The sequence below is a fragment of the Mycobacterium colombiense genome, assembly GCF_003284935.1.
Lineage (GTDB): Bacteria > Actinomycetota > Actinomycetes > Mycobacteriales > Mycobacteriaceae > Mycobacterium > Mycobacterium arosiense_A.
The window spans coordinates 1-56,280 of record NZ_QMEV01000030.1 but is presented as its reverse complement, the minus strand read 5'-3'; the positions used below and the strand labels follow the sequence as shown (position 1 = coordinate 56,280).

Genomic DNA, 56,280 nt, shown 5'->3' with positions numbered 1-56,280 from the left:
CCGACTTCATCACCACCGCGGCGGTGGGGGCGGCGATGTTCTATATCGCCTGGACCATCGACCCGCTGGGCACCCGCTAGTACCTGGGCCTAGTACCTGGGCCTAGTACCTGGGCAGCGCCGGAACCTGCCCGGGCATCGCCGCCATTCCCGGGACCTGTCCGGCCATCCCGGGAATCTGTCCCGCCATCCCGGGAACCTGTCCCGGCATTCCGGGGATCTGTCCGGTCATCCCGGGGATCTGGCCCGGCATGCCCGGAACCTGCGGCATGGCGCCGGACAGGTTGCCGTTGGCGATGTTTGCCATCTCCTGGGGGCAGTAGGTCTGGATCGCGATCGTGGTGAACACGCGTGCCATCGTGGGTGACATGCCGCGGCCGGCGACGCTGGATGCGGCGGCCGCGAAATTGCCGCCCGGCTGTGACAGCATCGGGCAGATCGACTCGCCGACGGACATCGCGTTTCCTGGCTCACCGAAGTCGATGCCGGCGTGGTTGAGCGCGTCGATGAAGTCGTCGCCGTTTCCTTCTGCCCCGGCCGGCGCCGCGAACGCCGAGGCCACGGTCAGCAGGCCGGCGGCCGCAGCCAGCAGGCGGATGGTGAAGGGCTGATGACGAAAAACCCAAATCCATTGATGAGTTCGTGCAAGTGCCTTCACGCAGCCTCCCCGTCCGCCATGGAGTGCGCCTGAGGCACTCGAATCACGCTTACGAACTCTGAGCTATCACTGTCACGTTTGCGACACGGTGGGGTAAAGGTTCGCACAATAAGCGTTTCGTGTGGTCGCGGCCGGCGCGGCATCGGTTATTACGCGGCCGGATTGCGCAAGGCCGCTGGGCATATCGACGCCACACTGTGACGTAACACGGGCGGTGGCACCGGACTTCCGGGCGGCCGATGAACCAGAATCCGCCCCATGACGACCCGCCCACCCCACCACGAGATCTCGCGTCAGACGTTTCTTCGCGGCGCCGTCGGAATGTTGGCGACGGGAGCGGTGTTCGGCACCGCCCCGGCGGCCGCGGACCCCACCGGCTGGAGCGGCCTGGCCTCCTCGATCGGCGGCAGTGTGCTGTTGCCGGCCAGTGGCGCCCAATTCTCCACCGGCAAGCAGGTTTTCAACTCGTTCTACAACGGCTCCAATCCCGCTGCGGTAGTGCGTGTTTCGTCGCAGGCCGACGTGCAAAAGGCCGTCGCGTTCGCGAAGACTAACAATCTCAAGATCGCGCCGCGCGGCGGCGGTCATTCGTACGTCGGTGCGTCGAGCGCCAACGGCACCATGGTGCTCGATCTGCGCGGCCTGCCCGGCGGGGCGAACTTCGACGGCAACAACGTCACGGTGACCCCGGCGACCAATCTGTATGCGGTACACCAGGCCCTGGCCGGCGCCGGCCGCGCCGTTCCCGTCGGCACCTGCCCCACCGTCGGCATGGCCGGGCTCGCGCTGGGCGGCGGGGTGGGCGCCGACGCCCGGCGTGCCGGACTCACCTGCGATGCGCTGCAGTCGGCGACGGTGGTGTTGCCCAGCGGCGACGTGGTGACCGCGTCGGCCAACGACAACCCGGATCTGTTCTGGGCCTTGCGCGGTGGCGGCGGCGGCAACTTCGGGGTGACGACGTCGATGACCTTCGCGACCTTCGCCACCGCGGACAGCGACCTGGTCCGGCTGGACTTCCCGCCGTCGTCGGCGGTGCAGGTGCTCACCGGCTGGCAGTCGTGGCTCGCGGGCGCCGACCGGAACACCTGGGGGATGGTCGATCTGTCGGTGGGTTCGGCGCAGGCGAATTGCCATGTGCTGGCGACGTCCCCGGCCGGGAGTGGCTCCGGTGTGGCCGACGCCCTCAAATCGGCGGTGGGACTGGCGCCCAGCGCCGTGACGAACAAGACGCTGAGCCACATGGACCTGGTGACCTATCTGGCCGGTGGCAGCGCGACCAGCCCGGCGCGCGGTTTCGTGGCAGGTTCGGACGTTATCGGGCCGATGACTTCTGCTGCGGCCCATGCCATTGCGACCGCGGCGGGGCAGTGGCCGGCGTCGGGCGCGGGGCAGGCTTCGGTGCTGATCGATCCGCTGGGCGGCGCGGTCGCCGACGTCGCCCCGGGCGACACCGCGTTCCCGTGGCGCAATCAGTCCGCGGTGGTGCAGTGGTACGTCGAGCCCGCCGCCAACCAGCTCTCCGCCGCCAGCACCTGGCTGGGTGCGGCGCACCAAGCGGTACAACAGTTCTCGGTCGGCGGCTACGTCAACTACCTGGAGGCCAATACCGCGCCCGCGCGCTACTACGGTCCGAATCTGTCGCGCCTGACGACCGTCCGGCAGAAGTACGACCCCACCCGGCTGATGTTCTCGGGTCTGGATTTCTAGGGAAAAAAGATCGCAGGAAATGATTCGGCTCCGAACGGCGGGCGCGGTGCCTGTGCAGCCATACCGAATCGTGATTTCATGAAATTAATTGCGCGAGTGTGAATCTATGGCGATTTTGACGCCGTTTTTGTCGGTGGGTGTGGCTAGTTTGGCGGTGTGACTGATCAGCAGGATATCGACGCGGCGTTCGACGCGCTCGATGCCGCCTGGGATCGAGTCTGCGCGCTCAACGTCGACGCGCTGAATCCGCGCCAACAGCTGGCGGTACTGCAGCGGTGCGAAAGGCAGCGCCGGCGCATCCCCGCCGTCGAGCATCCGCTGATCAATTCCCTTGCCCGCCAGGCGCCGTCTGTCGAAATGGGTGGCACCGTGGTGTATGCGATCGCCGAGGCCACCCTGATCAGCCGCACCGAAGCCTCCCGGCGCCTCAAGGAGGCACGCGATCTGGGCCCACGCCACGGCCTGACCGGCGAACCGATCCCACCGGCGCTGCCGGCCACCGCCGCCGCCCAACGCGACGGCACGCTGGGGCCTGGGCAGGTCGCGGTGATCCGTAAGTTCTGCCACGCCCTGCCCGGCTGGATAGACATGCCCACCCGCGAGCACGCCGAAGCCCGGTTAGCCCAGGAGGGCAGCCGGTTTCGCCCCGAACAGCTGGCCGCGCTGGCCGCCACCGTGGCCGACTGCCTCAACCCCGACGGCACCTACACCGACGAGGACCGGGCGCGGGCGCGTGGGCTGAGCCTGGGCAACCAGCAATCCGACGGCATGTCGGCGTTACGCGGTTGGGTGACGCCCGAAGCCCGCGCCACCCTGGAAGCCGTGTTGGCCAAACTCGCCGCCCCCGGCATGTGCAACCCCCTCGACGACGTCCCGTGCATCGACGGCGCACCTTCCCAGGAAGCCATCGAACAGGACTCCCGCAGTGCCAGCCAGCGTAATCACGACGGACTCAACGCCGCACTGCGGGCGCTGCTGGCCTCCGGAGAGTTGGGTCAGCACAACGGGTTACCGGCCTCGATTGTGGTCACCACCACGCTGGCCGAGCTGGAGGCGGCCGCCGGTCGTGGCCTGACCGGCGGGGGCACCATCTTGCCGATGAGCGACGTCATCCGCCTGGCCCGCCACGCCCATCACTACCTGGCGATCTTCGACAAGGGCAAGGCGCTGGCGCTCTATCACACCAAACGCCTGGCCTCACCCGGGCAGCGAATAGTCTTGTACGCCAAGGACCGCGGCTGCACACACCCGGGCTGCACCGTGCCCGGCTACTACTGCGAAGTCCACCACGTCACCGACTACGCCGCCTGCCACACCACCGACGGCAACGACCTCACCTTCGCCTGCGGCCCCCATCACCGCCTGCTCAAACCCGGCGGCTGGATGACCCGCAAAACCGCCCGCGGCGACACCGAATGGAAACCACCGCCCGAACTCGACCGGGGCCAACCGCGCACCAACACCTTCCACCACCCCGAGAAACTGCTGCGACATGAGGATGACGACGGGTGGTAACCGGGGCGCGCCAATGGAAGCTAGGCGTCTGAGAAGTCGGGCACCGTGATCGCGCCGTCGTCGGCTAACGGGAACCCGGGGTTGTAGGCGACCTCCCACACGTGACCGTCGAGATCGCGGAATGCGCCCGCATACCCGCCATAGAAGGTCTCGCGAGCCACGCGTGCGATCGTCGCTCCGGCATCGTCTGCGGTGGCGAGGATCTCGTCCACCTCGGCGCGCGAGCGCACATTGTGCGCCAAGGCGACACCGCCGAAGCCGTCATCGCCCTGGTCGGCGATGCCGAGGTCGGCCGCGAGCTTTTCGCGGGCCCACAGGCTCACCGCGAGACCGCCGGCCTGGAAGAAGACCGTTTCCTGCACTACTTGACCGCGCCAGCCAAGGCGTTCATAGAAGTGATGCGCGCGATCCAGATCGGCAACTCCCAAGGTGATCAGACTCAGTCGTTGCTCCATGCTCACCCGGCCAGCGTCGCCCGGGTGCACACGGTGACGTAGGGCAGCGCAAGGCCGGTCGAATTCGCCAGCGCCGGATGGGTGGTCAGCAATTCGCGCACCTGATCGAGGGTCCTGGTGCGGACCTCGGTCGGTGAGGTGATGCAGTAGCTGCGGGACGCCACCAGGTCGATCAACGCTTGCGGCGTAAGGTAACTCGTCCACTCCACCTGATGATGTGCCAGGTCGGTGAACGGCTCGGGCAGCGTCACCTGGGTGCGGCCGTCACCATCGCTGCCGATGATCTGGCCCAGTTCGCGCACCCAGCCGAGGCGTTCGTCACGGGTGTTCCACACCAGACCCAGTCGCCCGCCGGGCCGCAGCACCCGGGCCACCTCGGGCACCGCGCGCTCGGGGTCCACCCAGTGCCAGGCCTGCGCCACCAGCACCACGTCAACGCTGTTGTCCTCCAACGGAATCTCTTCCGCCGTGCCCAGCAGGGCCCGGGTCTCCGGCAGCGAGGTGCGCAACACCTCGAGCATGTCCGGGATCGGGTCGACCGCCACCACATCCAGGCCGCGCTCCACCAGCCGGGTGGTGAGCTTCCCGGTGCCGGCACCGAGGTCGAGCACCTGACGCGCCCCGACCGGCAACAGCCAGTCGATCGCTTCCGGGGGATAGGAGGGGCGGCCACGCTCATAGGCCGCGGCCGCCGAGCCGAACGAGAGGGAGCGGTCGTGCCGCGAGCGCGTCACCGTTGCGACGTGCCTTCCCCATCGCCCGCCAACACCAGTGTCTGACGGATCAATTCGCCGACGGCATCGGTTTCCACCAGGAAGCCGTCGTGCCCGCACAGCGAGTCCACGACCCGCAGGTCGGTGCAGCCGGGCAGCTGCTCGGCCAGCTCCTGCTGCAGGCGCAGCGGGTACAGCCGGTCGGAGGTGATGCCGCCGACCACCACCGGAACCGGGCAGCCGCCCAACGCTTTACGCACGCCGCCGCGGTTGCGGCCGACGTCGTGACTGTTCAGCGCCTCCGTCAGCACCACGTAGCTGCCGGCGTCGAAACGCTCCAGCAGCTTGTCGCCCTGATATTCCAGGTAGCTCTGCACCGCATAGCGGCCGCCGTTGGTCGGATCCTCGTCGTTCTGCCCGTGGTTGGCGAACCTGGTGTCGAGCTCGACCTCACCGCGATAGGTCAAGTGCGCGAAGCGGCGGGCGATGGCCAGCCCGGCGTCGGGGGCGAGCCCGGTGTCGTGGTAATCGCCGCCCTGCCAGTTCGGGTCGGCCTTGATCGCGGCGATCTGGGTGGACTGGGTGCCGATCTGATCGGCGGTGGCACGCGCACCCACCGCCAGCAGCAGCCCGGCCCTGACCCGGCTCGGGTGACCGACGATCCACTCCAAAGCCCTTGCGCCACCCATGGATCCACCGACCACGGCGGCGACCCGTTCGATTCCGAGCGCGGTCAGGGCGGCGATATCGGCCTCAACCTGGTCGCGGATCGAAATGCGGGGAAAACGTGAGCCCCAAGGCTTTCCGTCCCGTTTCCGGGAACTGGGGCCGGTGGACCCGCGGCAACCGCCCAGCACGTTGGTGGCCAGCGCGCACCAGCGGTCGGTGTCGATCGGCGCGCCCGGCCCCACCATCCCGTCCCACCAGCCGGCGGTGGGATGTCCGGGGCCGGCGGGCCCGGTGATGTGCGAGTCGCCGGTCAGCGCGTGCAGCACCACCACCACGTTGTCCCGCGTCGGCGACAACTCGCCCCAGCGCTGGATGGCGATGTGCACGTCGTCGATGACCGCGCCGCCCTCGGTGGTCAGCGCGCCGATGTGGACGAATCCGATCTCGCCCTCGTCGGGCAGCGTTTGGGTCGGCACGTCGGAGATGGTCATGGCCGGATCCCTAGAACGCCGCCACGGCTTGCGGATCGGCGCCCGACGCCCCGGCGGTCGCACCGAATTTGGCTGCCGCGGCGAAGCCGAGCTCCAGATCGGCCAGGATGTCGTCGATGCCCTCGATGCCGACGGCCAGGCGCACCAGGCCGGGGCTGACCCCGGTGCTCAGCTGCTCCTGCGGGCTCAACTGCGCGTGCGTGGTGGACGCCGGGTGGATCACCAGCGAGCGCACGTCGCCGATGTTGGCCACGTGGCTGTGCAGCTTCAGCGCGTTCACGAACGCCTTGCCGGCCTCGACGCCGCCGGCCAGCTCGAAGGCGAGCACCGCACCGGTTCCCTTGGGCGCCAACTTCTTCGCCCGCTCATGCCAGGGCGAGTCGGGCAGGCCCGCGTAGTTCACCGACAGCACGCCCTCGTGGCCGGCCAGGTACTCGGCGACGCGCTGCGCGTTGGCGACGTGGCGGTCCATGCGCAGGCTCAGCGTTTCGATGCCCTGGGCGACCAGGAACGCGTTGAACGGTGACGCGGCCGACCCCAGGTCGCGCAGCAGCTGCACGCGCGCCTTGAGCGCGTACGCCGGCGGACCGAGCTCGGCGAACACGACGCCGTGGTAGCTCGGGTCGGGGGTGGTGAATCCCGGGAAGCGGCCCTGCGTCCAGTCGAAGGTGCCGCCGTCGACGATGACGCCGGCGATCGCCGAGCCGTGGCCGCCGAGGTACTTGGTGGCCGAGTGCACGACGATGTCGGCGCCGTGGGAGAACGGCTGAATCAGGTAGGGCGTGGCGATCGTGTTGTCGACGATCAGCGGCACGCCGTTGCCGTGCGCCACCGCGGCGACACCCGGGATGTCGAGGATGTCGATCTGCGGGTTGGAAATCGTCTCGGCGAAGAACGCCTTGGTGTTCGGCCGGACCGCGGCCTGCCACGAATCCAGGTCGTCGGGGTCCTCCACGAAGGTGACCTCGATGCCGAGCTTGGCCAGCGAGTAGTGGAACAGGTTGTACGTCCCGCCGTAGAGGCGCGGACTCGACACGATGTGATCTCCGGCACTCGCCAGGTTCAATATGGCGAAAGTCTCAGCGGCCTGACCGGAGCTCAGGAACAGCGCCGCCACCCCACCCTCGAGCGCGGCGACGCGCTGTTCGACGACGTCGGTGGTCGGGTTGCCGATCCGGGTGTAGATGTTGCCCGGCACTTCCAGCCCGAACAGGGCGGCGGCGTGCGTGGTGTCGTCGAAGGTGTACGACGTGGTCTGGTAGATCGGCAGGGCGCGGGCGTTGGTGGCCGGGTCCGGGCGCTGGCCGGCGTGCACCTGCTTGGTCTCGAACGACCAGTGCGCGGTCGGATCGGTGTCGTGATCGGCGTTCTCGGAGGTCACGGGGTGGCTTTCTGCTGGTAGGGGAATCTGCATCGGGCAACCGGGACGCGAGGATGGGGCGTCAACCGGCGCCGCGGGCTAGCAGCGACGCACGAGCGGGCGTGATCGGTTCAAGAGAATGCACATCACGTTTCCCTGTCTACTCAGGGGCCCGTCATGGCGGACCCGCGCTTGCCGGATAGCCGGTGTGTGTGGCTACTCAACCTGGTCATCACCCGGGGCACCCCACCGCGGTTGGAGGGTTGCCGGCCAGCAAGCCGGGGCTTGATGCTGGCGCTCATGACCAATACAAAGACTATCTTACGGTGCCGACTCAGTGCTAACCCCGGCGGTGCGCGTGCAGGTCGACACCTGTCCAAACACCCTTGATAACGTGGCAGTCAGAACGCTGAGCCCCCAAAATTTCAACCCATCATTGTCGCCGGGAGAGGGATCGTGAGCGCCGAACAGCCGACCGTCATCTACACACTGACCGACGAAGCGCCGCTGCTGGCGACTTACGCGTTCCTGCCGATCGTGCGTGCCTTCGCCGAGCCGGCGGGCATCCAGATCAAGACCAGCGACATCTCGGTGGCCGCCCGCATCCTGGCCGAGTTCCCCGAGCACCTGACCGAAGAACAGCGGGTGCCGGACAACCTGGCCGAACTGGGCCGGCTGACCGAGCTCCCCGACACCAACATCATCAAGCTGCCGAACATCAGCGCCTCGGTGCCCCAGCTGATCGCCGCGGTCAAGGAGCTGCAGGGCAAGGGCTACAAGATCCCGGACTTCCCGCAGAGCCCGAAGACGGACGAGGACAAGGAAATTCGCGCGCGCTACGCCAAATGCCTTGGCAGCGCGGTCAATCCGGTACTGCGGCAGGGCAACTCGGACCGTCGTGCGCCCAAGGCGGTCAAGGAGTACGCCCGCAAGCACCCGCACAGCATGGCGGACTGGTCGCCGGCGTCGCGCACTCACGTCGCGACCATGCGCCACGGCGACTTCTACCACGGCGAGAAGTCGATGACGCTGGACCGCGCGCGCAACGTGAAGATGGTGCTGGAGACCAAGAGCGGGGAGACCGTCGAGCTCAAGCCCAAGGTCGAGCTGCGCGACGGCGACGTCATCGATTCGATGTTCATGAGCAAGAAGGCCCTCGTCGAGTTCTACGAGGAGCAGATGCAGGACGCCTACGAGACGGGCGTGATGTTCTCGCTGCACGTCAAGGCGACGATGATGAAGGTGTCGCACCCGATCGTCTTCGGCCACGCGGTGAAGATCTTCTACAAGGACGCCTTCGCCAAGCACCAGGAGCTTTTCGACGAGCTCGGCGTCGACGTCAACAACGGACTGGTCGATCTGTACAACAAGATCGAGTCGCTGCCCGCGTCGCAGCACGAGGAGATCATCCGCGACCTGCACGCCTGCCACGAGCACCGCCCCGAGCTGGCCATGGTCGATTCGGCCAAGGGCATCACCAACTTTCACTCGCCCAGCGACGTGATCGTGGACGCCTCGATGCCGGCGATGATCCGCGCGGGCGGCAAGATGTGGGGCGCCGACGGGCGGCAGAAGGACACCAAGGCCGTCAACCCCGAGTCCACCTTCTCCCGGATCTACCAAGAGATCATCAACTTCTGCAAAACCCATGGGCAGTTCGATCCCACCACGATGGGCACGGTCCCCAACGTCGGGCTGATGGCGCAGCAGGCCGAGGAATACGGCTCGCACGACAAGACTTTCGAGGTCCCCGAGGCCGGCGTCGCCAACATCGTCGATCTCGACAGCGGGGAAGTGCTGCTGACCCAGAACGTGGAAGAGGGGGACATCTGGCGCATGCCCATCGTCACCGACGAAGCGATCCGCGACTGGGTGAAGCTGGCCGTCACCCGAGCGCGGAACTCCGGCATGACGGTGGTGTTCTGGCTGGACACCGAGCGGCCGCACGAGGTCGAGCTGCGCAAGAAGGTCAAGGCGTACCTGAAGGAGCACGACACCGAGGGCCTGGAGATCCAGATTATGCCGCAGGTGTGGGCCATGCGATACACGATCGAGCGTGCGATGCGCGGGCAGGACACCATCGCCGCGACCGGAAACATCTTGCGCGACTACCTCACCGACCTGTTCCCGATCCTGGAGCTGGGCACCAGCGCCAAGATGTTGTCCATCGTGCCGTTGATGGCGGGCGGTGGCATGTATGAGACCGGGGCGGGCGGTTCGGCGCCCAAACACGTCCACCAGCTGGTGGAGGAGAACCACCTGCGGTGGGATTCGCTGGGTGAATTCCTGGCTCTCGGAGCGTGTTTCGAAGACATCGGCATCAAGACCGACAACGAGCGCGCCAAGGTGCTGGGCAAGACGCTGGACGCCGCGATCGGCAAGCTGCTGGAGAACAACAAGAGCCCGTCGCGCAAGACCGGTGAGCTCGACAACCGCGGCAGCCAGTTCTACCTGGCGCTGTACTGGGCGGCCGAACTCGCAAAATCCGACGACGAGGAGTTGCGTCAGCACTTCGGTGCGCTGGCCGACTCGCTGGCCGAGAACGAAGAGACCATCGTGTCCGAACTCGCCGAGTCGCAGGGCGAGTCGGTCGACATCGGCGGCTACTACTACCCGGACGCCGAGAAGACGACGGCGATCATGCGGCCCAGCAAGACATTCAACGAGGCGCTGGCTGCTTCGACGGGCTAGGGCCGCAACCAGGAAGCCGGACTCGACATGGCAGGCGAAGCCAAGATCAAGGTCAAAGGCCGCGTCGTAGAGCTCGACGGTGACGAAATGACCCGCGTCATCTGGAAGTTCATCAAGGACCTGCTGATCCTGCCGCACCTCGACATCGACCTGGACTACTACGACCTGGGCATCGAGCACCGCGACCGCACCGGCGACCAGGTGACCATCGACGCGGCCTACGCCATCAAAAGGCATGGCGTGGGCGTCAAGTGCGCGACCATCACCCCCGACGAGGCCCGCGTCCAGGAGTTCAACCTCAAGAAGATGTGGCTCTCGCCGAACGGCACGATCCGGAACATCTTGGGCGGCACCATCTTCCGCGAGCCCATCGTGATCTCGAACGTGCCGCGGCTGGTGCCGGGCTGGACCAAGCCGATCGTCATCGGCCGTCACGCCTTCGGCGACCAGTACCGGTCGACCAACTTCAAGGTCGACAAACCCGGAACCGTCGCAATCACTTTCACCCCCGCCGACGGCAGCGAGCCGATGGTCCACGAGGTGGTGTCCATCCCCGACGACGGCGGCGTCGTGATGGGGATGTACAACTTCAAGGACTCCATCAGGGACTTCGCCCGCGCCTCGCTGAAGTACGGGCTGAACGCCAAGTGGCCGGTGTACCTGTCCACCAAGAACACCATCCTCAAGGCCTACGACGGCATGTTCAAAGACGAGTTCCAGCGCGTCTACGACGAGGAGTTCAAGGACGAGTTCGAGGCCGAGGGGCTGACCTACGAGCACCGGTTGATCGACGACATGGTCGCGGCCTGCCTGAAGTGGGAGGGCGGCTACGTGTGGGCCTGCAAGAACTACGACGGCGACGTCCAGTCTGACCTCGTCGCGCAGGGCTACGGCTCGCTGGGGCTGATGACGTCGGTGCTGATGACCGCCGACGGCAAGACGGTCGAGGCCGAGGCCGCGCACGGCACCGTCACCCGGCACTTCCGCCAGTATCAGGCCGGCAAGCCGACCTCGACCAATCCGATCGCCTCGATCTTCGCCTGGACGCGGGGGCTGGCGCACCGCGGGAAGCTGGACGACACCCCCGAGGTCACCGAGTTCGCCCAGACGTGTGAGAACGTGGTGGTCTCCACCGTCGAGAGCGGGAAGATGACCAAGGACCTCGCCATCCTGATCGGCCCCGACCAGGAGTGGCAGCACAGCGAGGAGTTCCTCAACTCGATCGCCGAGAACCTGGACAAACGCCTGGCTAGCTAGCCGGGGGTTGGTGCCTTTCCGCGTGCCGGCCGGCGGCGCATTCGTCGACGAAGTCGGCGATGGCCGCGGTGACCCGGTCGGGGGCCTCGAACATCGGCACGTGCCCGACGCCTTTGAGCTCGGTGATCTTCGTGCCCTGGGGCAGGTAGTCGGTGAAGTGCCGGCTGAACCTGCTCGCGGGCACCACCCGGTCCTTCTCACAGAGCACCAGCTGGACGGGCACCGCGGTCTCGGCCAACTGCAGCAGGCCGGGATCCAGCAGCGATTTGACGAGCAGCTGGAAGTACGCGGGGCAGTGCGCGGCGTCGTCGACGACGACGGACAGCTGCTCGGCGCTGATGCCGTCCGGCCGTGCGGTGAGCGGCAGGGTGGCCAACCGCCGGCTGAGCGGCAACCGCAGGACCCGCTCACCGAACAGCCGGGCCAGCGCCAGCATGGGCATGCCCGCGATGAACTTGCTGATGACCTCGAATTTCACCGGGCTCCACCGCGTCCATCCGCCCGCGGCGCCGATGCCGGTCACGCTGCGCGCGCGCCCGCGCCGCTCCAGCTCGAAGGCGACCCAGCCGCCCAGCGAGTTGCCCACCAGGTGCGCGGTCTCCCAGCCCAGCTGGTCGAGCTGGCGCTCGACGTGGTCGGCCAGCACCGACGAGCTCAGCAGCCAGGTGCCGGCGTAGGGCCCGCCGTTGTGCCCGGCCATCGTCGGCGCGAAGACCTCGAAGCGGCCGGTGTCGGCCAGCCGCGGCGCGACCGGCTCCCACACCGTCTGCGACATCAGGAACCCGTGCAGCATCAGGATCGGCTCTCCGGACCCATCCCGGGGACCGAGGTGGATCGGCGACCGGCCCGAAGGCGACGGCGAGTGAGCGGAGCTCACGCGGAAGGAGCCGAGCAGACGAGAGTGCGCATAACCCGACATTAAATGCGGTACCGCCGGTACCGCAACATCCGGGGTGGCCGGGCGCCGGTCCGTGCGGCCCCGGCGGCCGCGCGTGAAAAGATCGGTGCATCATGAGCACCGCTACCGGATCCAGCCGGATTTTCTCCGGCGTGCAGCCCACCTCCGATTCGCTTCACCTGGGTAACGCGCTGGGCGCCGTCACGCAGTGGGTCGCGCTGCAGGACGACCATGACGCGTTCTTCTGCGTGGTCGATCTGCACGCCATCACCGTCGCCCAGGATCCCGAGGCGCTGCGCCGTCGCACCTTGATCACCGCTGCCCAGTACCTGGCGCTGGGCATCGACCCGGCCCGCAGCACCGTGTTCGTGCAGAGTCAGGTGCCCGCCCACACCCAGCTGGCGTGGGTGCTGGGGTGCTTCACCGGGTTCGGGCAGGCGTCGCGGATGACGCAGTTCAAGGACAAGTCGCTGCGCCAGGGGACGGATTCGACCACCGTCGGGCTGTTCACCTACCCGGTGCTGCAGGCCGCCGACGTGCTGGCCTACGACACCGATCTGGTGCCGGTCGGCGAGGACCAGCGTCAGCACCTCGAGTTGGCCCGCGACATCGCCGAGCGGTTCAACGGCCGCTTCCCGGACACGTTCGTGGTGCCGGACATGCTCATTCCCAAGGCGACCGCCAAGATCTACGACTTACAAGACCCGACGGCGAAGATGAGCAAGTCGGCGGCCACCGACGCCGGGTTGATCAACCTGCTCGACGATCCGGCGGTGTCGGCCAAGAAGATTCGCTCGGCGGTCACCGACAGCGAGCGGGAGATCCGCTTCGACATCGAGGCCAAGCCGGGCGTGTCCAACCTGCTGAGCATCCAGTCCGCGGTCACCGGCGTCGGGATCGACACACTCGTGGACGGCTATGCCGGAAGGGGTTACGGCGATTTGAAGAAGGACACCGCCGAGGCGGTCGTCGAGTTCGTCGCCCCGATCAAGGCCCGGGTCGACGAACTGTCCGCGGATGTAGCCGAATTGGAGGCCGTGTTGGCCGCCGGCGCGGAAAAGGCCAACGATGTGGCCGGGAAAACGGTCCGGCGGGTTTACGATCGGCTTGGGTTTCTTCCATCAGGGAACTAGATCCCCACGGAGCTAGATCCGCTTCTCATTGGAGTCGTGCGATGAGCGAGCCGGCCAAGCCGGGCATTTTCGATCGACTGCGGACCCGCTACGGCTGGATCGATCACGTCATCCGCGCCTACCAGCGTTTCGACGAGCGCAACGGCGGGTTTTTCGCGGCCGGCCTCACCTATTACACGATCTTCGCGTTGTTCCCTTTGCTCATGGTCGGTTTCGCGGTCTTCGGGTTCGTGCTGGCCCGCCGGCCGCAGTTGTTGAGCACCATCGACGACCACATCCGTTCCCAGGTGAACGGCACGTTGGGTAATCAGCTGCAGGAGTTGATGAATTCGGCGATCGACGCCCGAACGTCGGTCGGCATCATCGGTTTGGCCACCGCGGTGTGGGCGGGCCTGGGCTGGATTTCGCACCTGCGCCAGGCGCTGACGGAGATGTGGTGGGACACCCACATCGAGTCACCGGGCTTCGTGCGCAACAAGCTCTCCGATCTGCTGGCGATGGTGGGGACGTTCGCGGTGATCGTGGTCACCGTCGCACTGACCACCGTCGGCCACGCCGCGCCCATGTCCGCGCTGCTGAAATGGCTTGGCATACCGCGGTTTGTGGTGTTCGACTGGCTCTTCTGGCTGATCTCCATTCTGATCGCGACGCTGGTGTCGTGGTTGCTGTTCACCTGGATGATCGCCCGGTTGCCCCGGGAGAAGGTCAGCCTGGTCGATTCGATGCGCGCGGGGTTGATCGCGGCGATCGGCTTCGAGGTGTTCAAACAGGTGGCGTCCATCTATCTGAAGACGGTGCTGCGCAGTCCCGCGGGAGCCGCGTTCGGGCCGGTGCTGGGCTTGATGGTGTTCGCCTACATCACCGCCTATCTGGTCCTGTTCTGCACGGCCTGGGCGGCGACGGCATCCACGGATCCACGCAGTCTGCCCGTCGCCCCGCCGGCCCCGGCGATCATCGCCCCGCGCGTGCAGATGGATGAGGGCCTCAACACCCGCCAGACGCTCACGGCGATGGCGCTGGGAGCCGTTGGCGCGCTGACACTTTCCCGCATCGCCCGCTTCACCCGGCGCAGCCGCTAGCCGACCAGTTTGAGACCCGCGACGCAGACCACGATCCCGGCGATCAGCGCCAGCTTGATCGACGAAACGTATTCGCCACCGGTCAGCATCGCATAACCCACCGTGAGCGCGGCCCCGACGCCGACCCAGACCGCATAACTGGTTCCGACCGGCAGCGTGCGCATGGCGATCGCCAATCCGCTCATCGAAAGAGCCACGGCCGCAAGGAAAACCAGCGACGGCAGCGGCCGGGAGAAGCCGTCCGCCTTGCTCAGGGCGGTCGCCCACACCGCCTCCAGGATCCCCGACGCAATCAGGACGAGCCAGGCCATCACGCACCTCCGCGGCGCCGTCTTGTCGCTGGCCGGGTACGGGGCCCCTCGTCCGGTTGTCAGGTGCTGACGCGCTCGATGCTAACAAACTTCCGGCGACGGATCCCGCCAGTCACCGCGCAGCATGACGGCGCCGACCTGCAGATCGCGGTCCAGCACAACAAGATTGGCGTCGTGGCCCGCCCTGAGTTCACCCACCCGCGGCAGGCCGAGCGCTCGCGCCGGCGTCACGGCCGTCGTCTGCACGGCCGCCACCAGCCCCGCATCGGCGTGCACCGTGCGGAAGAGCCGATCCATGGTGGCGGTGCTGCCGGCGATCGTCGACGTCCCGTGCACGCGTGCGACGCCGGAGACGACGTCGATGGGCACCGCCCCGAGCCGGAAGGCGCCGTCGGCGCGGCCGGCCGCGGCGATCGCGTCGCTGACCATGGCGACCCGGCCGGGTCCGGCGGCCCCGATCACCGACCGCACCACGTCGGGGTGCAGGTGCACGCCGTCGGCGATCAGCTCGACGGTCACCCGGGGGTCGCGCAGCAGGGCCAGGGCCGGGCCGGGTTCGCGATGGTGCAGCGGTGGCATCGCGTTGAACAGATGCGTGCCGACCGTGGCGCCCAGCGCGATGGCGTGCCGGGTCTGCTCATAGGTGGCGGCCGTATGACCCACCGCCACAACGACTCCCGCCTCGGTGAAGCGCCGGATCGCCGCGTCGGCCCCGGGCAGCTCGGGAGCCAGCGTCACCATCAGGATCGCGTCGCCGCCCACGGCCAGCAGCGCGTCGATCTCGTGCGCGTCCGGATCGCGCATCTGGGTCCGGTCGTGGGCGCCGCAGTGCGCCCGGCTCAGCCACGGCCCCTCGAGGTGGATGCCCGCGACGGTGCCGCGCCCGGTGGCCCCGGCCAGCGCGCGCACCCCGTCCAGCAGTTCGGGCGGCGAGGCGGTGACCAGGCTGGCCAGCGTGGTGGTGGTGCCGTGCCGCAGGTGAAACGCCGCGGCGCCGGCGATGCCGTCGGCGTCGGTGTAGGAGGCGCCGCCGCCGCCGTGCACGTGCATGTCGACAAAGCCCGGCACCACAGTGCAATCCGGGAAATCCCGATCGGGTGGCTCGGGCGGCGGCCCGGGCGCGCAGGCCGCGATCCCTTCACCGGCCGTCCGCAGCCAGCCCGGGCGGCAGACCTGACCCTCGAGCACCATGGTGCCCGCGGCGATCAAGGGCACGGGTTCTCCCAGCGGCCGCCGTTCTCCCAGAAGTGGCGGATGTCCTCGAGCTGGCGGCCCTTGGTCTCCGGCGCGTAGCGGTAGACGAAGACGAACGCGACCAGCGCGAGCGAGGCGAACAGCGCGAACGTCCCTGCGCCGCCCAGCGAATGGAGCAGGCTCAGGAACACTGCGGCGATGATGGCGTTAGCCACCAGGTTTGAGGTCAACATGGTGCTCGACCCGATCGAGCGTAGCCGCGACGGGAAGCTTTCGCTGGCGTACACCCAGCCCAGCGAGCCGAAGCCCATGGTGTAGCCGACGATGAACAACAGGATGCCGGCGAACCCGGCGATCGCGCCGCCGAAACCCTGGCCGAACACCGCCATCAGTGCGACGTCGGCGGCGATCATCATGGCGGTGCCCCACAACAGGATTGGCCGTCGGCCCACCCGGTCGACCAGCAGCAGCGCCGCGCCGACCGCCGCCAGCCCGGCGACCTGCAGCAGGGCCGGGAGCCCGAGCAGCGCGAAATTGCCGGTGAAGCCCATGGCCTGGAAGATGCGGGGGCTGTAGTAGATGATCGCGTTGATGCCGGTGATCTGGATCAGAAAGCCGAGCACCACGACGAAGGCGGTGGCCCGCAGGTACGGCGGCCGCAGCATCTCGGCGAACCCGCCGCCCGCGCCGGGGGCATCCTCGCTCAGCGCGCGCCCGATCTCGGCCAGCTCGTCGTCCACGCGCGCCGCCGGCTCGACCCGCAGCAGCGCCCGCCGGGCCTCGTCCGTCCGGCCCTTGAGCACATACCAGCGTGCCGTGTCGGGCATCCGAATCACCAACGGCAGCAACAGGATTGCGGGCACACAGGCGAGCCCCAGCATCCATCGCCAGCTGTGGGTGCCGGCCAGCGCGTAGCCGGTCAGATAGCCGACGATCAGGCCGCTGACGATCGCCAGCTGATAAGCCGTCAGCAGCGAGCCGCGCACCGCCGTCGGCGCCGATTCGGCCACGTACACCGGCACCACCACCACCGTCACCCCGATGGTCAGGCCCAGCAGCAGCCGCGCCGTCAACAACATCGGCAGCGAGATCGAGAACGCGGCCAGCAGCGCGAAAACCGCGTAGGCGCACAGGATCAGCACCACGGATCGTTTGCGCCCGATGACGTTGGCCAGCACGCCGGCGCCCAGCGCACCGAAGATCTGCCCGATCACCACCATCGTTGTCAGCAGTTCCTGCTGGCGCGTGGACAGTCCGAAGTCCTCGGTGACGAACAACTGCGCCCCGGCGATGATGGACAGGTCGTAGCCGTAGATGACGCCGACGCTGGCGGCGGTCAGCCCGACCAGCAGTCCGCGCCGCGATCCGCGTGCCACGGCGCTCAGCGGTGCTGCGGTCGGCGGTTCATCGAACGGGCCATCATGATCAGCGCGAACACCACGACGGTGCCGATCACCGCCACACCCACCCGGATCGGCATGGCGTCCGCGGACGGGATGATGCCGCCGGCCGCGGCGTTGTTGGCGAGCGGGTCCGCGGCGGCGTCGCGCTTGGCCGGCGCCAGCGACGGGTCCGGGGCGATCAGCGAGGCGACCTGGGTGCCCTGCGGCGTGGAGAAGCCGTAGTCCAGCAGGTGCGCGGCCTGTTCCCACGGCGCGATCGGCACCCGCGTGCCATGCAACAGCACCGCCACCAGCCGTCGTCCGTCGTGGTTGGCCGCGCCCACGAACGTCTGGCCCGCGTCGTCGGTGTAACCGGTCTTGCCGCCCAGGGCGCCGGGATATTTGTAGAGCAACTGGTTGTCGTTCTCCAGCTCGTAGCCCGGGTGGTCGCCGTGGCCAGGGAAGTCGAACGTCCGCGTCGCGACGATGTCGGCGAACGTGGGGTTCTGCCAGGCGTAGCGGTAGAACAGCCCGATGTCGTACGCCGAGGTGCTCATGCCCGGCGCGTCCAGGCCCGACGGCGACGCCACCCGGGTGTCCTGACCGCCCAGCTTAGCGGATAGCACGTTGATCTTCTCCAGCGCCTGCTGCATGCCGCCCAGCTGCATGGCCAGCGCGTGCGCGGCGTCGTTGCCGGAGTGCATCAGCAGCCCGTGCAGCAGCTGGTTGACGGTGAACACGCCGCCCTCCTCGACGCCCACCTTGGTGCCCTCGGCCGCGGCGTCGTCGGCGGTTCCGGGAACGGCCTTGTTCAGGTTGAGCGCGTTGATGGAGGCCATCGCGACCAGCACCTTGATGATGCTGGCCGGGCGGTGCCGCCCGTGGGGATCCTTGGCGGCGATCACCGCGCCGCTGTCCAGGTCCGCCACCAGCCAGGCCTCGGCGGAGACGTCGTTGGGCAGGGCTGGCGTGTTCGGCGCCGCGACGATGCCGCAGCTGCCCAGCGCGTCACCGCCGACCGGCTTGGCGGGCACCGCCAGCGGGATCGGCGGGTCACCGGCGGTGGGGGCCTCGGAGGAATCCACCGCCGGCGGCGTGTTCACCTTGTACGGGCAGTTTGCCGGCGCGGCATTGGGCTCCGCGCCGGGTTCTGCGCCGGCGAGCGGCAGACCCGCCGTGACGGGGGCGGCCGCCAGGAAAAGCGCCGCTGCCAGGCATGATGCGGAACGTAACAGGGTCATCGTCTGTGCACAGTAAGCGATCGACGGCCCGAATCCGGGGAGCCGCGCTGTGACTGGTGAGACGGAAGTTACTGAGCCGTGTCGGCTGGGCCGGGTTACGCTGGGCACGCGGTCAGCCTGGATGCCGTCGACCGCCCCGACTTGCCGAGGGATGTGCCATTTCAAACGACGGGTTTTGGTCTCGAACGTGGTCCGCGCGGCGGCGCGGCGGCGACGGGCCGCGATCGTTGGAACATCTGCTCAAGCAGGTGGAGAAGGGCAGCCAGGTTCGCAGCTCCGATCATGACCGGGTGCTGGCGGAGCTGAAGCAGCACCGCGATGCCGCGCCCGAGGGCGACCTGCGGTCGGCGCTGGCCTGGCTGTGCAACGCGCAATCGCGGATCGGGAGCAGCCCCACCGCGGCGCATTCGCGGGAGGTGCTGCTGGCCGCGTACGAGGTCAGGCGGATCCTGGCTACAGCAGACGGCACTCGTCGCTGAGCACCGCGCGCAGCGCCGCCTCAATGAGGTCGAATTCGGCCTGGCCGCTGATCAGCGGCGGCGCCAGTTGGATGACCGAATCGCCGCGGTCGTCGGTGCGGCAATACAACCCCGCCTCGAACAGCGCCGAGGAGACCCGGGCCAGCAACGGGCGGCGTTCGTCGTCGCTGAAGGTCTGCTTGGTGGCCTGGTCCTTGACCAATTCCACGCCGTAGAAGAATCCCTCCCCGCGCACGTCGCCGACGATGGGCAGGTCGTACAGCTTCTCCAGGGTGGCGCGGAAGGCGGGCGCCTGAGTTCTGACGTGATCGTTGAGGCCCTCGCGCTCGAAGATGTCCAGGTTGGCCAGCCCGACGGCCGCCGAAACCGGGTGGCCGCCAAAGGTATAGCCGTGCGGGAACATGGTGGCGCCGTCGTTGAACGGCTCGAACAGCCGCTCGCTGGCGATCATGGCGCCGATCGGTGAGTAGCCCGACGTCATCCCCTTGGCGCAGGTGATCATGTCGGGCACATAGCCGAAGTCGCCGAGGTCCGATGAGCAGGCGAACATCGACCCGATCCGGCCGAACGCGCAGATCACCTCGTCGGAGACCAGCAGCACGTCGTATTCGTCGCAGATCTCGCGCACCCGCGCGAAATAGCCTGGGGGAGGCGGGATGCTGCCGCCCGCGTTCTGCACCGGCTCCAGAAACACCGCGGCCACGGTGTCGGGGCCCTCGAACTCGATGGCCTCGGCGATCCGGTCGGCGGCCCACTGCCCGAACGCCTTCGGGTCGGTGCGCAGCGTTTCGGGCGCCCGGTAGAAGTTGGTGTTGGGCACCCGGAAGCCGCCGGGTGTCACCGGCTCGAACGGCGCCTTGTATTTCGGCAGCCCGGTGATCGCCAGCGCGCCCTGGGTGGTGCCGTGGTAGGCGACCGATCGCGAAATCACCTTGTGCTTACCGGGTTTGCCGGTGAGCTTGAAGTACTGCTTGGCCAATTTCCACGCGGTCTCGACGGCCTCGGTTCCGCCGGTGGTGAAGAACACCCGGTTCACGTCGCCCGGGGCGTGGCCGGCGAGGCGTTCGGCGAGCTCGATCGCCGGGGGAGTGGCGTAGCCCCACAGCGGGAAGAACGCCAGCGTGCCCGCCTGGCGGGCGGCGACCTCGGCGAGCTCGGTGCGGCCATGGCCGACCTGCACGGTGAACAGCCCGGACAGGCCGTCGAGGTAACTCTTGCCGCGGTCGTCGTAGATGGTGACACCCTCGCCGCGGGTGATGATCGGCGGCGTGATGTCCGGGCCGTGCCGGGCGAAGTGCAGCCAGAGATTCCCAGTCATGTTGTTGGTGAGCGTAGCGCTCGGCTGGATGGCGCGGCTCCTTCCTCGCGCCGTTCGGCGCTCGGCGTCGCCGCGCTCGGTTTGATGGCGCGGCTCCTTCCTCGCGCCGTTCGGCGCTCGGCGTCGCCGCGCTCGGTTTGATGGCGCGGTTCCTTCCTCGCGCCGTTCGGCGCTCGGCGTCGCCGCGCTAGGCTTTGCGCATGACCTCAACGCAGGTCAGCGAGTTCGAAGCGCTGCGTCCGCATCTCATGGCGGTGGCCTACCGGCTCACCGGCACGGTGGCCGACGCCGAGGACATCGTCCAGGACGCCTGGCTGCGCTGGCACCGGCAGGACCCCGAGAAGGCAACGCAGATCACCGACCTGCGCGCCTGGCTGACCACGGTGGTGAGCAGGCTGGGCCTGGACAGGCTGCGCTCCGCCGCGCATCGCCGCGAGACCTACACCGGCAACTGGCTGCCCGAGCCGGTCGTCACCGGGTTCGCCTCCCCCGCTTCGGAACCCGATCCGTTGTCCGCGGTGGTGGCCGATGAGGACGCGCGGTTCGCCGCGATGGTGGTGCTCGAGCGGCTGTCGCCCGATCAGCGGGTCGCCTTCGTGCTGCACGACGGGTTCGCCGTGCCGTTCGCGGAGGTGGCCGAGGTGCTGGGCACCAACGAGGCCGCCGCGCGGCAGCTGGCGTCGCGGGCCCGCAAGGCCGTCGCCGCCGAGCCCGCACCCAAGCCCGATCCGGCGCACAACGAGGTGGTGGGCAAATTGCTGGCCGCCATGGCCGCAGGGGATCTGGACGCCGTGGTGGCGCTGCTGCATCCCGACGTGATCCTGACCGGCGACGCGAATGGCAAGGCCCCCACCGCAATCAACGTCATTCACGGCGCCGACAAGGTGGCCCGGTTCTTCTTCGGCCTGGCCCAGCGCTACGGCCCGGCGATGTTCACCTCGTACCAGCTGGGGCTGGTCAACGGCGAGCTCGGCGGTTACACACCCGGCTGCCCCGCCAGTGAGGGCTACCGCGAGCTGATGCCGCGGATCATGGCCGCGACGGTGCGCGACGGAAAGGTCTGCGCGCTATGGGATGTCGCCAACCCCGACAAATTCACCGGGTCCCCGTTGCGGGCCCGTTGAGCTCGGCAGCCGATGGCGACGACCCGCTGCGCCCGGCTACGCCGCGCTTGCGATCGTCGCTTCCCCACGGAACCCGGCACGCGTCACCGGAATTGAAGCCCTGCTCGGTGATGCCCAACGCGGTGTTCATCCGCGCCCGCATGTTCTCCACCCCGATCTGATAGGTCAGCTCGATCACCCCGGCATCGCCGAATCGGGCCCGCAGATCGGCGACCTGCTCGTCGGTGACGGTGTGCGGATCGGTGGTCATCGCGTCGGCGTAGGCGATCGCGGCGCGCTCGTCGTCGCTGAACGCCGTTGAGCTGCGGTAGTTCTCGATATCCTTAAGCCTCTCCATGTCCAGGCCGTCGAGGCGCTGCAGCATGGACCCGAAGTCCACACACCACGAGCAGCCGACCGTGCGCGCGGTCCAGAACACCGCCAGCTCACGCACGCTGACCGGCAGCGTCTTCGACGCCCGGTCCAGCATCGTCTCGTGCAGGGCGCCGGCGATCATCAGCCCGCGGTGATGCGCGGTGACGGTGAAGGGCTCGGGAACCTGGCCGAAGCGTCGCCTGGCGATCCGGTACATGGCCCGGGTCAGCAACCCGGCGCGCTGGGGGGACAGGGGCTCGATGCGGGTTTTCTGTGTCTGTGTCATACCCGTCAGACGAGACGGGCCCGCGAAGTGTGACGGGCGTCGTGAGCAGTGGTTTCCCGGCAAGGGGCCGGGGTACCCGTCTCGCAACCTCGCCGGCCAACCGGTGCGGCGGGGCAGCGAGAGGGTGAGGAGACAGATGATGACCTCTCAAAACGATCAACAGCCGGACGATGCGAGGCTGGAGCGCTTCGACGACCCCGAGTTGGGTAGCGGTGCGCGCGACACCGGCACGGACACCCCCGAACCCGGCGGCGGAGATCGCCCCGTCGGAACCGTGGACGAGGACGCGAATCCACCGATGAGCGACCCGACCGCGTCGGATACCTACAGCGGCACCGGTGAGTTGCCGCCACAGGACACCGGCAGTGCGATCCCGCCGTACGAGGGCCGCCGAGAAAGTGCCGCGACCGACACCCAAGGCGCCGGCGGTGCGACCGGCCCGGCGGCGGACGCCGAGTTCAAGTCAGCCAGCCCGTCGGACACTCCCGGCGGTGCGACTCAGTCGCCGGCAGACGAACAACCCGCTTCGCAAATGCCGGAATCCGATCGCGACGACGACCGCGTGGGGCCGGCGCACGTGGCGGGTACCCGCCGGGGTGAGTCGAAACCCTGACCTACCCCGCTTAGCCGCGAAAACCCTAGCGCGAGAACATAATCGCGCGCTTGACCTCCTGGATCGCCTTGGTGATCTGGATGCCGCGCGGGCAGGCCTCGGTGCAGTTGAACGTGGTGCGGCAGCGCCACACGCCGTCGACCTCGTTGAGGATGTCCAGGCGCTCGGCGGCGGCCTCGTCGCGGCTGTCGAAGATGAACCGGTGCGCGTTGACGATCGCCGCCGGCCCGTAGTAGCTGCCCTCGTGCCAGAAGATGGGGCAGCTGGTGGTGCACGCCGCGCACAGGATGCACTTGGTGGTGTCGTCGTAGCGCGCGCGGTCGGTCGGGCTCTGGATGCGTTCGCGGGTCGGGGGATTGCCGGTGGTGACCAGGTACGGCTTGACCGCGCGGTAGGCGTCGAAGAACGGCTCCATGTCGACGATCAGGTCCTTCTCCACCGGCAGCCCGCGGATCGGCTCGACCGTGATGGTCAGGGCCTTGCCCGGCTTCGTGGGCAACAGGTCGCGCATCAGCACCTTGCACGCCAGCCGGTTGACGCCGTTGATCCGCATGGCGTCCGAGCCGCACACCCCGTGCGCGCAGGAGCGCCGGAAGGTCAGCGTCCCGTCCAGGTAGCTCTTGATGTAGATCAACAGGTTGAGCATCCGGTCGCTGGGCAGGCACGGCACCCGAAAGCTTTGCCAGCCACCGGTTTCCGCGTAGGCGTCGGGCTGGTCCGGGTTGAACCGGGCGATCTTGACGGTCACCATCACCGCCCCGTCGGGAATCGCCGGCAGCGGCGGTTCCAGGCTGGTCTCGACCTCGGCTGCCTCTTCGGTTCCGACGCTCTCGGCCATCAGTACTTCCGTTCCTTGGGTTCGTAGCGCGTCTGCACCACCGGCTTGAAGTCCAGCGCGATGTCGCTCAGCAGATCGCTGCCCTGCTTGTAGGCCATGGTGTGGCGCATGAAGTTGACGTCGTCGCGGTTGGGGTAGTCCTCGCGGGCGTGGCCGCCGCGGGACTCCTTGCGGTTCAGCGCACCGACCACGGTGACCTCGGCCAGCTCCAGCAAGAAGCCCAGCTCGATGGCCTCCAGCAGGTCGCTGTTGAACCGTTTCCCCTTGTCGTGCACGCTGATCCGCGCGTAGCGCTCCTTGAGGGCGTGGATGTCGGTGAGCGCCTGCTTGAGCGTCTCCTCGGTGCGGAACACCGCGGCGTTGTTGTCCATCGACTGCTGCAACGCGTTGCGGATGTCGGCGACGCGCTCGTTGCCGTGCTCGCTCAAGATGTCGCCGACCCAGCCGACGACCATCGCCGCGGGTTCGGGCGGCATGTCCACGAAGTCGTGGCCCCGCGCGTAACCGGCCGCCGCAATGCCGGCGCGGCGGCCGAACACGTTGATGTCCAGCAGCGAATTGGTGCCCAGCCGGTTGGCCCCGTGCACCGACACGCACGCGCACTCGCCGGCCGCGTACAGGCCCGGCACCGTAGAAGTGTTGTCGCGCAACACCTGTCCGGTGACGGTGGTCGGGATGCCGCCCATCACGTAGTGACACGTCGGGTACACCGGGACCAGCTCCTTGACCGGGTCCACGCCCAGGTAGGTGCGGGCGAACTCGGTGATGTCGGGCAGCTTGGCCTCCAGCACGTCCTCACCGAGGTGGCGGACGTCGATGTAGACGTAGTCCTTGTGCGGGCCCGCGCCGCGTCCCTCCAGAACCTCCAAAACCATGGAACGGGCGACGATGTCGCGCGGGGCCAGGTCGACGATCGTGGGGGCGTAGCGCTCCATGAAGCGCTCGCCCTCGCCGTTGAGCAGCCGGCCGCCCTCGCCGCGCACCGCCTCGGAGATCAGGATGCCCAGTCCCGCCAGGCCGGTCGGGTGGAACTGGTGAAACTCCATGTCCTCCAACGGAAGTCCCTTGCGGAACACGATGCCGATGCCGTCGCCGGTGAGCGTGTGCGCGTTGGAGGTGGTCTTGTACATCCGGCCCGACCCGCCGGTGGCCAGCACGACCGCCTTGGCGTGAAAGACGTGGATGTCGCCGGTGGCCAGCTCGTAGGCGACCACCCCGGTGGCCACCGGCCCGCTGGGCGTCTGCGTCAAAACCAGGTCCAGCGCATAGAACTCGTTGAAGAACTGCACGTCGTGCTTGACGCAGTTCTGGTACAGCGTCTGCAGGATCATGTGACCGGTGCGGTCGGCGGCGTAACAGGCCCGGCGCACCGGGGCCTTGCCGTGGTCGCGGGTGTGGCCGCCGAACCGGCGCTGGTCGATGCGGCCCTCGGGGGTGCGGTTGAACGGCATCCCCATCTTCTCCAGGTCGAGCACCGCGTCGATGGCTTCCTTGCACATGATCTCCACCGCGTCCTGGTCGGCGAGGTAGTCGCCGCCCTTGACGGTGTCGAAGGTGTGCCATTCCCAGTTGTCCTCTTCGACGTTGGCCAGCGCCGCGCACATCCCGCCCTGCGCGGCCCCGGTGTGGCTGCGGGTGGGGTAGAGCTTGGTCAACACGGCGGTGCGCACCCGTGGGCCCGCCTCCACCGCGGCCCGCATGCCGGCACCACCGGCGCCGACGATCACCACGTCGTATCGGTGTTGCTGGATCAAACGATCAGCCTCCCTACGAAGAGATGTTGGGGTCGAACGTCAGCAGCACGTAAGTGCCCAGCACCAACGTGAACCCCATCGACAACAACAGCAGGCTGTTGAGCCAGAACCGGGTGCTGTCCTTGCGGCTGTAGTCGTCGATGATGGTGCGCAGGCCGTTGCCCCCGTGCAGCTGCGCCAGCCACAGCAGCGCCAGGTCACAGAACTGCCAGAACGGCGACGCCCAGCGCTGCGCCACGTAATTGAAGTCGATGCGGTACACGCCGTTGTCCCACATCAGCATGATGAACAGGTGGCCGATCGCCAGCACGAACAGCGCGATCCCGGAGAACCGCATGAACAGCCAGGCGAACTTCTCGAAGTTGGGGATGCCGGCCCGCCGCCGCGGGGAGCGCGGGTTGTCCAAGCTGGCGGGGCGGTCGTACAAGCGCTGTTTGACCGGAGCGACCTCGCCGCGACCCAGCTGAAGATCCGGGCTGCTCATCGGAAGTGCTCCATCATGTGGATGACCGTCACCACGCCGGCAGGAACCATCAGCAGCAGGAACACGACGCCGACGATCCAGAACATCAGCCGCTGGTGGCGCGGGCCTTCGGACCAGAAGTCGATCAGGATCACCCGGATCCCGTTGAGGCCGTGGAAGAGCACCGCGGCGACCAGGCCGTACTCCATCAGGCCGACGATCGGCATCTGGTAGTCGTGGATCACCGCGTTGTAGGTCTGCGGGCTGACCCGCAGCATCGCGGCGTCCAGGACGTGGACGAACAGGAAAAAGAAGATCGTCGCGCCGCTGATCCGGTGCAGCACCCACGACCACATGCCGGGGTCGCCGCGGTACAGCGTCCGCGGCGGCCTGCGTTTACGCGAGGGAGCCGGTGCCGCCGGATCCGCGGTTGTCGGTTGCGTAGTCACCCCAGTCCTCACCGCCTTCTTCCGGCTTCAACGTCGGTCACGCCGGGCACTTGAGCTTAGCTCGGACACGCTGTGACTTGCGCCAATGTCTCCTCGGGCGAAATGCCGTTTTGCGGCTAGGGTGGCTCTCGGAATCGGCCATGGGTGAGCGGGGTTTCGTGATGCCGGAGATCGACTGGAATGCGTTGCGCGACAAGGCGATCGATGCCGCGGCGGGTGCCTACGCACCGTACTCGCGATTCCGGGTCGGGGCGGCCGCCCTGGTCGATGACGGCCGGGTGGTGACCGGCTGCAATGTGGAGAACATCTCATATGGCCTTGGTCTCTGCGCCGAATGCGCCGTGGTGTGTGCCCTGCATACGGGCGGCGGCGGGCGGCTGGTGGCGCTGGCGTGCGTGGACGGGCGGGGATCGGTGCTGATGCCGTGCGGGCGGTGCCGTCAGGTGCTGGCCGAACACGGCGGCCCCGAGCTGCTGATCGACCATCCGCGCGGGCCGCGCCGGCTCGGCGACCTGCTGCCGGACGCCTTCGGCCCCGACGACCTGGCACGCGGGCGCGGCTGAAGGCCGTCCCCAACAGGTGCCCGGCCGCTTGCTGAGCGTTACCGGTCGGCTTACCGTCAATGCGTGCAACGGGGGAGCGCGCCGATGATGCCGACTGGATCGCTGCCCGCAGTGCTGCGCGGACTCTTGGGTGTGGTGCTGATCGCGGCGGGGATGGGCGCCGCCGGATGCGCATCCCGAACGCCGAGTGCAAAACCGCCATCGACGCCCGCGTCGTCGGCGCCGGCGTCGTCGTGGGTGGAGGACTCCGTCTTCTTCCCCGTGGGGGATATGACGGTGTACGGCACGTTCCGGCATCCGGCCGGCCACGGCCGGGCCGTGCCGGCGGCGCTGCTGATCGCCGGCAGCGGGCCGACGGATCGCAACGGTGACTCGGCCGCCATGCCGGGCCAGGTGGACACGCTGCGGAACCTGGCGCGGGCGCTGTCCGACGACGGCGTCGCTAGCTTGCGCTACGACAAGCTCGGCACCGGTCAGACCGGCCTCGGCTCGTACGCGACCGACCCGGCAAAGGTCGGCATCGGCACATTCCAGGACGAGGCGACCGCCGCGTTGAACTTCCTCGCCGGCCAATCCGGGGTCGACCGGACCCATCTGATCGCGCTCGGCCACAGCGAGGGCGCCCTGTACGCGATGATGCTGGCCACCGCCGCGCCCGGGACCGCCCCCGCGGTGCAGTCCTTGGGTCTGGTGGAGCCGGCGAGCCGCCGCATCCTCGACCATGTGTCCGAACAGGCCCACGCCCAGGCCGACGCGGCCGTCAGGTCCGGGCGAATCACCGCGGCGCGCGCCGCCGACAGCACCGCGGCGATCGATCACGCGATACAGGAGTTCCGCGCGACCGGCCAGGTTCCGCCCGACGAACCGCCGGGGCTGAGGGCGGTGATCAACGCCGCCAACGCGCATGCCCTGTTGCAGGAAGACGCGATCGACCCGGCAGCGCTGGCCGCCAAGCTGCCGCGCGACATGCCGGTGCTGGTCACCTGCAGTGACGCCGATCTGCAGATCACCTGCCAGGACGTCGATTCCCTAGTGTCCGGCCTGACCAGCGCGGGCACCAAGACCGACTACGTCCACCTGACCGGTGTGGACCATGTCCTGAAAGAGGACGCCAGCCGACTGCCGGCCAATTACACGAAGCCCTTGCCGTTCTCCACCCAGCTCGTCGGCGCGCTGGCGTCGTTCGTCAAAGAGAGCGGGACGACACCCTGAGCGGCGACGCCCTTGACTGACCCCGCGTTCGACGCGCCCACGGTGATCAGGACCAAGCGCGACGGCGGCCGGTTGTCCGACGCCGCCATCGACTGGGTCATCGGCGCCTACACCGACGGCCGGGTGGCCGAAGAACAGATGGCGGCGCTGCTGATGGCGATCCTGCTGCGCGGCATGGACCGCGGCGAGACCGCGCGGTGGACGGCGGCGATGCGGGCATCGGGCGACACGCTCGACTTCGGCGACCTGGGCCTGCCGACCGTCGACAAGCACTCCACCGGCGGGGTGGGGGACAAGATCACGCTGCCCCTGGTGCCCGTCGTCGCCGCCTGCGGTGCCGCGGTCCCGCAGGCGTCCGGTCGCGGCCTCGGCCACACCGGCGGCACGCTGGACAAGCTGGAATCCATCGCCGGGTTCACCGCCGAGCTGTCCAACCGGCGCGTGCACGGCCAGCTGCGCGACCTCGGGGCGGCCATCTTCGCCGCCGGTGACCTGGCCCCCGCCGACGCCAAGCTGTATGCGCTGCGCGACATCACCGCCACCGTCGAGTCGCTGCCGCTGATCGCCAGCTCGGTGATGAGCAAGAAACTGGCCGAGGGGGCCGGGGCGCTGGTGCTCGACGTCAAGGTCGGGTCGGGCGCGCTGCTGGGCTCGGAGCGGCAGTGCCGCGAGCTGGCCCGCACCATGGTCGAGCTGGGCGCGGCGCACGGGGTGCCCACCCGCGCGCTGCTGACCGACATGAACCGCCCGCTGGGCGCGACCGTCGGCAACGCGCTGGAGGTCGCCGAGTCGCTCGAGGTGCTGGCCGGCGGCGGGCCGCCCGACGTCGTCGAGCTGACGCTGCGGCTGGCCTCCGAGATGCTGGAGCTGGCCGGCGTCGACGCGCGCGACCCCGCCGACACCCTGCGCGACGGCACGGCGATGGACCGGTTCCGCCGGCTCGTCGCGGCCCAGGGCGGCGACCTGTCGGTGCCGTTGCCGCTCGGTCGGCATGCCGAGGCCGTGACCGCCCCCCGGGGCGGCACAATGGGCGATATCGACGCGATGGCAGTGGGGCTGGCGGCATGGCGGCTCGGCGCGGGCAGGTCCCGCCCGGGCGAACGGGTGCAGTCGGGCGCCGGTATCCGGATCCACCGCCGCCCCGGCGAACCGGTCAGCGCCGGTGAGCCGGTGTTCACCCTCTACACCGACACCCCGGAGCGCTTCGGCGCCGCGCTCGCCGAGCTGGACGGCGGGTGGGGCATCGGCGACACGCCCCCGGCCTCCCGGCCGCTGATCATCGATCGGATCGTCACATGACCGCACCCCTGGGGCTCGAGCAGATCAGAAAGGCCCCCAAGGCCCTGCTGCACGATCACCTCGACGGCGGCCTGCGCCCGTCGACCGTGCTGGAGATCGCCGGGCAGATCGGCTACGACGGGCTGCCCGCCACCGACGTCGACGACCTGGCGACGTGGTTTCGCACCCGTTCGCACAGCGGCTCGCTGGAGCGCTACCTGGAGCCGTTCTCGCACACGGTGGCGGTGATGCAGACGCCCGAGGCGCTGCATCGGGTCGCGTTTGAATGCGTGGAGGATCTGGCCGAGGACTCGGTGGTGTATGCCGAGGTCCGGTTCGCACCCGAGCTGCACATCGACCGCGGGCTGTCCTTCGACGCGATCGTCGACGCCGTGCTGGCCGGTTTCGCCGACGGCGAGAAGGCCTGCGCCGCGGCCGGGCGTCCGATCGTGGTGCGCCTATTGGTCACGGCGATGCGCCACGCTGCGGTGTCCCGGGAGATCGCCGAGCTGGCAATCCGGTTCCGGGACAAGGGGGTTGTCGGGTTCGACATTGCCGGCGCCGAGGCGGGCAACCCACCGACCCGGCACCTGGATGCCTTCGAGTACATGCGAGATCACAACGCGCGCTTCACCATTCACGCCGGTGAGGCGTTCGGCCTGCCGTCCATTCACGAGGCGATCGCCTTTTGCGGTGCGGACCGGCTGGGCCACGGGGTGCGCATCGTCGACGACATCGAGGTGTTGGCCGACGGCAAGGTTCGGCTGGGTGAACAGGCATCTATCTTGCGGGACAAGCGGATTCCGTTGGAGCTGTGCCCCAGTTCGAACGTGCAGACCGGCGCCGTCAACAGCATCGCCGAGCACCCGTTCGATCTGCTGGCCCGCACCCGCTTCCGGGTGACCGTGAACACCGACAACCGGTTGATGAGCGACACCTTCATGAGCCGCGAAATGCACCGGCTGGTCGAGGCTTTCGGCTACGGATGGAGCGACCTCGAGCGGTTCACCATCAACGCGATGAAGTCCGCGTTCATCCCGTTCGACGAACGGTTGGCGATCATCGACGAGGTGATCAAGCCACGCTATGCCGTGCTGATCGGCTAGCGGCTCACCCTCATATGCGCTCAGTCTGCGGCGCCCGCGCCAAAGCCGGTAGCCCATAACGGGTTCGGCTCGACGGACAGCCCCATGGCCCGCACCGTGCTGGCCAGGTGGGTCTGCACCGCGCGTAGCGCCCGCGGTAGGTCGCCGTCGCGCAGGGCTTCGGCGATGCCGCGGTGCTCCGCCATGATCGTGGCCACCCGATCGGGTTCGCGCAGCGCCGATTCCCCGATCATCCGCATCTGGCGGTCGCGCAGCGTCGAGTAGAAATTCGACAGGATGGCGTTGCCCGACTCTTCCAGGGTGATGGCGTGGAAGGCGCGGTCGGACTCCAGGAATTCCCGCCAGTCGGCCGCCGCGGCGGCCTCACCCTGCCGGCGCAGCTCGCCGGATTGCCGTTCGTAGACCGCGGCGCAGACGGCGGGACCGCGCCCCACCACCTTGGCGGCCGCGAACTGCTCCAGCACCAGCCGGGCCTCCATGACCGCGCGGACCTCGTCGGGCGAGACCGGGACCACCAGGGCGCCGCGCTGCGGATACAACCGCAACAGCCCCTCGGCCTCCAGCCGCAGGAACGCCTCGCGCACCGGGGTGCGCGACATCCCCAGCGCGGTGGCGACGTCGCCTTCGCTGATCAGCTCGCCGCCGGCGAATTCGCCCGTCAGGATCTGGGCCTTGACGTGGTCCAGCGCGCGATCCTTGGCCGTGCCCGGCCGCGGGCCCTGCGCCGCCATACCGCCCCACTCTTGTAGCTAAGTCGTATCTCAAGGGTGCTCACGACCGTACACCCCGCCGTCCCACCAGGGAGAATTGACACTAAGATACAAGATAAATACTATTTAGATACGGCAGAAACCCAAGCGGCAAGGGAGACCGAGATGGCCACCACGCAGACTTCGACGACGCAGAGTTTGACCCCGCAGACTTTGACCCCGCAGACTTTGACCACGCAGACCCTGACCCCGAACCTGGATCCGACGATCCCGGCGCCGATGATCAACGTGGCCGAATACGGGTTCGAGGGCCGCTTCGAAGAATGGGCTGAGCAGGCCGAGTACTTCGAGTACTCCAAGGCGGCCAACCCCATCGGGTCCGGACACGTCCCGCCGGTTCCGCTGCGCCGGTTCGATCCCGAGCTTTACCTCGACGCTCCGACCGGTGTGATCCCCCTGGACCTGTCGGGTGAGCTGGGCATCGGCACCGGCGCGGCCACCAGCCCGGCGCTGCTGGCCAACTTCGTCAGCATCCGCGCCGACGAGCAGATCGACACCAGCCCCAACGCGACCTCGCAGCTGTACTACGTGCTGTACGGGCGCGGCTTCGCGGCGGTCAACGGCCGGCTGATCGCCTGGGAGAAGGGTGACTTCGTGACCCTGCCCGCGGGCTGCCGGTCGGTGTTCTACGCCGCCGCGGACACGGCCATGTACTGGGTGCACGACGAGCCGCTGATGCGCTACCTGGGTACCGAGGCCACCCGGCCACGGTTCGAGGCGACCAAGTTCCGCCGCGCCGACGCGGTGGCCAAGCTCGAGGAGATCGCCGCGCGTCCCGGCGCCAACGAGAAGAGCCGGGTGAGCGTGCTGTTGGCCAACGCCAACCAGGAGCAGACGCTGACCATCACCCACGTGCTGTGGGCCATGTTCGGGGTGCTGCCCCCGAATCAGGTCCAGCGCCCGCACCGGCACCAGTCGGTCGCGCTCGATCTCATCCTGGACGCCCCGGCGTCCGGCTGCTACACGCTGCTGGGCACGCGTCTCGACGAGCGCGGCGACATCGTCGATCCCACCCGGGTGGACTGGCGGACCGGGTGCGCCTTCACCACCCCGCCGGGCATGTGGCACGCCCACTACAACGAGACCGACGAGCCCGCCCACCTGATCCCCGTTCAGGACGCCGGGCTGCACACCCACCTGCGCAGCCTGGACATCAAGTTCACCCAGCGCCGCGATCTCGTCGCCGGGTGATCCGTCCGGCGGGGCCCATGCACCGCCGGAGTTCGGCGAATAGTGTGGCTGGACATGAAGGTGCCCCTGCTGGGACCGGTGTCGCTCACGGGCTTCCAGAACGCCTGGTTCTTCCTGGTCTTGCTGATCGTGCTGCTGGTGATCGGGCTTTACGTCGTGCAGCAGTTCGCCCGGCGTCGCCGGGTGCTGCGCTTCGCCAACATGGAGGTGCTGGAGCGGGTCGCGCCGCCGCGGCCCAGTAAGTGGCGCCACGTGCCGACCATCCTGCTGGCCGCCTCGCTGGTGTTGCTGACCACCGCGATGGCGGGGCCGACGTCGGACGTCCGGATTCCGCTGAACCGCGCGGTCGTGATGCTGGTGATCGACGTCTCGGAGTCGATGGCCTCCAACGATGTGCCGCCCAACCGCCTGGCCGCGGCCAAGGAGGCCGGCAAGCAATTCGCCGACCAGCTGACGCCGGCGATCAACCTGGGGCTGGTGGAGTTCGCGGCCAACGCCACGCTGCTGGTGCCGCCGACGACCAACCGCGGCGCGGTGAAGGCGGGCATCGACGGTTTGCAGCCGGCCCCGAAAACCGCTACCGGAGAAGGCATTTTCACCGCGCTGCAGGCGATCGCGACGGTCGGTTCGGTGATGGGCGGCGGCGACGGTCCGCCGCCGGCGCGCATCGTGCTGGAATCCGACGGCGCCGAGAACGTGCCGCTGGACCCCAATGCGCCGCAGGGGGCGTTCACCGCGGCGCGGGCGGCCAAGGCGGGGGGCGTGCAGATCTCGACGATCTCGTTCGGCACCCCGTACGGCACCGTCGACTACGAGGGCGCCACCATCCCGGTTCCGGTGGACGACCAGACCCTGCAGAAGATCTGCGAGATCACCGACGGCGAGTCGTTCCACGCCGACAGCCTGGACTCGCTGAAGAACGTGTATTCGACGCTGCAGCGCCAGATCGGCTACGAAACGGTGAAGGGCGACGCGAGCCTGGCCTGGATGCTGCTCGGCGCGTTCGTCATGGCCGCCGCCATCCTGGCCGGGCTGCTGCTGAACCGCAGGCTGCCCGCTTGAGGCCTCAGCTGGGCAGGCGGCGGTTGATCAGCAGTGCCAGCGCCGTCGCGATCAGCGCGGTCAGCACGGCCAGCCGCAACCATCCGGAGCTGCCCGGCCCCGGCACCGTGCGGTAGCCGATCTCGTTCTCGATGGCGTTGTAGCTCTTTTCCAGCTCGCCGAGGGTGGTCGCGGTGTAGGACTGCCCGCCGGACAGCTTGGCCACCATCTTCATCTGGTCGGTCGAGACCGGGACGGCGATGCGCTGCCCGTCCATCTCGATCTCGCCGCCCTTGGTCCCGAACGAGATCGTCGAGATGGGCACGCCCTCGTCCTTGGCCAGCCGCGCCGCGGTGTAGACGCCGTCGTGCGGATCGCTGGGATTGGAGGGCTTGTTCTCGCCGCCGTCGGAGAGCAGCACGATGCGGGCGGGCGGCGGCTTGTCGCCGCCGGCGACCGCGGTGGCGCTGACCGCGTGCAGCGCGGTGAAGATGGCCTCGCCGGTGGCCGTGCTGTCGGCGAAATCCAGCTTCTTCAGCGCGTCGATGCTGGCCTGGTGTTGCGGGGTCGGCGGCACCAGCAGATAGGGCGTGCCGGCGAACCCGACCAGCCCGAGGTTGATGCCGGGCGTGAGCTGGCCGGCGAACTGGGTGGCGGCCTGTTCGGCGGCCTTGAGCCGGTTGGGTTCGACGTCGGTAGCCCGCATGGACTGCGACATGTCGATCACCAGCATGATGACGGCGCGGTTGCGCGGGATGCGCATGTCGTGGGTGGGGGTGGCCAGCGCGACGGTCAACAACGGCAGGCTCAGCAGCGACACGGCGATCGGCAGGTGCCGCCACGGCGACTGCGGCACCGGGGTTTCGGTGTACCGGTGCAGCCGTTGGCGGCGCCGGGCAGCGACGTACACGTAGAGGGCCAGCAGGGCCAGCGGCACCAGGCCGAACAACAACAGGCCCGGGCGCTGGAACCCGTAGAGCGGTAGCGGGCCGATACCGGGAAGCGACACGTCACCCAACCTTCCCGTCCAGCCCGCAACCGTCAAACGGTGGCACTACTCGCGGCGCAGCCGTCCGTCGACGAACTGTTCCAGTTTCTCCCATTCGCGGACCGCCGCGGCGTACGGCGGTGACGGCTTGGTGACCGAGTCGGGCTCGAGCACGGCGGCCACCAACTTGCCCAGCGGCCGGCTGGTGTCGAGCGCCTTGTCGACGGCGGAATCCTCGGAGTAGTCGCCGATGTCGCGCAGCACCTCGACGGCCAGCTCCAGCTGCTCGCGATCCACGGCGTCCGGGCCGTCGGCCAGGTCGTCGACCAGCCCGCTGAGCACGTAGACGTTGTCGTCGGTGACCTCCACCGCCAGCGAGCCGTCGGTCGCGGCGGTGCGGATGTCGTCGTAGGTACTCAGGTCGGCCAGGTCGTGGTCGTGCTCGTCGGCCAGGTAGCGGGCCAGCGCGCGCTCGGAGGTGAAGACGCTGATGCGTCCGTTGCGGCCCAGGAAGATCGGCTGGTCGTCCAGGTAGCAGCGCAGCGTGTAAAAGGTCCCCGAACTCGTCATGATGCGGATCGGGTCGATGCCCACCTGCAGCCAGAAATCCTTGTCGCTGCCCAGCACCACGGTGTCGGCGCTGGCCCGCGCTTCGGTGGCTTCGTCCTCGTCCTCCTCGTCCACCTCGTCGGCCTCGTCTTCGGGATCCGCGGATTCCTCGACGGCCTCGCCGGCGTCCCCGGTGTCCCCGGTGTCCTCGTCCTCCTCGACCTCGTCGCGCTCTTCGGCGAGCTCGTCGGCCGCCTTCTCCGACAGCTTTTCGTCGACCTCGGGGATGGTGACGATGCCGTCGATCGCGGCGAGCACGTCGTCCCAGCTGCGGGCGATGACCTCGGCGATCGTGTTCCAGCGTTTCGTGCCGGCCTTGCCGGTGAAGTGCTCGATGCCGCCGGAGACGGTGCCCAGGACGGGGTTGCCGTTGAAGAACTTCGACACCGCCGCCAGCTCGCACACCGATCCGATGGACGACACGATGGCCAGCGTGCCGGCCAGCGCGTTCACCGAGTCCTCGGTGGGCTTCTCCGCCACCAGTTCCTCGACGGCGATCAGGTCGAACTGCTTGTCCTCGGCGGGGGAGAAGGCGTGCGCGTGCGCCGCGCGCAGCTCGCCCCACGACGGGTGGTCGGCCAGGTCGTTGTCGTCGTTGGAACGCACGAAGGCCACCAGGTCGGCGACGGACGAGAACGCGAACAGGTCCTCGTCCTTGCCCAGGAACGCCTCCCACTCGTCGCCGGAGTCACGCCAGCGGGGCGCCCACACGGTGTAGCGGTCACCATCGGACAGGCTCAGGCGGATGGGCACGAGGTCAGCAGCCATGCGGCACACAATAGCGACGGCCGCCGAAGGTGCTCATGGTGCCACCGTCGAGCTAGCCCCAGATATCGGTGATGGGCGCGGCGCTGGCGGCGTACCCGGTCTTGGGCAACCCGTACATCTGCTCCACCGTGGACAGCACGTTGTAGTGGTTGATCTGTTCGCTGTAGCTGCCGGGCCGGACGTGGGCGCCGTAGAACACCGTCGGGATCTGGTTGCGGTTGCCTCCGACATTGGAGTTGTCGTCTTCGTCGAACGTGACGATCAGCAGGCTGTTGTTGGCGGCCGCCCAGTTGGCGTAGCCGGACAGGTTGCGGTTCAGCCAGGCGTCGGCCTGCGCGATCGAGCCGTCGTGCATGTTGTCGTCGTTGTTGGGGATGACGAACGACACCGTGGGCAGGCTGGCGTAGTTGCCCATCGGGAACGCGGTGAACGGCAGCGAGTTCGCCGCCGGCACATTGGTGAAGTTGGCCCAGGGCACGTGCTTGCGCGCGTACTTGCCCGCGCTGCACACCGGTGAGCCGGCCGCGGGCAGGCCTTCGGCGAAGCCGACGAATGTGTAGCCCGCGGCGAGCAATTCGGATCCCAGGTTGGGTGCGGCGCCGCCGTTGACCGGGCACAGGTCCTTGTTCACGCCGAAGGTGTTGCCGGCGAACAGCGCCAGGTAATTCGGTTCGCTGGGGTGGGTTTCGGCGAACGACTGGGTCATGTTGGCGCCGGCCGCGGCCAGCGACGTGATGAAGGGCGCCGACTTGTTGCCGATGATGCCGCTCTCGGAGCGGTTCTCCTCGACCACAATCACGATGTGCGCGGGTTGCGGAATTGCCGCTGCCGCAAGGCCTATGCGCGGCGTCAACGGGCTGGCCGCCAGTGCCACCAACGCCAACGCGGCCAATGGCCGCAGGACCCGGTACACCCGGCCGACCAGCCTTCTCGGACTTCGAAATTCACCCAACACGCCCGGAGTATATGAACGGGCGCAGGCGTTTTCCGGGACGGCGGTAAGCGTGTCAGGAGGGCTTTGCCCGATCGTTATATACCCTCGACCCCATGGAACTGTGCGTCATCGACCACCCGCTGGCCGCCGCCCGGCTGACGGTGCTGCGCGACGAACGCACCGATACCGCCGGTTTTCGCGCCGCGCTGGGCGAGCTGACGCTGATGCTGATCTACGAAGCCAGCCGGGACGCGCCGCGAAAGTCGGTGCGGATCCGCACCCCGGTGGGCCCGACCGTCGGGACGCGCTTGGTCAAGCCGCCGCTGCTGGTGCCGGTGTTGCGGGCCGGGCTGGGCATGGTCGACGCCGCGCACGCGGCGATACCCGAGGCCGAGGTGGGATTCGTCGGTGTCGCCCGCAACGAGCAAACCCATCTGCCGGTGCCCTACCTCGAGGCGCTGCCCGACAGGCTTGCGTCCAGGCCGGTGATCATCCTCGATCCCATGCTGGCCACCGGCGGGTCGATGGCCCACACCATCGGTCTGTTGCAGCGCCGCGGCGCAACGGATCTCACCGTGCTGTGCGTGGTGGCCGCGCCGGAAGGCCTTGCGGCGGTGAAGAAAGCGGCGCCGGACGCGCGGGTGTTCACCGCAGCGGTCGACAAGGGGCTGAACAAGTCGGCCTATATCGTGCCGGGCCTGGGCGATGCCGGCGACCGTCAATTCGGGCCCAACCTGTTCACCAGTTCTGCACCGCAGCGACCAGCCGCTCGCGCAGGGCGCGGGCGCGCCGCCGCGAAGAGTTCAGGTCGCCGTCGACCGCGCAGCGAATCTCCAAGTAGGACTTGAGTTTCGGCTCGGTCCCGGACGGTCGCACCACCAGCCTGATCGATGTGTCGTCGTCGCCGCCGGTGAAGATCAGCGCGTCGGTGATGTCGGTGAGGGTCGCGGCATAACCCGCCAGCGTTTCCGGTGGGGTCTTCCGCCACCGCCGCATCAGTTCGGCCGCCTCGGCGGCGTCGGCGACCCGGCGCGACACCGCCGCCGCGTCGTGCACCCCGTACCGCCGCGCCAGCTCGTCGAGCAGGTCGCGGACCGTGCGGCCCTGTCGTCTGGTCTCGGCCACCAGGTCGCACACCAGCACCGCGGCGCTGATGCCGTCCTTGTCGCGCACGGATGCGGGGTCGACGCAGTGCCCGATCGCCTCCTCGTAGGCGTAGACCAGCGTGCCGCCGGGCACCTGCTCATCGGCGCGGGCCAGCCACTTGAAGCCGGTGAGGGTTTCCACGTGGACCGCGCCGTGGCGCGCGGCGATGGCCGACAGCATCCGCGAGGACACTACCGTGCTGGCCACCACTGGGGCCGGTGTGCTGGTGGTGGACAGTATGTAATCGCCTAGCAGCCAACCGGTTTCGTCGCCGGACAGCATCCGCCACCCCTGGGTGTCGGGGATGCCGACGGCGCATCGGTCGGCGTCGGGATCCAGCGCGATCGCCACGTCGGCGTCGACGTCCGCGGCCAGGACCAGCAGCGCGTCGGTGGCGCCGGGCTCCTCGGGGTTGGGGAACGCGACGGTGGGGAAATCCGGGTCGGGTGCGAATTGCGCTCCGACGGAATGCACTTCGGCGAACCCCGCGCGCCGCAACGCCTCGACGGCCACCGCGCCCCCGACCCCGTGCAGGGGGGTCAGTGCCACCCGCACCGTACCGCCGCCGCGCCGCAATCCGGCCGCCCGCTCGAGGTAGCGCCGCACCAGATCGGTCCGCGCGGGTTCGACCGGGGCCCTGCCGATCCGATCGGCCGGCGGGGCAGCGGCCATGGCGGCCTCGATCTCGCGGTCGGTGGGGGAGACGATCTGGATGCCGCCGTCGAGGTAGACCTTGTAGCCGTTGTCGGCGGGCGGGTTGTGCGACGCGGTGATCTGGATCCCGGCCGCCGCGCCGGTGTGGCGCACCGCGAACGCCACCACCGGGGTGGGCACCGGTCCTGGTAGCAGCAGCACCGAAAACCCTTGTGCGGCAAGAACTTCTGCGGCTACCGTGGCGAACGCCGCCGAGCCGTGCCGGGCGTCGCGCCCCACGATCGCCGACGAGCCGCGCAGGCCGCGCCCGATCAGCACCTGCGCCACCGCCCACGTCGCTCGCGACACCACGGCGACGTTCATGGCGTCGGGTCCGCCGCGCACCGGGCCGCGCAGGCCGGCCGTGCCGAACTTCAGCGGGCGGGCGAATCGCGCGGCGAGTTCGTCGGGGCCGCACGCGGCGAGCTCGGCGGCCGTCCTCGGGTCGGGATCGTGGGCGATCCACTCCTCGGGCGTCATCCCCTAGAACCGAGGGAGCTGCTCGAGGATCAGGGCCAGCAGCGCCCCCATCCGGGTTGCCGCCGCGGCCCCGGCGGCCAGCACCTCGGCGTGGCTCAGCGGTTCGCCGCTGAGCCCCGCGGCCAGGTTGGTCACCAGCGACACCCCGAGCACCTCGGCGCCGGCCGCGCGGGCGGCGATGGTCTCGTGCACGGTGGACATGCCGACCAGGTCGGCCCCCAGTGTCCGCAGCATCCGGATTTCGGCGGGCGTCTCGTAGTGCGGCCCCGGCAGCCCGGCGTAGACGCCTTCGGTCAGCGTGGGGTCGGCCTGGCGGGCGAGTTCGCGCAACCGCGACGAGTAGGCGTCGGTGAGGTCCACGAACTGCGGACCGACCAGCGGCGACCGGGCGGTCAGGTTCAGATGGTCGCTGATCAGCACGGGTTCGCCGACGGCCATGTCCTGGCGCAGCCCGCCCGCCGCGTTGGTGAGCACGACGGCGCGCACGCCGGCCGCGCAGGCCGCCCGCACCGAGTGCACGACGTGACACAGGTCGTGGCCCTCGTAGGCGTGGATGCGGCCGACCAGCACCAGCACGCGGTGGACGCCGATGCGCATCGACAACAGCTCGCCGGTGTGCCCGACCGCCGTCGGCGGCCGGAAACCGGGCACCTCGGCCTGGGGCAGCACGGCGGTGGGCGTCCCCAGCGCCGCGACGGCCGGGGGCCAGCCGGATCCGAGCACGATGGCGACGTCATGCTCGGCGATTCCGGTGCGTTCGGCGATGACCTCGGCCGCCCGGCGCGCGAGCTCGCCTGGGTCGGACGGGGTTTGGGTCACAGCCCGACCCTAGCCCGGCGACGGCGAGCGCCGGCAACGGCGCGAGTGAGGAGCCGGGCCATCGGGCGTAGCCCGGCGACGGCGAGCGCCGGCAACGGCGCGAGTGAGGAGCCGGGCCATCGGGCGTAGCCCGGCGACGGCGAGCGCGGGCAACGGCGCGAGTGAGGAGCCGGGCCATCGGGCCTACCGGTGGGGAGGTGTCGCCGGTATATGTCAGGATCTGCCGTATGAATCTTCGTAGGTGGCCGGTGGTTGGCCCGGTCATGGCGGTGGCGGTCGCCGTTGCGCTGTCAGTGGTTTCGCTCACACTGGGCCCGGCGCCGGCGGCCCAGGCGGACTGCCCGGACGTGCAACTCATCTTCATCCGGGGCACCGCGGAGCCGCCCGGCCTGGGGGCCGTCGGCGACGCGCTGTTCGCCGCGCTGCAACCCGCGCTGGGATCGCGCAGCGTCGACTCCTACGCGGTGAACTACCCGGCCAGTTACAACTTCCTGACCACCGCCGACGGCGCCAACGACGCGCGTGATCACATCGCGCAGATGGTCGATTCGTGCCCGTCGACGCGGCTGGTGCTCGGCGGCTTCTCGCAGGGCGCCGCCGCGGTGTCGATGCTCGCGGGGGTGCCGCCGGTCGGCCAGCGGATCGGCAATTTCGGGTCGGCGCCCGCGCTGGATCCCGGACTCGCCGCCAAGATTCGGGCCGTCGCGGTGTTCGGCAACCCCGGCAACCGCTTCAACACGCCGCTGTCGTCGACGGGCGCCTTCGCCGGCCGCGCCATCGACCTGTGCAGCGACGGCGACCCGGTCTGCGTCGTCGGCGGTCGCGACCGGGAGGCGCACCACGTCTACGAGGAGCCGCCGTATCCCGGTCAGGCGGCCGGATTCATCGCCGGGCTGGTCTAGCTTTCAGGCCCTCAGGGCCCGAGACCGGTGAGTGAGATACTGCGAGAGTGCCCACAACCCCGTTAGACAGTGTCAAAGATGTCGTGCGGCGGCGTGGTGCCGACCTGGTCGAGTTGTCCCATGCCATCCACGCCGAGCCTGAGCTGGCCTTCGCGGAGCATCGCAGCTGCGCCAAGGCGCAGGCGCTGGTCGCCGAACGCGGCTTCGAGATCACCGCGGGCGCCGGCGGGCTGGACACCGCCTTTCGCGCCGACTTCGGCAGCGGGCCCCTGACCATCGGCGTCTGCGCCGAATACGACGCGCTGCCCGAGATCGGCCACGCCTGCGGCCACAACATCATCGCGGCGTCGGCGGTGGGCACGGCCCTGGCGCTGGCCGAGGTGGCCGACGAGCTGGGCCTGCGGGTGTCGCTGCTGGGGACACCGGCCGAGGAGGCTGGCGGCGGCAAGGCGCTGCTGCTCAAGGCCGGGGTGTTCGACGACATCGCCGCGGCGGTCATGCTGCACCCCGGGCCGGCCGACATCGCCGCGGCCCGGTCGCTGGCCCTGTCCGAGGTGACCGTGAACTACCGCGGCAAGGAATCCCACGCCGCCGTCGCGCCGCACCTGGGCGTCAACGCCGTCGACGCGGTGACCGTCGCGCAGGTGGCCATCGGTCTGCTGCGGCAGCAGCTGGCGCCCGGGCAGCTGGTGCATGGCATCGTCACCAACGGCGGGCAGGCGGTCAACGTCATCCCGGACCGCGCGGCGGTTCAGTACGCGATGCGCGCGGTCGAATCGGAGTCGCTGCGCGAGCTGGAGGGCAGGGTGTACGCCTGCTTCGCCGCGGGCGCGCTGGCCACCGGCTGCGAATACGACATCGACAATCCCGCACCCCCGTACGACGAGCTGCGGCCCGACGAGTGGCTGGCCGACGTGTTCCGCGAAGAGATGTGCCGGCTCGGCCGCGAGCCGGTGGCCCGCGAGTACGAGTCGACGTTGCCCATGGGCAGCACCGACATGGGCAACGTCACGCACGTGCTGCCGGGAATTCACCCGATCGTCGGGGTCGACGCCGGCGGGGCGATGGTTCACCAGCGCGCCTTCGCCGACGCCGCCGCCGGCCCCAGCGCCGACCGCGCGGTCGTCGAGGGCGCGATCATGTTGGCGCGCACGGTGGTCCAGCTCGCCCAGACGCCCGCCCAGCGCGACCGGGTGATGGACGCGCGGGAGCGCCGGCGGGCCGGGGCGCGATCATGAGCCTGGTCGACGCCGCCGATTCGTGGCTGGCCGCCCACCAGCAAGAGCTGGTCGAATGGCGCCGGCACATTCACCGCTATCCCGAGCTGGGCCGCCAGGAGTACGCCACCACCCAGTTCGTCGCCGAGCGGCTGGCCGAGGCCGGGCTCAACCCCAAGGTGCTGCCCGGCGGGACGGGGCTGGTCTGCGACATCGGGCCCGAGCACGAGCCCCGGATCGCGTTGCGGGCCGACATGGACGCGCTGCCGATGGCCGAGCGCACCGACGCCCCCTACGCCTCCACCATGCCCAACGTGGCACACGCCTGCGGCCACGACGCGCACACCGCGATCCTGCTGGGCGCCGCCCTGGTGCTGGCGTCGGTGCCCGAGCTGCCGGTCGGGGTGCGGCTGATCTTCCAGGCCGCCGAGGAGCTGATGCCCGGCGGGGCGATCGACGCCATCGCCGCCGGCGCGATCACCGGGGTGTCGCGGATCTTCGCCCTGCACTGCGACCCCCGGCTGGAGGTCGGCAAGGTCGCGGTCCGGCACGGCCCCATCACCTCGGCGGCCGACCAGATCGAGATCACGCTGTACTCGCCCGGCGGGCACACGTCGCGCCCGCACCTGACGGCCGACCTGGTGTACGGGCTGGGCACGCTGATCACCGGGCTGCCCGGGGTGCTGTCGCGGCGCATCGACCCGCGCAACGGCACCGTGCTGGTGTGGGGCGCCGTCAACGCCGGGGTGGCCGCCAACGCCATTCCGCAGAGCGGCGTGCTGGCCGGCACCGTGCGCACCGCCAGCCGGCAGACCTGGGTGGGCCTCGAGGAGATCATCCGGGAGACGGTCTCCGGGCTGCTGGCGCCGCTGGCCATCGAACACACCCTGCAATACCGGCGCGGCGTGCCGCCGGTGGTCAACGAGGACCTCTCGACGCGCATCCTCACCCACGCCATCGAAGCCGTCGGCCCCGACGCGCTGGCCGACACCCGTCAGTCCGGGGGTGGCGAGGACTTCTCCTGGTACCTCGAGGAGATCCCCGGTGCGATGGCGCGGCTCGGGGTGTGGCCGGGGGTGGGGCCCCAGCTCGACCTGCACCAGCCGACGTTCAACCTCGATGAGCGGGCCTTGCCGATCGGGGTGCGCGTGATGACCAACATCGTCGAGCAGTCGGCCGCGTTCGAGCTGTTCTAGGCGCCTACGACGGTCGCGCGGCCGTGGCGCGGACGACGTGCTCGGCGATGCGCTCGTACGTCCGCCGCGTGACGTCGCCGGCCGCGCTCATGATGTTGTAGCCGTGGTCGACCCCGGCCACCTCGTGGTACTCCACCAACGCCCCGGCGGCGCCGAGTTTCTCTGCGTACCTGCGGGCTTCGTCGCGCAACCGGTCCTGCTCGGCGGTCACGACCAGCGCGGGCGCGATGCCGGCGAGGTGCTCGGCGTTGTCGCCCCAGGCGGGCGAGACCAGGCGGTCGCGCCGCCGCGCCGGCTCGGGGATGTAGGCGGTGTCGAAGACCTCGCTCATCCAGGGCTTCATGATCGCCCGGTTGCCGATCGTGGACGGCTTGTCGCGGCTGGGCGTGACCAGGTCCAGCGGCGGGTAGTGCAGCACCTGCAGCGCGATCTCGGGGCCGCCGTTTTCCAGCGCGAGCCGCGCCGCCGCGGCGGACAGGTTGCCGCCCGCGCTCTGGCCACCGACGCACAGCCGGGTGCCGTCCCACTCGCGGTCGGGGCCGGCGGCCCAGCACACGACGTCGTAGATCTGGTACACCGCGGCGGGGAAGCGGTGCCGCGGCGCCAGGGCGTAGTCGGGGTTGATCACCAGCACGCCCGCGTTGGCGGCCAGGTAGCGGCACCACGGATCGTCCTGCTCGGGGTGTCCGACCACGAAGCCGCCGCCGTGCACGTTGACGTAGACGGGCGGGTTCGTCGCCGCGGGCGGGTGGTAGACGGTCGCCGACACCGGGCCGTGGCGGGTGGGGATCGCGACCTCGGAGGTTCGGCCGGTGATCTCCGGGAAGCGCACGGCGGCCTTGGGAGTCGGGTTGATGGCGGCCGCGAACGCGCGCGCCGCCGCGTCGGCGATCAGCGGTACGGACAGGATGGACAGACGATTCTCCTTCTCCCGGCGCCCCCCTCGGATCGGGGCGCGCATCGTCGGTCTGTCTGTTTACCCTGCCGGTCGGCGTCGGGCGAATGGTTTTTGGCGGGCGCCGCCGGCGAGCGGGGTCAGGCGCTGGTCCCAGGACCGATGTTTCGGGCCGGGCGGGTCCGCAGCCAGTGCACGTAATCGGCTGGCGCTCCGGCGATTTCGGCGGCGTCGGCCATCACACCCAGATAGCGGGCGGACGGCATGCCGCCTTCCCAGGCGTCCAGGACGTACAGCCACGCCAGGACCGGGTCTGTGTCGGTGTCCGACGATATCCGCTCCACCCGGCACCGGATCTTCTTGTGCACGCCGAACTCCGAGCCCTCCCAGCGGTCCAGGTTGTGCTCGTCCGCCGGTGTCATGTCGTAGAGGACGACGAACACCTTGGACCCCGGGTCCTCGACGACGCTGGCCAGCGCGCCCTCCCAACCGATGTCCTCGCCACCGAAGGTCAATCTCCACCCGTGCAGCCAGCCGGTTCCGGCCATCGGCGAATGCGGCGCGCGTTTCTGCATCTGCTCGGGATCCATGTTCGATCCGTACGCGGCGTAGAGCGGCACGGGGAAAGCTTAGACGTCCGATGCTGGTGGGTCTTCCCCCGAGCATTCGCGGGGTCCCGGCCGCTTCGTTAGGTTGGGGCTGTGGTGACCCGCATCGTGATCCTCGGCGGCGGCCCGGCCGGTTACGAGGCCGCGCTGGTGGCCGCGACCTCGCACCCCGACACGACCCGCGTCACGGTCATCGAAACCGAGGGCATCGGCGGGGCGGCCGTCCTGGACGACTGCGTGCCGTCCAAGACGTTCATCGCCTCGACCTGGCTGCGCACCGAGCTGCGCCGGGCTCCGCGGCTGGGGTTCGAGATCGACATCGACGACGCCAAGATCTCGCTGCCGCAGATCCATGCCCGGGTCAAGCAACTCGCCACCGAGCAGTCCGCCGACATCACCGATCAGCTGCTCGGCATGGGCGTGCACGTGGTGGCCGGCCGCGGCGAGCTGATCGACCCCACCCCCGGCCTGGCCTGCCACCGCGTCAAGGCGACCGCCGCCGACGGCTCCACCCAGGAGTTCGAGGCCGACGTCGTGCTGATCGCCACCGGCGCCAGCCCGCGGGTGCTGCCGTCGGCGCCGCCGGACGGCGAGCGGATCCTGACCTGGCGCCAGCTCTATGACCTCAAGGCGCTGCCCGAGCACCTCATCGTGGTCGGGTCCGGGGTCACCGGAGCCGAATTCGTGCACGCCTACACCGAATTGGGCGTGCCGGTGACGGTGGTCGCCAGCCGCGACCGGGTGCTGCCCTACGAGGACGCCGATGCCGCGCTGGTCCTGGAGGAGGCGTTCTCCGAGCGCGGCGTCGAGCTGGTCAAGAACGCCCGCGCGCAGTCGGTCACCCGCACCGAGGACGGCGTGCTGGTCACCCTGGCCGACGGGCGCACGGTCGAGGGCAGCCACGCGCTGATGACCATCGGCTCCGTCCCCAACACCGGCGGCCTGGGCCTGGACCGGGTCGGCATCGAGCTGGGCCGCGGCGGCTACCTGACCGTGGACCGGGTGTCGCGGACGTCGGTGGCCGGCATCTACGCCGCCGGGGACTGCACCGGTCTGCTGCCGCTGGCCTCGGTCGCGGCCATGCAGGGCCGGATCGCGATGTATCACGCGCTGGGCGAGGGTGTCAGCCCGATCCGGTTGCGCACGGTGGCAGCGACGGTGTTCACCCGGCCCGAGATCGCGGCCGTCGGGGTCCCGCAGACGATGATCGACGACGGTTCGGTGCCGGCCCGCACCGTCATGCTCCCGTTGCGCACCAACGCGCGCGCCAAGATGTCGGGCCTGCGGCAGGGTTTCGTCAAACTGTTCTGCCGCCAGGCCACCGGCGTGGTGATCGGCGGCGTGGTGGTGGCACCGATCGCCTCCGAGCTGATCCTGCCGATCGCGGTGGCGGTGACGAACCGGATCACCGTCAACGAATTGGCGCAGACGCTGGCGGTTTACCCCTCGTTGTCCGGCTCGATCACCGAGGCCGCGCGGCGGCTGATGGCGCACGACGATCTGGATTAGCGGTTAGCCTTGGTGCAGCACGTCCTACTGACGAGTAACCGACAGGAGTTTCCCCAGTGCGGAGTCCTCTGCCGTGAGCAACCCGATTCAGGCACCCGGTAGCGCACAAACCTGGACGGCTTCGTCGCTGGGACCTCGGCAACGCGCGTTGGCCTGGGAGCGGCTGAGCACTGAGCAGTTCGACGTGGTGGTGATCGGCGGCGGCGTGGTGGGCTCGGGCTGCGCGCTGGACGCCGCGACCCGCGGCCTCAAGGTGGCGCTCGTGGAAGCGCGCGACTTCGCCTCGGGCACCTCGAGCCGCTCGTCGAAGATGTTCCACGGCGGCCTGCGCTACCTCGAACAGCTGGAGTTCGGCTTGGTGCGCGAGGCGCTCTACGAGCGTGAGCTGTCGCTGACCACGCTGGCGCCGCATCTGGTCAAGCCCATGCCGTTTCTGTTCCCGCTGACGCATCGGTGGTGGGAGCGTCCCTATACCGCGGCGGGCATCTTCCTCTACGACCGGCTGGGCGGCGCGAAATCTGTTCCGGCACAAAAGCATTTGACGCGCGCCGGCGCGTTGCGGCTAAGCCCCGGCCTCAAGCGCAGCTCGCTGATCGGTGGAATCCGTTACTACGACACGGTGGTCGACGACGCCCGGCACACCATGACCGTCGCGCGCACCGCCGCGCACTACGGCGCGGTGGTGCGGACCTCCACCCAGGTGGTCGCCATGCTGCGCGAGGGCGACCGGGTAACGGGTGTGCGGGTGCGCGACTCCGAGGACGGCGCGATCACCGAAGTCCGCGGCCACGTGGTGGTCAACGCGACCGGCGTGTGGACCGACGAGATCCAGGCATTGTCCAAGCAGCGCGGGCGATTTCAGGTCCGGGCGTCCAAGGGCGTGCACGTGGTGGTGCCGCGCGACCGCATCGTCAGCGACGTCGCGATCATCCTGCGCACCGAGAAGTCGGTGATGTTCGTCATCCCGTGGGGCAGCCACTGGATCATCGGCACCACCGACACCGACTGGAATCTCGACCTGGCCCATCCGGCGGCCACCAAGGCCGACATCGACTACATCCTGGAAACCGTGAACACGGTGCTGGCCATCCCGCTGACCCACGCCGACATCGACGGCGTGTACGCGGGGCTGCGCCCCCTGCTGGCCGGGGAGAGCGAGGAGACCTCCAAGCTGTCCCGGGAGCACGCCGTGGCGGTGCCCGCGCCGGGCCTGGTCGCCATCGCCGGCGGCAAGTACACCACCTATCGGGTGATGGCCGCCGACGCGATTGACGCTGCGGCCCAATTCATTCCGGCCCGGGTGGCGCCGTCGATCACGGAGAAGGTCAGCCTGCTGGGCGCCGACGGCTATTTCGCGCTGATCAACCAGGCCGAACACGTCGCCGAGCTGCAGGGCCTGCACCCCTACCGGGTGCGTCATCTGCTGGACCGCTACGGCTCGCTGATCGGTGACGTGCTGGGCCTGGCGGCGCAACGGCCCGATCTGCTCACCCCCATCAAGGAGGCGCCCGGCTACCTGCGGGTCGAGGCGCTGTATGCCGTGACCGCCGAGGGCGCACTGCATTTGGAGGACATCCTGGCCCGCCGGATGCGCATCTCCATCGAATACTCACACCGCGGCGTCGACTGCGCCCGCGAGGTCGCCGACGTGGTCGCGCCGGTGCTGGGCTGGTCGGCCGAGGACATCGAGCGTGAGGTCGCGAACTACTCCGCCCGGGTGGAGGCCGAGATCCTGTCCCAGGCGCAGCCCGACGACGTGTCCGCCGACGAATTGCGGGCCAGCGCGCCCGAGGCGCGCGCCGAGATCCTCGAGCCGGTCCCGCTCAGTTGAGGTCCTGACAATGGCCGGGCGGCCGGCGCCACTGCCGGTGCGGGACGGACTCGGCCCGGCGCGGGTGCGGCTGCGGGGCGGGCCGGTGCTGGCCGAGCTCACCGCCCGGTTCGGCGCGCGGGCCCGCGCCAAGGTGCTGGCCGGCGAGGTCGTCGGCGCCGACGGTACGGTAATCGATTGCGCCACAGCGCTTCCCGCGGGAGCGAGCGTCTACCTGTATCGCGAGCTGCCGGACGAGGTGCCCGTCCCGTTCGACATCCCGGTGCTGCATCGCGACGACGACGTCGTGGTCGTGGACAAGCCGCACTTCCTGGCCACCATGCCGCGCGGGCGCCACGTCGCGCAGACCGCGCTGGTGCGGCTGCGCCGCGATTTGGGGTTGCCCGAGCTGAGCCCGGCGCACCGGCTCGACCGGCTGACCGCCGGGGTGCTGCTGTTCACCGCGCGGCGCGAGGTCCGCGGCGCCTACCAGACGCTGTTCTCCCGCGGACTGGTGACCAAGACCTATCTGGCCCGGGCCGCCGTCGACTCGCAGCTGGAGCTGCCCCGCCTGGTGCGCAACCGGATCATCAAGCGCCGCGGCAACTTACAGTCGGTCATCGAGCCCGGTGCGCCCAATGCGGAGACGCACGTGGAGCTGCTATCGCCGGACGGGCTCTACCGGCTGACCCCGCGCACCGGGCGCACCCACCAGCTGCGGCTGCACATGGCGGCCCTGGGGATACCGATCGACGGTGACCCGCTGTATCCCGACGTCGTCGACGTTGCCGCCGACGACTTCAGCACGCCGCTGCGGCTGCTGGCGCAACGCATCGAGTTCACCGATCCGCGCACCGGTGAGCGACGCGAATTCGTCAGCCGTCGCCTGGAGCCCTAGGTCGCGTGGACGGCCGCGGGACCGGGTAGCCCGCGGCTATGGACATCACCGTCACGTACGTCGGCAACGCGACCACACTCATCTCCGCGGGCGAGCTGACGCTGCTGACCGATCCCAACTTCCTGCACCGGGGGCAACGCGCCTACCTGGGCCACGGCCTGGTGTCCAAGCGGCTCAAGGAGCCGGCGCTGCGCATCGACGAACTGCCACCGATCGACGCGATCGTGCTCTCCCACATGCATGGCGACCATTGGGACAGGGTGTCGCAGCGGGGCCTCGACCACGGGCTGCCCGTCGTCACCACCCCGCACGCCGCCCAGCGGCTGCACAGGCGCGGCTTCGCCCAGGCGCGCGGCCTGCGGACGTGGCAGCAGCACACGATGACCAAAGGCGGCGCCGCGCTCACCCTCACGTCGCTGCCCGGGCGGCACGCGCCGGGATGGAGCCAGCGGCTACTCCCGCCGGTGATGGGCACCATGCTGGAGTTCGACGACGGCGCCGGCGCCCCTCGGCGACGGCTCTACATCTCCGGTGACACCTTGCTGATCGAGGAGCTCAAGGAGATTCCCGCCCGCTTCGACCCGATCGACGCGGGCATGCTGCACCTCGGCGGCACCCGGCTGCCGGCTGGCGGGCGGCTGCCGTTCGGGCTGACCGTGACTATGGACGGCCGCCAGGGCGCCGAGCTCGTCGCGATGCTGGCCCTGCCCAAGGCCATCCCCGTGCACTTCGACGATTACAGCGTCTTCGCGTCGCCGCTGGCCGACTTCACCCGTGAGATGGAGCACAGGGGCCTGGGGGACAGGATCGTCGCGGTGAACCGCGGCGCCGCGGTGACCGTGTAGGAAGGCGGCCGCTTTCGAGTAGTGCCCCTGGCCAGCAAATGTCAAATCGCTCTCAGCTTTGGGTATAGGGTGTCCTAACACCGGGCAGTCGAACTGGGAGGTACCGACCGCAGGTGACAGGCTTCGACGTGCAGAGTTTGACGGTTCTTCGCGGCGTGGTCAACGCAAATTTGCTGAGGCGTTCTCAGCGTGGGCATTGTGAGACGTGATGGATCTTTTTGCACCCCCCGAGGTCACCTCGACGCTCATCCACACCGGGCCGGGCGCGGGCTCGCTGATCGAGGCCGCCGGCGCGTGGCAACGCGTCGCGGTCGAGCTGGAGAATTCGGTCTCCACCTATGCCTCGACGCTGTCGTCGCTGATCGAGTCCTGGGACGGGCCGTCGGCGATGGCGATGCTGCAATCCGTCCAGCCCTACCTGCTCTGGCTGCGCGAGACCGCGCAGCAATCCGCGCAGATGGCCACCTCGGCAGAGGCCGCCGCGTCGGCGTTCACCGCCGCCCGCGCCTCGATAGTGCCTCCGGCGGTGGTCACCGCCAACCGGACGCGATTGGCGCAGCTGCTGGCCACCAACCGGTTCGGCACTAACACGGCCGCCATCGCCGAGACCGAGAACGAATACCAGACCATGTGGGCGAACAACTCGGCGGCGATGAGCCGGTACCAGGCGTCGTCCTCGCAGGCGACCACGCAGCTCTCGCAGTTCGCCTCGCCCCTGTCCATGACGACCGCGGACGGCACCGCCAACCAGGAACAAGCGGTGGCGTTCGCCACCAACGACGCCGCGGGCTCGTCGTCGACCAGCTCGATACTCGACGCCCTTAGTTCGGCCGGCATCTTCGGCAGCGACGGCGATCCGAACAGCGGGTGGTTCGGCTACTGGAGCACCTGGGGCAACCAGTTCATCTCGTCCGGCTTCCCGATCAACATGCTGAGCTACCTCGCGCAGAACTCGTCGGCCAGCGCGCTGCAGAGCGTGGGCGGCGACATCGGCACCGGCCTGTCCGAGGGCCTGGGCGCGGCCACGGCGAGCCTGTCCAGCGCCGTCAAGGACGTCGGCGCGGGAATGGCGCCTTCGGGCGCGATGGGCGTCGGGGTGTCGCTGGGCAAGCTGACCGCGCCCCCCGCCGTGGTGGGGCTGTTGCCGGGCACCCAGACCGGGGTGCAACTCGCGTCCGCCGCCTCGCCGCTGCCGGCGGAATCCGGGTTCCCGCTGATGCCGATGATGGTGCCGCCGACGACGGCCTCGGCCGGCACCGGCTGGCGAAAACGTAAACAGCAGAAGTACGAGGACGTTGCCCTCGGCCAGGAGGTCAAAGGCAAAGTGATGCCTCGTAACCCATCGGCGGGATGACCTTGACGATGGCGCCCCACGACTGCGGACGCCGTACCCCGCCACCGGGCAGGTCAACGGCGACCAGCAGCAGGACACCACGATGTCCCGCCGTCACCCACTCTTCTAGTACCGGACGGGCCGACGCACAGCGTCGGCCCCACCCACGTTCTTCCCCAAGGTAAAGGTTCATGGATTTCGGGATACTGCCGCCGGAGATCACTTCGGCGCTGATCCACTCTGGACCCGGCGCTTGGTCATGGATCGAAGCCGCCGGCGTCTGGCAGGAGCTCAGCGCCGAGCTCGAGCAATCCGCCAGCAGCTACACCGCGGAGTTGTTGGGGCTGATGACGACGTGGCACGGCCCGTCCGCCCTGGCGATGGCCCAGGCGCTCGAGCCCTACCTCGACTGGTTGCGCGTCACCGCCCAGCAGTGCCAGCAGGTCGCCACCTCGGTTCAGGTCATGACCACGGCCTTCGAGTTGACGCACTGGACCGTGGTGCATCCTTCGTTGGTCGCTGCCAACCGGGCGCGGCTGGCGATGTTGTTGGCCACCAACTTCTTCGGGATCAACTACCCGGCCATCGCCGAAACCGAGGCTGAATATCAGACCATGTGGGTGAACAACTCCGCGGCGATGGTCCGTTACGCCGCCACCTCGGCGAGCGCCGTCCAACCGCCGACCTTCACACCGCCGCCGCCGGTGACCAGTCCGTCGGGCGTGACGATGCAAACCGCGATGGTGCCCGCCACGACCACGACCGACTCCGGGATCATGACGGCGGCCGACATCTCCGGGGCCAGCGAAGACCTCGCCGCCTCGAGCGCCTTCGGCCTCGATCCGGACTCCGGCTGGTTCAAGTACTTCAGCACCTGGGGAAATCAGTTCATCGCGGGCGGTTTTCCCATCAACCTGCTCAGCTATATCGCCCAGGTCAACGCCGCCCAAAGCCTGCAGGGCGGCGTGGCCGCCGACATCTTCGGCGGCCTGTCCGAAGACGCCGCCGCGCTGTCCTCGGCGGACGCCAGCCTGGTCGGTGCCGTTGGATCCTCCATGGCGCCCCGCGCGACTTTGGGCATCGGCGTCTCGCTCGGCAACCTGACCATGCCGCCGGCGACGGTGGGCATGCTGGAATCTTCGGCGCCGGTGCAACTGACGTCGGCGGCCTCCGCGCTGCCCGCGGGACCCGGACAGACCCCCATGCTCCCGATGGCCCCGGTGCGTCCGGGCCGCGGCTCGGCGAGCGGCCGGCGGCGCAAGGGACGCGACTACGACGATATCGAGTACGGCGCCGAGCTTCCGGGCACCGTGATGCACAGGCCGCCGTCGGCGGGATAGCGCGGGCTGCGCGACTCCATCATGCGGTTGCGGACGATGTGCTCGACCAGGATGGGGACGAAGGTTTGCACCGGTGCGTCGATGAATCGTTGCGCCGTCTCGTCGCACCAGCGCCTGATCTGAGCGGTGCGCCGTTCATCGCCGAGCCCCTCGTGACGGGCCAGCTTGTCGGCGACGTCGGTCACCGACCGGCCAACCGCGCCCGGGACGGCCGGAGGGGCCGCCTCGTCGGCGGGCGCGCGCACGGCCTCGAGTGCCCGACGGGCGGCGTCCTCCTCGGTGTCCGGCCGGATGACTTGCAGGGTGATGTGGCGGCCGTTCTCGCCCATCACGATGACGCTGGCCGGCTCGTTGCTGGTGAAGCCCAGCAATTCGATTGTGTGGTCGTCGGTTTGCGCCAGCGCCGGCGTGTTGTGCCAGTCGTTGCGGTGATAGCCCACCATGACGATCCGCCCCAGCCGGTCGGCCAGCGACGCCGCCAGGCCCGCCACCTCGTCGACCAGGTTGGTCGACCGCGGCCACCAGGCGCCGTCGATGTGCTCGGACACGGCCCGATAAGGCTTGAGTTGCAACCGGTTTGATCGCTCCATTGGATAAGATCAGCACGGCTAGTCGGCGACCGCGGCGCGGGCGAGTGGCCGGCGGGTTTACCGATCGTGAACAACGGTTGAGAAGATGCCGGGGTACAGATCGCTTCGAACGTTTCCGGTCGGGTGTGGCGCGGCGGCATGGCGCAGGACGGCATCGAGTTCTACGTGATGTTCAGGCGCCGCGACTGGCTGTAGCCTACCGGACTACCGCGCCACGGACGGGGCCGAAATCCCTTGGTGGACACCTTGATTGATCTTGTCCCGCAGGGCGGGGCTACCCGGTGGATCCGAATCCTGGCAGGCGCAACTGAGATGGCTGAAGGGGTTGGGGTCGGTGCTGGCCGCCGCCGCGGCCGACGCGCCGAAGGCGATCGCAATGCCGGCCACACCGACCAAAAGTTTCGGAATCATTGTCGGCCCCGAGCTTCTTGGTTGTGGATACCTCGAATTTTATCCGCGGTTGCATCACGAGCCTGTCAACCGGCGGTAAATTTCAGGACCCGGAAGAACCGGCCGAATCCGCGTATTTGGGGCAGTACGCCTTGATGCTGACCCCGACGAAATAGCCGGCGTGGTAGCTGTCCAGCGTGCTGCTGGACAACACGTTGTTGGCGACCTGTTCCGGTGACTGGCCCATGTCGAGTTCGTGGCACACGGTGTGCCCGGAGTTGACCGCGGCGTCGGGCGACTCGTAGTTGATGCCCTTGGCCTTCAGCGCGGCCAGAAACGCATCGTCGGCGGAGGTGGCGTTCGCGGTCGCGGCTGCGGCCAGCACGCCGAGCAGCCCGGCGACCGGCGCGGCGCCGATCGCCAGGAGCGAGCGCGCCCGGCTGGGCTTGCGCATCTGGGTGGTCGTCATTTCTGATACTCCCGTGGAACAGAAGTGCCGTTGCTTGCTGAAGGCGGGGCTAGTTCGCATGCTTGCATGTCGCGGAACGGCCCGGTGCGGGATCGCCGATAATGCGGTGTGTGCCACACAAGGGTTTGCTCCCGCGTCGCAAGCGCGTTACCGGCGAGCCCGTGCGGGCGCGCTGCCGGTGATCTGACGACATGGCATACGCGCGGTGGCTGTGGCTCGCTGTGGTGGCGATATGCGTGGTCGGCTGCGGCGTGCGGCACGTGTCGGCGGCGAGCGCTCGAGACATTCCGGGCACCTTTCGATCCAACGGCATGGACCGAACCTACATGTTGCACGTGCCGGCGGGCGACCCCGTCGGGCTGGTGCTCAGTTTGCACGGCGGCGGCGGTACCGGGATCTCGCAGCGCGCCCTGACGGGTTTCGACTCCGTTGCTGACGCCCATGACCTGTTGGTGGTCTACCCCGACGGTTACGAGAAGAGCTGGGCCGACGGTCGCGGCGCCGCACCCGCCGATCGCCGCCACATCAACGATGTGGCGTTTCTGGTCGGGCTGGTGACCAAGCTGCAGCACGACTACGGCATCGCACCCGGGCACGTGTTCGTCACCGGGATGTCCAACGGGGGCTTCATGAGCAACCGGCTGGCCTGCGACCGGGCCGACGTCTTCGCCGCCGTCGCGCCGGTGGCCGGCACCTTGGGCGTCGGGGTGGCCTGCAACCCGTCACAGCCGGTGTCGGTCTGGGCGGCCCACGGCACCGCCGACCCGCTGGTGCCCTTCGAGGGTGGGGCGGTGCGCGGGCGCGGCGGGCTGAGCCACTCCGTCTCAGCGGACGCCATGGTGGACAAGTGGCGCTCGGCCGACCGCTGCCAGGGTGACCCGGCCATGGAGGCGCTGCCCGACGTCCGCGACGGCACGGTCGTGCACCGCTACGAGTCGACGGGGTGCGCGGCCAACACCGAGGTGGTGTTCTACAAGATCGACCGGGGCGGGCACACCTGGCCGGGCGGCAAGCAGTACCTGCCGGCGGCCGTCATCGGCCCCACCACCCGCGCGCTCGACGGGTCCGAGGCCATCGCCCAGTTCTTCCTGGCGCACGCCCGCGACTAGCGGCGATCGCAAGCGCGGCGAAGCCGGGCGCCGGGGGTCGCCGCCATCAGGACTAGCGGCGATCGCAAGCGCGGCGAAGCCGGGCGCCGGGGGTGCCTCCCGCGTGCGGGGGACGGGTCGCCGCCATCAGGACTAGCCTCAGCGCTGACACGACGGACACCAGTAGGTCACCCGTTCGGTCGCGTCGTCGAACTTGATCGGTGTGCCGCAGCGGCGGCAAGGCTGCCCCGATCGCCCGTAGACCCACAGCTGCCGCCCCGGCCGGGTGTCGCCGGTGGTGCACCGGTTCCAGCGGAAGCGGTTGAGCCACAACATGTCCCGCGCGCGCGAGACCAGCCGGAGGGGATCGGCGAGGTCGCGCACCGGCGCGGTGGGCAGATGCCCGGTGAGGAAACACAATTCGTTGCTGTAGACATTGCCGACTCCGGCCAGCACCCGCTGGTCCAGGAGCGTCTCGGCGATCGGCCGGTCCGGGTCGGCCGTCAGGTTGGCGGCGGCGAGTGTCGGATCCCAGTCCTCGCCAAGCAGATCGGGCCCCAGGTGCGCGACGGCGTCGCCGTCCCGGTCGCGCTCCAGGATCTCCAGCACGCCCAGGTCGACGCCGACGGCCCGGGCGGTGCCGGTTTCCAGGATGATGCGCGCCCGGTGGTCGACGCGCATCGGGCGGTTGCCGACCCGCCAGCTGCCGTCCATCTTCAGGTGCGAGTGAATGCTGGCCGGCCCCACCCGGATGAACAAATGCTTCCCGCGGCTGAGCACCTCGTTGACGACCTGCCCGGTGAGGTCGACGGTGGCGAACCGCGGGACCCGGATGTCGCAGCGGGTCAGCGTGCGCCCGGCCAGGTGCTCGCTCAGCACGGCGGCGGTGTGCCAGACGGTGTCGCCCTCGGGCATGTCAGCGCAGCCGCATCCCGCGCGGCGTGCGGGCGAAGCCGGCGTCGGACAGGGCGTCGACCGGTCCGGGCCCGTCGGCGCGGGGCTGCAGCGCCGGCGCCCCGTCGATGCGTTCGACCAGGATCGAGGCGACGCGGCGGGCGGCGACCAGGTCGGCCAGCGCCGTCGCCGCGGCGTGATGGGCGGCCGGGTCGTCGGTGAAGGTGAGCAGCGATCGGCCGCCGCGCTCGAGGAACCAGGCCAGCT

Annotated in this window: 55 protein-coding genes, 1 pseudogene and 2 riboswitches (1 of these 58 only partly in view); of the genes and pseudogenes, 27 read left to right on the top strand and 29 right to left on the bottom strand. The window is 69.3% G+C overall.

The genetic code is table 11. The features are described 5' to 3' along the window. A protein-coding gene (locus tag DQP57_RS14880; protein WP_112633668.1) for a DUF3017 domain-containing protein crosses the window boundary here: on the top strand, positions 1–80 show its end. It extends 202 nt beyond the left edge of the window; only the last 80 of its 282 coding nucleotides appear in the window; its start codon lies off the left edge, out of view; its stop codon occupies positions 78–80. A gap of 22 nt (positions 81–102) precedes the next feature. Here the strand turns inward: DQP57_RS14880 and DQP57_RS14875 are convergent, their stop codons facing one another. Continuing rightward, complete coding sequence (locus DQP57_RS14875; protein ID WP_112633667.1) at positions 103–657, bottom strand: DUF732 domain-containing protein; 555 nt, start codon at positions 655–657, stop codon at positions 103–105. Positions 658–915: 258 nt separating this feature from the next. Here DQP57_RS14875 and DQP57_RS14870 point away from each other — a divergent pair, with 258 nt between their 5' ends. Next, positions 916–2,364, top strand: coding sequence for an FAD-dependent oxidoreductase (locus DQP57_RS14870; protein ID WP_165821813.1), 1,449 nt, complete (start codon positions 916–918; stop codon positions 2,362–2,364). 156 nt (positions 2,365–2,520) lie between these two features. Further along, positions 2,521–3,879: an HNH endonuclease signature motif containing protein gene (locus DQP57_RS14865; RefSeq protein ID WP_112633666.1), complete on the top strand. Its 1,359-nt coding sequence runs from the start codon at positions 2,521–2,523 to the stop codon at positions 3,877–3,879. Between the two features lie 20 nt (positions 3,880–3,899). Here DQP57_RS14865 and DQP57_RS14860 read toward each other — a convergent pair whose 3' ends face one another. Genes DQP57_RS14860 through DQP57_RS14845 form a run of 4 tightly spaced genes read right to left on the bottom strand, consistent with a single transcriptional unit; the run spans position 3,900 to position 7,621 of the window. After that, on the bottom strand, positions 3,900–4,334 hold the full coding sequence (locus DQP57_RS14860; RefSeq protein WP_112633678.1) for a VOC family protein: 435 nt from the start codon (positions 4,332–4,334) through the stop codon (positions 3,900–3,902). Positions 4,335–4,336: 2 nt separating this feature from the next. Further along, the gene (locus DQP57_RS14855; RefSeq protein WP_112633665.1) at positions 4,337–5,068 is read right to left on the bottom strand and encodes a class I SAM-dependent methyltransferase; all 732 of its coding nucleotides are present in this window, start codon (positions 5,066–5,068) and stop codon (positions 4,337–4,339) included. After that, positions 5,065–6,207: a homoserine O-acetyltransferase MetX gene (gene metX / locus DQP57_RS14850; protein ID WP_112633664.1), complete on the bottom strand. Its 1,143-nt coding sequence runs from the start codon at positions 6,205–6,207 to the stop codon at positions 5,065–5,067. Before metX ends, DQP57_RS14855 begins: the two co-directional genes overlap by 4 nt. Before the next feature lie 10 nt (positions 6,208–6,217). Next, a complete protein-coding gene (locus DQP57_RS14845; RefSeq protein ID WP_430919281.1) occupies positions 6,218–7,621 on the bottom strand; it encodes a bifunctional o-acetylhomoserine/o-acetylserine sulfhydrylase in 1,404 nt (467 codons plus the stop codon). 129 nt (positions 7,622–7,750) lie between these two features. Then, a riboswitch (SAM riboswitch) is annotated at positions 7,751–7,873 on the bottom strand. A gap of 150 nt (positions 7,874–8,023) precedes the next feature. Here DQP57_RS14845 and DQP57_RS14840 point away from each other — a divergent pair. Both DQP57_RS14840 and DQP57_RS14835 read left to right on the top strand, forming a co-directional pair. Beyond that, positions 8,024–10,258 (top strand): NADP-dependent isocitrate dehydrogenase, encoded by a 2,235-nt coding sequence (locus DQP57_RS14840; protein ID WP_112633662.1) that lies wholly within the window; start codon positions 8,024–8,026, stop codon positions 10,256–10,258. Between the two features lie 27 nt (positions 10,259–10,285). Then, positions 10,286–11,515, top strand: coding sequence for an NADP-dependent isocitrate dehydrogenase (locus DQP57_RS14835; RefSeq protein ID WP_112633661.1), 1,230 nt, complete (start codon positions 10,286–10,288; stop codon positions 11,513–11,515). On the opposite strand, the gene DQP57_RS14830 is transcribed toward DQP57_RS14835, so the two are convergent. After that, entirely contained in the window at positions 11,508–12,311 is an 804-nt protein-coding gene (locus tag DQP57_RS14830) for an alpha/beta fold hydrolase (RefSeq protein WP_165821814.1), read from the bottom strand. The two genes, DQP57_RS14835 and DQP57_RS14830, sit on opposite strands and share 8 nt — an antisense overlap. 215 nt (positions 12,312–12,526) lie before the next feature. On the opposite strand from DQP57_RS14830, the gene trpS reads away from it, so the two are divergent. Both trpS and yhjD read left to right on the top strand, forming a co-directional pair. Next, complete coding sequence (trpS, locus tag DQP57_RS14825; protein WP_112633659.1) at positions 12,527–13,546, top strand: tryptophan--tRNA ligase; 1,020 nt, start codon at positions 12,527–12,529, stop codon at positions 13,544–13,546. A 41-nt stretch (positions 13,547–13,587) separates the two neighbouring features. Continuing rightward, positions 13,588–14,625: an inner membrane protein YhjD gene (yhjD, locus tag DQP57_RS14820; protein WP_112633658.1), complete on the top strand. Its 1,038-nt coding sequence runs from the start codon at positions 13,588–13,590 to the stop codon at positions 14,623–14,625. On the opposite strand, the gene DQP57_RS14815 is transcribed toward yhjD, so the two are convergent. From DQP57_RS14815 to DQP57_RS14800, 4 genes are all read right to left on the bottom strand, one after another. Beyond that, positions 14,622–14,936, bottom strand: coding sequence for a DMT family transporter (locus DQP57_RS14815; protein WP_112633657.1), 315 nt, complete (start codon positions 14,934–14,936; stop codon positions 14,622–14,624). The genes yhjD and DQP57_RS14815 overlap by 4 nt on opposite strands. 11 nt (positions 14,937–14,947) lie before the next feature. Further along, positions 14,948–15,012: riboswitch (guanidine-III (ykkC-III) riboswitch) on the bottom strand. A 5-nt stretch (positions 15,013–15,017) separates the two neighbouring features. Beyond that, on the bottom strand, positions 15,018–16,151 hold the full coding sequence (gene nagA, locus DQP57_RS14810; protein WP_112633656.1) for an N-acetylglucosamine-6-phosphate deacetylase: 1,134 nt from the start codon (positions 16,149–16,151) through the stop codon (positions 15,018–15,020). Then, entirely contained in the window at positions 16,142–17,506 is a 1,365-nt protein-coding gene (locus DQP57_RS14805; protein ID WP_112633655.1) for a sugar porter family MFS transporter, read from the bottom strand. Before DQP57_RS14805 ends, nagA begins: the two co-directional genes overlap by 10 nt. Positions 17,507–17,511: 5 nt before the next feature. Then, on the bottom strand, positions 17,512–18,753 hold the full coding sequence (locus tag DQP57_RS14800) for a D-alanyl-D-alanine carboxypeptidase family protein (RefSeq protein WP_112633654.1): 1,242 nt from the start codon (positions 18,751–18,753) through the stop codon (positions 17,512–17,514). Between the two features lie 227 nt (positions 18,754–18,980). Here DQP57_RS14800 and DQP57_RS14795 point away from each other — a divergent pair, with 227 nt between their 5' ends. Continuing rightward, positions 18,981–19,232, top strand: coding sequence for a hypothetical protein (locus tag DQP57_RS14795; RefSeq protein ID WP_112633653.1), 252 nt, complete (start codon positions 18,981–18,983; stop codon positions 19,230–19,232). Here the strand turns inward: DQP57_RS14795 and DQP57_RS14790 are convergent. Beyond that, positions 19,207–20,550, bottom strand: a complete 1,344-nt coding sequence (locus DQP57_RS14790; protein ID WP_205869135.1) for an aspartate aminotransferase family protein — start codon at positions 20,548–20,550, stop codon at positions 19,207–19,209. The genes DQP57_RS14795 and DQP57_RS14790 overlap by 26 nt on opposite strands. Positions 20,551–20,750: 200 nt before the next feature. Here DQP57_RS14790 and DQP57_RS14785 point away from each other — a divergent pair, with 200 nt between their 5' ends. Beyond that, positions 20,751–21,674 carry a sigma-70 family RNA polymerase sigma factor gene (locus DQP57_RS14785; protein WP_112633652.1) on the top strand — a complete coding sequence of 308 codons (924 nt, stop codon included), beginning with the start codon at positions 20,751–20,753 and terminating at the stop codon, positions 21,672–21,674. 52 nt (positions 21,675–21,726) lie between these two features. On the opposite strand, the pseudogene DQP57_RS14780 reads toward DQP57_RS14785, so the two are convergent. After that, a pseudogene (locus DQP57_RS14780) lies at positions 21,727–22,347 on the bottom strand (carboxymuconolactone decarboxylase family protein); the annotation flags it as partial. Positions 22,348–22,453: 106 nt separating this feature from the next. Between DQP57_RS14780 and DQP57_RS14775 the strand changes: the two are divergent. After that, complete coding sequence (locus tag DQP57_RS14775) at positions 22,454–22,927, top strand: hypothetical protein (protein WP_240631764.1); 474 nt, start codon at positions 22,454–22,456, stop codon at positions 22,925–22,927. 25 nt (positions 22,928–22,952) lie between these two features. On the opposite strand, the gene DQP57_RS14770 is transcribed toward DQP57_RS14775, so the two are convergent. From DQP57_RS14770 to sdhC, 4 genes are read right to left on the bottom strand one after another with little or no spacing between them, the layout of a single operon-like run. After that, a complete protein-coding gene (locus tag DQP57_RS14770) occupies positions 22,953–23,765 on the bottom strand; it encodes a succinate dehydrogenase iron-sulfur subunit (RefSeq protein WP_112633650.1) in 813 nt (270 codons plus the stop codon). After that, positions 23,765–25,519 carry a succinate dehydrogenase flavoprotein subunit gene (gene sdhA, locus DQP57_RS14765; protein WP_112633649.1) on the bottom strand — a complete coding sequence of 585 codons (1,755 nt, stop codon included), beginning with the start codon at positions 25,517–25,519 and terminating at the stop codon, positions 23,765–23,767. The genes DQP57_RS14770 and sdhA overlap by 1 nt, the downstream gene beginning before the upstream one ends. Positions 25,520–25,532: 13 nt before the next feature. Beyond that, positions 25,533–26,003 (bottom strand): succinate dehydrogenase hydrophobic membrane anchor subunit, encoded by a 471-nt coding sequence (locus DQP57_RS14760; protein ID WP_112633648.1) that lies wholly within the window; start codon positions 26,001–26,003, stop codon positions 25,533–25,535. Beyond that, positions 26,000–26,338: a succinate dehydrogenase, cytochrome b556 subunit gene (gene sdhC, locus DQP57_RS14755; RefSeq protein WP_240631765.1), complete on the bottom strand. Its 339-nt coding sequence runs from the start codon at positions 26,336–26,338 to the stop codon at positions 26,000–26,002. The genes DQP57_RS14760 and sdhC overlap by 4 nt, the downstream gene beginning before the upstream one ends. Positions 26,339–26,592: 254 nt before the next feature. Between sdhC and DQP57_RS14750 the strand changes: the two genes are divergently transcribed. From DQP57_RS14750 to DQP57_RS14735, 4 genes are all read left to right on the top strand, one after another. Further along, complete coding sequence (locus DQP57_RS14750; RefSeq protein ID WP_112633675.1) at positions 26,593–26,994, top strand: cytidine deaminase; 402 nt, start codon at positions 26,593–26,595, stop codon at positions 26,992–26,994. A gap of 63 nt (positions 26,995–27,057) precedes the next feature. Further along, complete coding sequence (locus DQP57_RS14745; protein ID WP_133259242.1) at positions 27,058–28,206, top strand: alpha/beta hydrolase family protein; 1,149 nt, start codon at positions 27,058–27,060, stop codon at positions 28,204–28,206. Between the two features lie 12 nt (positions 28,207–28,218). Next, a complete protein-coding gene (locus DQP57_RS14740; protein WP_112633645.1) occupies positions 28,219–29,505 on the top strand; it encodes a thymidine phosphorylase in 1,287 nt (428 codons plus the stop codon). Continuing rightward, positions 29,502–30,590: an adenosine deaminase gene (locus tag DQP57_RS14735; RefSeq protein WP_112633644.1), complete on the top strand. Its 1,089-nt coding sequence runs from the start codon at positions 29,502–29,504 to the stop codon at positions 30,588–30,590. The genes DQP57_RS14740 and DQP57_RS14735 overlap by 4 nt, the downstream gene beginning before the upstream one ends. Positions 30,591–30,610: 20 nt before the next feature. Here the strand turns inward: DQP57_RS14735 and DQP57_RS14730 are convergent, their stop codons facing one another. Then, complete coding sequence (locus DQP57_RS14730) at positions 30,611–31,321, bottom strand: GntR family transcriptional regulator (protein WP_112633643.1); 711 nt, start codon at positions 31,319–31,321, stop codon at positions 30,611–30,613. 258 nt (positions 31,322–31,579) lie between these two features. Here DQP57_RS14730 and DQP57_RS14725 point away from each other — a divergent pair, with 258 nt between their 5' ends. Next, positions 31,580–32,551 (top strand): cupin, encoded by a 972-nt coding sequence (locus tag DQP57_RS14725; RefSeq protein ID WP_112633674.1) that lies wholly within the window; start codon positions 31,580–31,582, stop codon positions 32,549–32,551. 54 nt (positions 32,552–32,605) lie between these two features. Continuing rightward, a complete protein-coding gene (locus DQP57_RS14720) occupies positions 32,606–33,613 on the top strand; it encodes a VWA domain-containing protein (RefSeq protein WP_112633673.1) in 1,008 nt (335 codons plus the stop codon). A 4-nt stretch (positions 33,614–33,617) separates the two neighbouring features. On the opposite strand, the gene DQP57_RS14715 is transcribed toward DQP57_RS14720, so the two are convergent. From DQP57_RS14715 to DQP57_RS14705, 3 genes are read right to left on the bottom strand one after another with little or no spacing between them, the layout of a single operon-like run. Continuing rightward, positions 33,618–34,601, bottom strand: a complete 984-nt coding sequence (locus tag DQP57_RS14715) for a VWA domain-containing protein (protein ID WP_112633642.1) — start codon at positions 34,599–34,601, stop codon at positions 33,618–33,620. Positions 34,602–34,646: 45 nt separating this feature from the next. Next, a complete protein-coding gene (gene satS, locus DQP57_RS14710) occupies positions 34,647–35,957 on the bottom strand; it encodes a protein export chaperone SatS (RefSeq protein ID WP_112633641.1) in 1,311 nt (436 codons plus the stop codon). 52 nt (positions 35,958–36,009) lie between these two features. After that, complete coding sequence (locus tag DQP57_RS14705; protein ID WP_112633672.1) at positions 36,010–36,840, bottom strand: alkaline phosphatase family protein; 831 nt, start codon at positions 36,838–36,840, stop codon at positions 36,010–36,012. Between the two features lie 164 nt (positions 36,841–37,004). Here DQP57_RS14705 and upp point away from each other — a divergent pair, with 164 nt between their 5' ends. Next, the gene (upp, locus tag DQP57_RS14700; RefSeq protein WP_112633640.1) at positions 37,005–37,739 is read left to right on the top strand and encodes a uracil phosphoribosyltransferase; all 735 of its coding nucleotides are present in this window, start codon (positions 37,005–37,007) and stop codon (positions 37,737–37,739) included. Here upp and DQP57_RS14695 read toward each other — a convergent pair. Together DQP57_RS14695 and DQP57_RS14690 are read right to left on the bottom strand one after the other, a co-directional pair. Next, entirely contained in the window at positions 37,630–39,210 is a 1,581-nt protein-coding gene (locus DQP57_RS14695) for a phospho-sugar mutase (protein ID WP_112633639.1), read from the bottom strand. The genes upp and DQP57_RS14695 overlap by 110 nt on opposite strands. Before the next feature lie 3 nt (positions 39,211–39,213). Beyond that, entirely contained in the window at positions 39,214–40,029 is an 816-nt protein-coding gene (locus DQP57_RS14690) for a purine-nucleoside phosphorylase (protein WP_112633638.1), read from the bottom strand. A 287-nt stretch (positions 40,030–40,316) separates the two neighbouring features. Between DQP57_RS14690 and DQP57_RS14685 the strand changes: the two genes are divergently transcribed. The 3 genes from DQP57_RS14685 to DQP57_RS14675 are packed head-to-tail and all read left to right on the top strand — an operon-like array spanning position 40,317 to position 43,344. After that, on the top strand, positions 40,317–40,931 hold the full coding sequence (locus DQP57_RS14685; protein WP_205869136.1) for a cutinase family protein: 615 nt from the start codon (positions 40,317–40,319) through the stop codon (positions 40,929–40,931). Positions 40,932–40,978: 47 nt separating this feature from the next. Beyond that, complete coding sequence (locus tag DQP57_RS14680) at positions 40,979–42,169, top strand: M20 family metallopeptidase (protein WP_112633636.1); 1,191 nt, start codon at positions 40,979–40,981, stop codon at positions 42,167–42,169. Next, positions 42,166–43,344, top strand: a complete 1,179-nt coding sequence (locus DQP57_RS14675; protein WP_112633635.1) for a M20 family metallopeptidase — start codon at positions 42,166–42,168, stop codon at positions 43,342–43,344. Before DQP57_RS14680 ends, DQP57_RS14675 begins: the two co-directional genes overlap by 4 nt. 4 nt (positions 43,345–43,348) lie before the next feature. On the opposite strand, the gene DQP57_RS14670 is transcribed toward DQP57_RS14675, so the two are convergent. Both DQP57_RS14670 and DQP57_RS14665 read right to left on the bottom strand, forming a co-directional pair. Further along, positions 43,349–44,176 (bottom strand): alpha/beta hydrolase, encoded by an 828-nt coding sequence (locus tag DQP57_RS14670; RefSeq protein ID WP_112633671.1) that lies wholly within the window; start codon positions 44,174–44,176, stop codon positions 43,349–43,351. Between the two features lie 203 nt (positions 44,177–44,379). Beyond that, positions 44,380–44,859, bottom strand: coding sequence for a gamma-glutamylcyclotransferase (locus tag DQP57_RS14665; RefSeq protein ID WP_112633634.1), 480 nt, complete (start codon positions 44,857–44,859; stop codon positions 44,380–44,382). A gap of 81 nt (positions 44,860–44,940) precedes the next feature. Between DQP57_RS14665 and DQP57_RS14660 the strand changes: the two genes are divergently transcribed. The 6 genes from DQP57_RS14660 (at position 44,941) to DQP57_RS14635 (ending at position 52,582) form a co-directional block, all read left to right on the top strand. After that, positions 44,941–46,356 carry an NAD(P)H-quinone dehydrogenase gene (locus DQP57_RS14660; protein ID WP_112633633.1) on the top strand — a complete coding sequence of 472 codons (1,416 nt, stop codon included), beginning with the start codon at positions 44,941–44,943 and terminating at the stop codon, positions 46,354–46,356. Between the two features lie 73 nt (positions 46,357–46,429). Continuing rightward, positions 46,430–48,187, top strand: coding sequence for a glycerol-3-phosphate dehydrogenase/oxidase (locus DQP57_RS14655; RefSeq protein ID WP_112633632.1), 1,758 nt, complete (start codon positions 46,430–46,432; stop codon positions 48,185–48,187). A gap of 10 nt (positions 48,188–48,197) precedes the next feature. Continuing rightward, positions 48,198–49,064 (top strand): pseudouridine synthase, encoded by an 867-nt coding sequence (locus DQP57_RS14650; RefSeq protein WP_112633631.1) that lies wholly within the window; start codon positions 48,198–48,200, stop codon positions 49,062–49,064. A 38-nt stretch (positions 49,065–49,102) separates the two neighbouring features. After that, positions 49,103–49,909, top strand: coding sequence for an MBL fold metallo-hydrolase (locus DQP57_RS14645; RefSeq protein ID WP_112633630.1), 807 nt, complete (start codon positions 49,103–49,105; stop codon positions 49,907–49,909). Between the two features lie 208 nt (positions 49,910–50,117). Beyond that, positions 50,118–51,263, top strand: a complete 1,146-nt coding sequence (locus DQP57_RS14640; RefSeq protein WP_112633629.1) for a PPE family protein — start codon at positions 50,118–50,120, stop codon at positions 51,261–51,263. Between the two features lie 170 nt (positions 51,264–51,433). Continuing rightward, the gene (locus tag DQP57_RS14635; protein ID WP_112633628.1) at positions 51,434–52,582 is read left to right on the top strand and encodes a PPE family protein; all 1,149 of its coding nucleotides are present in this window, start codon (positions 51,434–51,436) and stop codon (positions 52,580–52,582) included. Here the strand turns inward: DQP57_RS14635 and DQP57_RS14630 are convergent. From DQP57_RS14630 to DQP57_RS14620, 3 genes are all read right to left on the bottom strand, one after another. After that, positions 52,513–53,172: a DUF5994 family protein gene (locus DQP57_RS14630; RefSeq protein ID WP_112633627.1), complete on the bottom strand. Its 660-nt coding sequence runs from the start codon at positions 53,170–53,172 to the stop codon at positions 52,513–52,515. The genes DQP57_RS14635 and DQP57_RS14630 overlap by 70 nt on opposite strands. Before the next feature lie 204 nt (positions 53,173–53,376). Further along, the gene (locus DQP57_RS14625) at positions 53,377–53,583 is read right to left on the bottom strand and encodes a hypothetical protein (RefSeq protein WP_112633626.1); all 207 of its coding nucleotides are present in this window, start codon (positions 53,581–53,583) and stop codon (positions 53,377–53,379) included. An 82-nt stretch (positions 53,584–53,665) separates the two neighbouring features. Continuing rightward, entirely contained in the window at positions 53,666–54,031 is a 366-nt protein-coding gene (locus DQP57_RS14620) for a DUF732 domain-containing protein (RefSeq protein WP_112633625.1), read from the bottom strand. Positions 54,032–54,222: 191 nt separating this feature from the next. On the opposite strand from DQP57_RS14620, the gene DQP57_RS14615 reads away from it, so the two are divergent. Beyond that, entirely contained in the window at positions 54,223–55,140 is a 918-nt protein-coding gene (locus DQP57_RS14615; RefSeq protein ID WP_112633624.1) for an extracellular catalytic domain type 1 short-chain-length polyhydroxyalkanoate depolymerase, read from the top strand. Positions 55,141–55,278: 138 nt separating this feature from the next. Here DQP57_RS14615 and nei2 read toward each other — a convergent pair whose 3' ends face one another. Next, positions 55,279–56,034: an endonuclease VIII Nei2 gene (gene nei2 / locus DQP57_RS14610; RefSeq protein WP_112633623.1), complete on the bottom strand. Its 756-nt coding sequence runs from the start codon at positions 56,032–56,034 to the stop codon at positions 55,279–55,281. A 1-nt stretch (position 56,035) separates the two neighbouring features. Further along, positions 56,036–56,280 (bottom strand): hypothetical protein (locus DQP57_RS14605; protein ID WP_430919258.1); only part of this gene is annotated, 245 nt, incomplete at its 5' end.

Bases quoted from the DNA above. Each gene is read 5' to 3' on its own strand.
- yhjD (WP_112633658.1), top strand. From the start codon at position 13,588: ATGAGCGAGCCGGCCAAGCCGGGCATTTTCGATCGACTGCGGACCCGC.
- DQP57_RS14800 (WP_112633654.1), bottom strand. From the start codon at position 18,753: ATGACCCTGTTACGTTCCGCATCATGCCTGGCAGCGGCGCTTTTCCTG.
- DQP57_RS14720 (WP_112633673.1), top strand. From the start codon at position 32,606: ATGAAGGTGCCCCTGCTGGGACCGGTGTCGCTCACGGGCTTCCAGAAC.
- trpS (WP_112633659.1), top strand. From the start codon at position 12,527: ATGAGCACCGCTACCGGATCCAGCCGGATTTTCTCCGGCGTGCAGCCC.
- DQP57_RS14750 (WP_112633675.1), top strand. From the start codon at position 26,593: ATGCCGGAGATCGACTGGAATGCGTTGCGCGACAAGGCGATCGATGCC.
- upp (WP_112633640.1), top strand. From the start codon at position 37,005: ATGGAACTGTGCGTCATCGACCACCCGCTGGCCGCCGCCCGGCTGACG.
- DQP57_RS14725 (WP_112633674.1), top strand. From the start codon at position 31,580: ATGATCAACGTGGCCGAATACGGGTTCGAGGGCCGCTTCGAAGAATGG.
- DQP57_RS14645 (WP_112633630.1), top strand. From the start codon at position 49,103: ATGGACATCACCGTCACGTACGTCGGCAACGCGACCACACTCATCTCC.
- DQP57_RS14625 (WP_112633626.1), bottom strand. From the start codon at position 53,583: ATGATTCCGAAACTTTTGGTCGGTGTGGCCGGCATTGCGATCGCCTTC.
- DQP57_RS14835 (WP_112633661.1), top strand. From the start codon at position 10,286: ATGGCAGGCGAAGCCAAGATCAAGGTCAAAGGCCGCGTCGTAGAGCTC.
- DQP57_RS14730 (WP_112633643.1), bottom strand. From the start codon at position 31,321: ATGGCGGCGCAGGGCCCGCGGCCGGGCACGGCCAAGGATCGCGCGCTG.
- DQP57_RS14615 (WP_112633624.1), top strand. From the start codon at position 54,223: ATGGCATACGCGCGGTGGCTGTGGCTCGCTGTGGTGGCGATATGCGTG.
- DQP57_RS14675 (WP_112633635.1), top strand. From the start codon at position 42,166: ATGAGCCTGGTCGACGCCGCCGATTCGTGGCTGGCCGCCCACCAGCAA.
- DQP57_RS14770 (WP_112633650.1), bottom strand. From the start codon at position 23,765: ATGGCCGAGAGCGTCGGAACCGAAGAGGCAGCCGAGGTCGAGACCAGC.
- DQP57_RS14870 (WP_165821813.1), top strand. From the start codon at position 916: ATGACGACCCGCCCACCCCACCACGAGATCTCGCGTCAGACGTTTCTT.
- DQP57_RS14785 (WP_112633652.1), top strand. From the start codon at position 20,751: ATGACCTCAACGCAGGTCAGCGAGTTCGAAGCGCTGCGTCCGCATCTC.
- DQP57_RS14860 (WP_112633678.1), bottom strand. From the start codon at position 4,334: ATGGAGCAACGACTGAGTCTGATCACCTTGGGAGTTGCCGATCTGGAT.
- DQP57_RS14735 (WP_112633644.1), top strand. From the start codon at position 29,502: ATGACCGCACCCCTGGGGCTCGAGCAGATCAGAAAGGCCCCCAAGGCC.
- satS (WP_112633641.1), bottom strand. From the start codon at position 35,957: ATGGCTGCTGACCTCGTGCCCATCCGCCTGAGCCTGTCCGATGGTGAC.
- sdhC (WP_240631765.1), bottom strand. From the start codon at position 26,338: ATGTGGTCGTGGGTGCTGCACCGGATCAGCGGCGCGACGATCTTCTTT.
- DQP57_RS14790 (WP_205869135.1), bottom strand. From the start codon at position 20,550: ATGACTGGGAATCTCTGGCTGCACTTCGCCCGGCACGGCCCGGACATC.
- DQP57_RS14760 (WP_112633648.1), bottom strand. From the start codon at position 26,003: ATGAGCAGCCCGGATCTTCAGCTGGGTCGCGGCGAGGTCGCTCCGGTC.
- DQP57_RS14695 (WP_112633639.1), bottom strand. From the start codon at position 39,210: ATGACGCCCGAGGAGTGGATCGCCCACGATCCCGACCCGAGGACGGCC.
- DQP57_RS14845 (WP_430919281.1), bottom strand. From the start codon at position 7,621: ATGCAGATTCCCCTACCAGCAGAAAGCCACCCCGTGACCTCCGAGAAC.
- DQP57_RS14650 (WP_112633631.1), top strand. From the start codon at position 48,198: ATGGCCGGGCGGCCGGCGCCACTGCCGGTGCGGGACGGACTCGGCCCG.
- nei2 (WP_112633623.1), bottom strand. From the start codon at position 56,034: ATGCCCGAGGGCGACACCGTCTGGCACACCGCCGCCGTGCTGAGCGAG.
- DQP57_RS14620 (WP_112633625.1), bottom strand. From the start codon at position 54,031: ATGACGACCACCCAGATGCGCAAGCCCAGCCGGGCGCGCTCGCTCCTG.
- DQP57_RS14775 (WP_240631764.1), top strand. From the start codon at position 22,454: ATGACCTCTCAAAACGATCAACAGCCGGACGATGCGAGGCTGGAGCGC.
- DQP57_RS14815 (WP_112633657.1), bottom strand. From the start codon at position 14,936: ATGGCCTGGCTCGTCCTGATTGCGTCGGGGATCCTGGAGGCGGTGTGG.
- metX (WP_112633664.1), bottom strand. From the start codon at position 6,207: ATGACCATCTCCGACGTGCCGACCCAAACGCTGCCCGACGAGGGCGAG.
- DQP57_RS14630 (WP_112633627.1), bottom strand. From the start codon at position 53,172: ATGGAGCGATCAAACCGGTTGCAACTCAAGCCTTATCGGGCCGTGTCC.
- DQP57_RS14635 (WP_112633628.1), top strand. From the start codon at position 51,434: ATGGATTTCGGGATACTGCCGCCGGAGATCACTTCGGCGCTGATCCAC.
- DQP57_RS14640 (WP_112633629.1), top strand. From the start codon at position 50,118: ATGGATCTTTTTGCACCCCCCGAGGTCACCTCGACGCTCATCCACACC.